The organism is Candidatus Edwardsbacteria bacterium (assembly GCA_018821925.1).
Classification (GTDB): Bacteria; Edwardsbacteria; AC1; order AC1; family EtOH8; genus UBA2226.
Genome location: JAHJLF010000041.1, coordinates 1 through 57,671, shown reverse-complemented (window position 1 = coordinate 57,671; position 57,671 = coordinate 1). Strand labels below are relative to the sequence as shown.

At 52.7% G+C, this 57,671-nt stretch carries 50 protein-coding genes and 1 riboswitch (1 of these 51 running past the window's edge); all 50 genes read right to left on the bottom strand.

Annotated features, from left to right (window positions below; genetic code table 11):
- The coding region annotated (locus KJ869_04265; protein ID MBU1576405.1) for a hypothetical protein crosses the window boundary (this coding region is incomplete at its 3' end): on the bottom strand, positions 1-89 show 89 of its 619 nt. The annotated region extends 530 nt beyond the left edge of the window.
- Positions 90-133: 44 nt separating this feature from the next.
- Positions 134-1,918, bottom strand: coding sequence for an N-acetylmuramoyl-L-alanine amidase (locus tag KJ869_04260; protein ID MBU1576404.1), 1,785 nt, complete (start codon positions 1,916-1,918; stop codon positions 134-136).
- Positions 1,918-2,337 (bottom strand): hypothetical protein, encoded by a 420-nt coding sequence (locus KJ869_04255; GenBank protein MBU1576403.1) that lies wholly within the window; start codon positions 2,335-2,337, stop codon positions 1,918-1,920. The genes KJ869_04260 and KJ869_04255 overlap by 1 nt, the downstream gene beginning before the upstream one ends.
- Positions 2,338-2,371: 34 nt before the next feature.
- Complete coding sequence (locus tag KJ869_04250; GenBank protein MBU1576402.1) at positions 2,372-3,631, bottom strand: NAD(P)/FAD-dependent oxidoreductase; 1,260 nt, start codon at positions 3,629-3,631, stop codon at positions 2,372-2,374.
- The gene (gene hypB / locus KJ869_04245) at positions 3,603-4,274 is read right to left on the bottom strand and encodes a hydrogenase nickel incorporation protein HypB (GenBank protein MBU1576401.1); all 672 of its coding nucleotides are present in this window, start codon (positions 4,272-4,274) and stop codon (positions 3,603-3,605) included. Before hypB ends, KJ869_04250 begins: the two co-directional genes overlap by 29 nt.
- 11 nt (positions 4,275-4,285) lie before the next feature.
- On the bottom strand, positions 4,286-4,630 hold the full coding sequence (gene hypA, locus KJ869_04240) for a hydrogenase maturation nickel metallochaperone HypA (protein MBU1576400.1): 345 nt from the start codon (positions 4,628-4,630) through the stop codon (positions 4,286-4,288).
- Positions 4,630-7,185, bottom strand: coding sequence for a DUF2723 domain-containing protein (locus KJ869_04235; protein ID MBU1576399.1), 2,556 nt, complete (start codon positions 7,183-7,185; stop codon positions 4,630-4,632). Before KJ869_04235 ends, hypA begins: the two co-directional genes overlap by 1 nt.
- Entirely contained in the window at positions 7,186-8,028 is an 843-nt protein-coding gene (cdaA, locus tag KJ869_04230; GenBank protein MBU1576398.1) for a diadenylate cyclase CdaA, read from the bottom strand. It lies immediately after the preceding gene.
- A 57-nt stretch (positions 8,029-8,085) separates the two neighbouring features.
- A complete protein-coding gene (folP, locus tag KJ869_04225) occupies positions 8,086-8,934 on the bottom strand; it encodes a dihydropteroate synthase (protein MBU1576397.1) in 849 nt (282 codons plus the stop codon).
- A 45-nt stretch (positions 8,935-8,979) separates the two neighbouring features.
- Positions 8,980-10,416, bottom strand: coding sequence for a T9SS type A sorting domain-containing protein (locus tag KJ869_04220; GenBank protein MBU1576396.1), 1,437 nt, complete (start codon positions 10,414-10,416; stop codon positions 8,980-8,982).
- 102 nt (positions 10,417-10,518) lie between these two features.
- Complete coding sequence (locus tag KJ869_04215; protein ID MBU1576395.1) at positions 10,519-11,877, bottom strand: T9SS type A sorting domain-containing protein; 1,359 nt, start codon at positions 11,875-11,877, stop codon at positions 10,519-10,521.
- A 117-nt stretch (positions 11,878-11,994) separates the two neighbouring features.
- Complete coding sequence (gene folE / locus KJ869_04210) at positions 11,995-12,591, bottom strand: GTP cyclohydrolase I FolE (GenBank protein MBU1576394.1); 597 nt, start codon at positions 12,589-12,591, stop codon at positions 11,995-11,997.
- Entirely contained in the window at positions 12,566-14,482 is a 1,917-nt protein-coding gene (gene ftsH / locus KJ869_04205; protein MBU1576393.1) for an ATP-dependent zinc metalloprotease FtsH, read from the bottom strand. The genes folE and ftsH overlap by 26 nt, the downstream gene beginning before the upstream one ends.
- Positions 14,483-14,518: 36 nt before the next feature.
- Positions 14,519-15,049: a hypoxanthine phosphoribosyltransferase gene (gene hpt / locus KJ869_04200; GenBank protein ID MBU1576392.1), complete on the bottom strand. Its 531-nt coding sequence runs from the start codon at positions 15,047-15,049 to the stop codon at positions 14,519-14,521.
- Positions 15,049-16,446 (bottom strand): tRNA lysidine(34) synthetase TilS, encoded by a 1,398-nt coding sequence (gene tilS, locus KJ869_04195; protein ID MBU1576391.1) that lies wholly within the window; start codon positions 16,444-16,446, stop codon positions 15,049-15,051. Before tilS ends, hpt begins: the two co-directional genes overlap by 1 nt.
- A 121-nt stretch (positions 16,447-16,567) precedes the next feature.
- Positions 16,568-17,770 carry a hypothetical protein gene (locus KJ869_04190; protein ID MBU1576390.1) on the bottom strand — a complete coding sequence of 401 codons (1,203 nt, stop codon included), beginning with the start codon at positions 17,768-17,770 and terminating at the stop codon, positions 16,568-16,570.
- 335 nt (positions 17,771-18,105) lie between these two features.
- Positions 18,106-18,375, bottom strand: a complete 270-nt coding sequence (locus KJ869_04185) for a DUF4321 domain-containing protein (protein ID MBU1576389.1) — start codon at positions 18,373-18,375, stop codon at positions 18,106-18,108.
- A 15-nt stretch (positions 18,376-18,390) separates the two neighbouring features.
- Entirely contained in the window at positions 18,391-19,374 is a 984-nt protein-coding gene (amrS, locus tag KJ869_04180) for an AmmeMemoRadiSam system radical SAM enzyme (protein MBU1576388.1), read from the bottom strand.
- 80 nt (positions 19,375-19,454) lie between these two features.
- Positions 19,455-19,985: a DUF177 domain-containing protein gene (locus tag KJ869_04175; GenBank protein ID MBU1576387.1), complete on the bottom strand. Its 531-nt coding sequence runs from the start codon at positions 19,983-19,985 to the stop codon at positions 19,455-19,457.
- Between the two features lie 27 nt (positions 19,986-20,012).
- The gene (locus tag KJ869_04170; GenBank protein ID MBU1576386.1) at positions 20,013-20,900 is read right to left on the bottom strand and encodes a hypothetical protein; all 888 of its coding nucleotides are present in this window, start codon (positions 20,898-20,900) and stop codon (positions 20,013-20,015) included.
- A gap of 16 nt (positions 20,901-20,916) precedes the next feature.
- A complete protein-coding gene (locus KJ869_04165) occupies positions 20,917-22,230 on the bottom strand; it encodes an acetate kinase (GenBank protein ID MBU1576385.1) in 1,314 nt (437 codons plus the stop codon).
- 320 nt (positions 22,231-22,550) lie between these two features.
- Complete coding sequence (gene ndk, locus KJ869_04160) at positions 22,551-23,015, bottom strand: nucleoside-diphosphate kinase (protein MBU1576384.1); 465 nt, start codon at positions 23,013-23,015, stop codon at positions 22,551-22,553.
- 23 nt (positions 23,016-23,038) lie between these two features.
- Entirely contained in the window at positions 23,039-23,581 is a 543-nt protein-coding gene (locus KJ869_04155; GenBank protein MBU1576383.1) for a 2-oxoacid:acceptor oxidoreductase family protein, read from the bottom strand.
- Positions 23,582-23,738: 157 nt separating this feature from the next.
- Positions 23,739-24,554 carry a 2-oxoacid:ferredoxin oxidoreductase subunit beta gene (locus tag KJ869_04150; GenBank protein MBU1576382.1) on the bottom strand — a complete coding sequence of 272 codons (816 nt, stop codon included), beginning with the start codon at positions 24,552-24,554 and terminating at the stop codon, positions 23,739-23,741.
- Positions 24,555-24,556: 2 nt separating this feature from the next.
- Complete coding sequence (locus KJ869_04145) at positions 24,557-25,693, bottom strand: 2-oxoacid:acceptor oxidoreductase subunit alpha (GenBank protein MBU1576381.1); 1,137 nt, start codon at positions 25,691-25,693, stop codon at positions 24,557-24,559.
- Entirely contained in the window at positions 25,690-25,932 is a 243-nt protein-coding gene (locus KJ869_04140) for a 4Fe-4S binding protein (protein ID MBU1576380.1), read from the bottom strand. Before KJ869_04140 ends, KJ869_04145 begins: the two co-directional genes overlap by 4 nt.
- 51 nt (positions 25,933-25,983) lie before the next feature.
- Complete coding sequence (locus KJ869_04135) at positions 25,984-26,907, bottom strand: class I SAM-dependent methyltransferase (GenBank protein MBU1576379.1); 924 nt, start codon at positions 26,905-26,907, stop codon at positions 25,984-25,986.
- 129 nt (positions 26,908-27,036) lie between these two features.
- On the bottom strand, positions 27,037-27,981 hold the full coding sequence (gene arcC, locus KJ869_04130; GenBank protein ID MBU1576378.1) for a carbamate kinase: 945 nt from the start codon (positions 27,979-27,981) through the stop codon (positions 27,037-27,039).
- 486 nt (positions 27,982-28,467) lie between these two features.
- Positions 28,468-29,787, bottom strand: a complete 1,320-nt coding sequence (locus KJ869_04125) for a cyclic 2,3-diphosphoglycerate synthase (GenBank protein ID MBU1576377.1) — start codon at positions 29,785-29,787, stop codon at positions 28,468-28,470.
- Positions 29,788-30,160: 373 nt separating this feature from the next.
- Complete coding sequence (locus KJ869_04120) at positions 30,161-32,368, bottom strand: T9SS type A sorting domain-containing protein (protein MBU1576376.1); 2,208 nt, start codon at positions 32,366-32,368, stop codon at positions 30,161-30,163.
- Positions 32,369-32,528: 160 nt separating this feature from the next.
- Positions 32,529-36,752, bottom strand: a complete 4,224-nt coding sequence (locus KJ869_04115) for a T9SS type A sorting domain-containing protein (GenBank protein MBU1576375.1) — start codon at positions 36,750-36,752, stop codon at positions 32,529-32,531.
- A gap of 109 nt (positions 36,753-36,861) precedes the next feature.
- Positions 36,862-39,645, bottom strand: a complete 2,784-nt coding sequence (locus tag KJ869_04110; GenBank protein ID MBU1576374.1) for a DEAD/DEAH box helicase family protein — start codon at positions 39,643-39,645, stop codon at positions 36,862-36,864.
- A 2-nt stretch (positions 39,646-39,647) separates the two neighbouring features.
- Entirely contained in the window at positions 39,648-40,634 is a 987-nt protein-coding gene (locus tag KJ869_04105) for a hypothetical protein (protein ID MBU1576373.1), read from the bottom strand.
- A gap of 187 nt (positions 40,635-40,821) precedes the next feature.
- A complete protein-coding gene (thiC, locus tag KJ869_04100; GenBank protein ID MBU1576372.1) occupies positions 40,822-42,180 on the bottom strand; it encodes a phosphomethylpyrimidine synthase ThiC in 1,359 nt (452 codons plus the stop codon).
- Between the two features lie 51 nt (positions 42,181-42,231).
- The gene (locus KJ869_04095) at positions 42,232-44,166 is read right to left on the bottom strand and encodes a carboxypeptidase regulatory-like domain-containing protein (protein ID MBU1576371.1); all 1,935 of its coding nucleotides are present in this window, start codon (positions 44,164-44,166) and stop codon (positions 42,232-42,234) included.
- Between the two features lie 190 nt (positions 44,167-44,356).
- Complete coding sequence (locus tag KJ869_04090; protein MBU1576370.1) at positions 44,357-44,950, bottom strand: DUF4145 domain-containing protein; 594 nt, start codon at positions 44,948-44,950, stop codon at positions 44,357-44,359.
- A gap of 492 nt (positions 44,951-45,442) precedes the next feature.
- Positions 45,443-45,808: a 50S ribosomal protein L31 gene (gene rpmE, locus KJ869_04085; protein MBU1576369.1), complete on the bottom strand. Its 366-nt coding sequence runs from the start codon at positions 45,806-45,808 to the stop codon at positions 45,443-45,445.
- Between the two features lie 38 nt (positions 45,809-45,846).
- Positions 45,847-47,133, bottom strand: a complete 1,287-nt coding sequence (rho, locus tag KJ869_04080) for a transcription termination factor Rho (protein MBU1576368.1) — start codon at positions 47,131-47,133, stop codon at positions 45,847-45,849.
- 3 nt (positions 47,134-47,136) lie between these two features.
- Positions 47,137-47,646: a hypothetical protein gene (locus tag KJ869_04075; protein MBU1576367.1), complete on the bottom strand. Its 510-nt coding sequence runs from the start codon at positions 47,644-47,646 to the stop codon at positions 47,137-47,139.
- 36 nt (positions 47,647-47,682) lie between these two features.
- Complete coding sequence (gene mobB / locus KJ869_04070; protein ID MBU1576366.1) at positions 47,683-48,327, bottom strand: molybdopterin-guanine dinucleotide biosynthesis protein B; 645 nt, start codon at positions 48,325-48,327, stop codon at positions 47,683-47,685.
- Between the two features lie 71 nt (positions 48,328-48,398).
- Positions 48,399-49,610 carry a molybdopterin molybdotransferase MoeA gene (locus KJ869_04065; GenBank protein MBU1576365.1) on the bottom strand — a complete coding sequence of 404 codons (1,212 nt, stop codon included), beginning with the start codon at positions 49,608-49,610 and terminating at the stop codon, positions 48,399-48,401.
- 1 nt (position 49,611) lies between these two features.
- Positions 49,612-50,673, bottom strand: coding sequence for a hypothetical protein (locus tag KJ869_04060; protein ID MBU1576364.1), 1,062 nt, complete (start codon positions 50,671-50,673; stop codon positions 49,612-49,614).
- A gap of 27 nt (positions 50,674-50,700) precedes the next feature.
- The gene (locus KJ869_04055) at positions 50,701-51,771 is read right to left on the bottom strand and encodes an ATP-binding cassette domain-containing protein (protein MBU1576363.1); all 1,071 of its coding nucleotides are present in this window, start codon (positions 51,769-51,771) and stop codon (positions 50,701-50,703) included.
- On the bottom strand, positions 51,768-52,463 hold the full coding sequence (locus KJ869_04050) for an ABC transporter permease (GenBank protein MBU1576362.1): 696 nt from the start codon (positions 52,461-52,463) through the stop codon (positions 51,768-51,770). The genes KJ869_04055 and KJ869_04050 overlap by 4 nt, the downstream gene beginning before the upstream one ends.
- A gap of 69 nt (positions 52,464-52,532) precedes the next feature.
- A complete protein-coding gene (locus KJ869_04045; GenBank protein MBU1576361.1) occupies positions 52,533-53,360 on the bottom strand; it encodes a substrate-binding domain-containing protein in 828 nt (275 codons plus the stop codon).
- Between the two features lie 104 nt (positions 53,361-53,464).
- Positions 53,465-53,606, bottom strand: a riboswitch (molybdenum cofactor riboswitch).
- A gap of 33 nt (positions 53,607-53,639) precedes the next feature.
- The gene (locus KJ869_04040) at positions 53,640-54,413 is read right to left on the bottom strand and encodes an SDR family oxidoreductase (protein MBU1576360.1); all 774 of its coding nucleotides are present in this window, start codon (positions 54,411-54,413) and stop codon (positions 53,640-53,642) included.
- A 110-nt stretch (positions 54,414-54,523) separates the two neighbouring features.
- Positions 54,524-55,828 carry a thymidine phosphorylase gene (locus tag KJ869_04035; protein ID MBU1576359.1) on the bottom strand — a complete coding sequence of 435 codons (1,305 nt, stop codon included), beginning with the start codon at positions 55,826-55,828 and terminating at the stop codon, positions 54,524-54,526.
- A 43-nt stretch (positions 55,829-55,871) separates the two neighbouring features.
- On the bottom strand, positions 55,872-56,474 hold the full coding sequence (locus tag KJ869_04030; GenBank protein MBU1576358.1) for a lysine exporter LysO family protein: 603 nt from the start codon (positions 56,472-56,474) through the stop codon (positions 55,872-55,874).
- On the bottom strand, positions 56,471-56,746 hold the full coding sequence (locus tag KJ869_04025; GenBank protein MBU1576357.1) for a lysine exporter LysO family protein: 276 nt from the start codon (positions 56,744-56,746) through the stop codon (positions 56,471-56,473). Before KJ869_04025 ends, KJ869_04030 begins: the two co-directional genes overlap by 4 nt.
- Before the next feature lie 103 nt (positions 56,747-56,849).
- Positions 56,850-57,488: a response regulator gene (locus KJ869_04020; GenBank protein MBU1576356.1), complete on the bottom strand. Its 639-nt coding sequence runs from the start codon at positions 57,486-57,488 to the stop codon at positions 56,850-56,852.
- Positions 57,489-57,671 lie beyond the last annotated feature (183 nt).

Here is a 57,671-nt window from a genome sequence, read left to right as displayed (position 1 = left end):
GTGCCTTTATAGATATATTCAAGCACAGCGAACTGCTGATCCGTTATTTTTACTTCTTCGCCCAATACAGATATTTTAGTTGTTTCCATTTTAAAACCAAATTAAATATTAAGTTTAAACCACTTAATCAGAATCACTTCGTGTTTAGTAAAAATTCCTTTATCCCCGTATATACCGCCTTGGCGATCTTCTCCTGGAAAGCCCCGTCCAGCAGCAAAGCCTCCTCGCGGGGCACGATGATGAAGGCCGGCTCCACCAGGATGGAGGGAAACTCGGTGGCCCGGCACAGCACCAGGTTGCCGTAGAAAAGGCCATGATCGTTAAGCGGCAGATTTTTCTGGAACTGGCGGTGGACCGTCTCGGCCAGCCCCCGACTATAGGGCTGGTAATAATAGGTGGAATACCCGCTGTTAAGCAGCGGGTTGGCCCCGTCCGGCGAGGCGTTGTTGTGAATGCTGACTAAAAGATCGGCCTTCCAGCCCGCCGCCCGGCTGGGCCGCTGGTAGATGCTGGCCCCCTCGCCATTCTCCCGGGTGTAGAGAACCGAGGCTCCCTCCTTTTTCAGCATCCGGCCCAGCCGCTGGGTGATCTGCCAGTTGATATCCTTCTCCAGGGTCCGCAAGGGCCCTACCGCGCCATTGTCCGGGGAATGCCCGGGATCCAGGGCAATTTTCAGCCCTTTGAAAGGATTCTTTTTATTGATGGCTGGCGGAGCCGTGAGCGACAACACCAAGGTGTTCTTCTGGTATGCCGCGCTGTAACCCCATAATTTGTTGTTGAGAGACATTTCCAATTCCACGGTGCGGCTGTCAACCTGTCTCCAGCGGATATCGTTCACAAAACCATCGGCCGGATCGTAACGCACCCAGTCCATGTCAGCCTGGACGTCATAGAGCAAGATCTTCAGGCTGCGCCCGTCGGATCCAGGAAAGACCTGATAGACCGAAGGCCGTGACAGCGAGATGCTCAGTTGACTACCGCGGGCGGCCTTGGCCGTCTTGACCAAAGCCAGCTTGGCGGTTCGAAATATTTTCCCTGCCGGGAAAAACTCAACTGAGCTTTTTTTAACCCAGGCCTCCTTGGTCTCGGTAAGTTTCAGCCGGTAATATTGGTCGTGAATTCCGTTGATCTGCAGGATCATTCCCCTGGGCATGAACATCTCATATCCCAGGCCCGGGGCAGTCTTGAGCACCGCAATGGAATCTTTCACTTTGGCAAAGACCTGGCGGGTATCATCCCAATTGCTGATGATGGGACCGGTGGAATCAATCACGGCATTTCCCAATAGATCAACCAGATAGAAGTATATTCGCTGGCTTTCCCATCCCTCGCTGCCTTGTATAAGACAGGATCCTCCGTAGATGCCGGGCACCACTGAGGTGTCGGCCGTGGAGGAATCGGAAAAAGCCAATATCTTGTCATCGGCCTCGGTGGCGGCATTCTGCTCTTGCATGGGAAATCCAAGACTCCGGCCCACCGAAAAACTGGCCTTGCAGCCGGGCGTCCCCTGGAAGGAGACATATAGGCGTTCGCCAACAGGCAAGCTCAAATTGTAATTGGGGTTGATCGAGCCGTGCAGGATGCACAGGCTGTCCGGCCTGATGGTCCTTTTGCGCTGAGCCACATTCACTTTGCGATCCAGGGTGGCGATGCCGGAGGCATCCAAAGCTGACAATTGGATGATGAACTCTCCGGAGTCAAACGGAATATAAGCCAGAAAGGCCCCTGTCTTGTAGACATCCACCTTGCGGCCGTTGACCGACAGCTGGCTGCCGGGTGTGACCGAACCCAGGATGAACGACCAGGATACCGGCCCGATATCGGCCCCCTCCGGGGGATAGACCAAGTCTATTTTGGGAGCCGATTGGGCCGACCCCGCAGCGATAAGCAGGATAAGGATAAGGCTGATTTTTTTCATTATTCTATAAACACCTTAGCGATTAATTTTAAGGCCCATTTGGCGAACTTGGCCAATGCAAAGTACCAGTTATTTGAGGCCTTATTGGCGCCGAGCGAGCGAATATTTACAATGGCGTTTTCTATCTGGCGAACATTGCAGTCTGCCTGCATGGGTCTTATGGATTCCTGCTGCGGAGGTAGATTCAAGTACTTAGTCAGTTTTTCCGCCGGCACCTGATTTCGGCGGGCGATCTGTTTTAGGGTAAGGGTGGTGTCGATCTCTATGGGCCGGGGGGAGATCTCCGATGCCCGGACAGTGGGCGCCCCGATGGATATGATCAACAGGCACAGCCCCAGCCGGGCTTCCGCTGAGATCCTTTTGAAAGGTACAATAGAGATATTATTACCTAGATGGGACATGATTTCATTATATTTCATGATATTTTGGGAGTCAATAATAGATCAATAAGATTTACTGTTTCTTCATCACATACTCGGCCGCAACATTGCCGGCCGCATATCCCGAGCTCCAGCACCATTGAAGATTATAGCCCCCGGTATCTCCGTCCACATCCAGCACCTCGCCGCAGAAGAACAGCCCCGGCGCTTTCTTGGACATCAGGCTTTCGGGAAAAATTTGCCGGCAGTCCACCCCGCCGGCCGTGACCTGGGCCTCCTTGAAAGGTCGCAGACCCTTGACATTCACCTGCCAGCGGCAGAGGTTTATCAACAAGACCTGCATTTGCTGCTCGGAGATCTCCCGGCATGACGAATCGATGTTCAAACTGCTTTGGAGCATCATGGTCAGCCCCAGCTTCTCCGGCAGCAGTCCGATTAAAAAATCCTTGGCTAGCCGGGAAGCCAGTGTTTCCCTTCTGGCCTTCAGTTGAGTGATGACCTCTGTTTCATTGATATAAGGCAGGAAATTGATCCGGCACTCCAGTCCCGGACCTGTTACCATTCGGCTGGCCTTCAGGGCCAGCGGCCCGGAGAGACCGTAGTGGGTAAACAACCCTTCGTCGATGATCTCAAAGATGGTTTTGCCGTCCCGGCTGATGGTCAGCCTAAGGTCCATCCTCAATCCCTGGAGCTTGTGAAACCAGTTCCCGGCCAGCATTACCGGCACCAGGGCCGGCTCCGGGGGAACGACGGCATGGCTCAGTTTCGATGCCATCTCGTAACCCTGCCCGGTGGAACCGAACTGCGGACTGGCCGCCCCGCCGCAGGCCAGGATGACCGCATCGGATTTATGCGAATGCCCCCTTTGGCGAACCTCCCAGCCATCAGCGGTTCTGGCCAGGGCCACTATTTCGGACCGCAGATTGACCTCCACCCCCAACCGCTCCATTTCCTGTTCCAGGCAGAACAGCACCGATGGGGCCTCGTTGCTGCGGGGGAAATATCTCCCCCGGCTGTCGGCGTAATAAGTGAGTCCCAGTCCCTCGAAAAATTCCAGTGTGCTCTCCAATCCGAAATTGTCAAGAATGCCTCCGGCCAGTATACGGTCCCCGCCGTGATAATTATCCAATGATATGTTCTGATTGGTGAAATTGCAGCGGCCGTTGCCGGTGGCTAAAAGTTTGCGGCCCAAGGAGCCGTTCTTCTCCCAGAGCCGCACCCGGCCGCCTTTCCCGGCGGCGATGATGGCCGCCATCATCCCGGCCGGCCCGCCGCCGATAATATCGATATATCTGTTCAACGCCTCATCCCGTTTTGGATTTCTTCTGTTCATCGGCTCTTCTGGCCAGCCAGTCCATCCATTCCGCCATACCCTGCCCGGTGGTGGCCGACAGTTCGAAGATGGGAGCCTCCCGGTTTATCTTCCGCACATCGGCCCGGGCCTTATCCATATCAAAGTTCACCGCTTTAAGCAGATCGATCTTGGAGAATATCACCGCCCCGGCCTCGGAGAAGATCAGCGGGTATTTGGCCGGTTTGTCATCGCCCTCCGGAACTGAGAGCACCACCACCTTAAAAGCTTCGCCCAGATCGAACTCCGCCGGGCAGACCAGGTTGCCCACGTTCTCCACCGCCAGAATATCCATCTTATCAAGCTGAAAATCCTGAAAGGCCCTGTGCACCATCCCGGCATCCAGATGACAGCCTCCTTCGGTGTTTATCTGCACCACCGGAATGCCCAGGGCCGCCAGCCGCCGGGCATCGTAATCCCCGGTTATATCTCCCTCGATCACGGCAAACTCCAGTCTGCCTTTCAGGCCGGAGATGGTCTTCTCCAGCAGGGTGGTCTTGCCGGCCCCGGGCGAGGCGATGAAATTAAGCGCCAGGATGCCGTGCTTATTGAACACTTGGCGATTGTCATCCGCCCGGTGGCGGTTCTCGTCCAGGATATTTTTCAGTATTTTGATCTCTGTCATATGCAGTGAATTCAATTATCGATTTCGATGCTGTCTATGAACATCTCCCGGCCGTCGATTATCTGGCCGCTTAAAATGCCGCATTTGGGGCAGGTAAGATCCAGCTCGTCCGATTGGTACTCGGCCCCGCAGTCCCGGCAGCGGCACCTGATGGGAACCCACTGGATGTCCAGCTCGGCCCCCTCGGCCCTGGTGCCGGGGGTCATCATCTCAAAGTTCATCTCCACCGCCTCCGGCACGTATCCGGTCAGGCGGCCGATCTTCAGGTTGATCTTCCTTATTCGCAGGGCGCCGACCTCTTCGGCCTTGGACAGGGCGATCTTGACCAGGCTCTGGGTGATGGCCAGTTCGTGCATCAGCGCATTTTTTGCTGCAGATCACGCAGCATCTTTCCGGCCACCGGATCGTTGGGATTCTTGCGCAGCCAGTCCTGCAAAATGGAGGCCGCTTTATCATATTTTTTCTGTTCCATGTACAGCTGATACAGCCTGCCGTAGGCCTCGGCCAGGTTGGGATCCTGCATAAGGGTCTGCTGGTAGTAATATTCGGCCGAGTCATACATCCGGCCCTGCTGGAAAACGCCGCCGATCTGCATCTTGGCATAGGGGTTGGCCGGGTCCTTCTCGACTAGTTTGTGCAGCCATTCGGAAGCCTTGGCGTAGTCCCCCAGTTCGGCATAGGCCACCCCCAGCCAGTTGTAGCTGGCCGGTTCGTTGGGCAGGATATTATAAGCCTGCTGAAATTGTTCGATGGATTTCAGCATCCATTCACGATAGCGGTCCTCCTTTTTGGCGGCCCGCTCGGCCTCGGCCTGCTTCCGCATGGCCATCCCCAGCTGCCAGTAGGCCACGGCGTAGTTGCCTAAAAGCCTTTGGGTGTTGTCATCCTTGAAGACTCCAGGATCGGTGATGCCCCGGTAACGGTAGACCTCGGTAATGTTCTTCTGGGTAAGCTCCAGGTTGACCTGTTTGTTGGACACCCGGGGCGTCACCCGGTACAGCAGGCCCTCGAACGACAGATGTTTCTGCAGACCCGCCAGGTTGTCGTCGGAGACGGTGACTGCGAAGTAGACCGGATATTTCTCCTTGTAATCTTTATCGAACACCAGTTTGGCAAAACTGTCGGCTGGGGCCAGCACCTGCTGGAAGGAAAGTTTCTTGCCGGCATTGGAGGCGATGATCACCCTGATGGCAATGTCGGACAATTTGAATATCTGGCGGTCCTCGGTGATATAGCCCCGGCCGGCCAGTTGGTCGATCTGGTACTCGGAGAGGTCCAGCGGGACGCCGTGGCGGATGGCCTGCTTGAGATACCAGTCGGTGTTGGCCAGCGACAGGTTGACTATCCGGACATCCTGGCGCACTCCGTTGGTCTCCTGCATGAACCACACCGGGTAGGTGTCGTTATCCCCGTTGGTAAACACGATCCCCCCCGGCTGGGCCGACTGCAGAATATTGTAGCCGTAATCGTTGGGTATCCAGTTGTCGGAGCGGTTCTTCTCAAAATAATACTGTTTGACATTGAACAGCGCTATCAGAATAAATATCGTTCCCAGGGCGATGGGCGCCAGCCTGGACCATTTGGCCGACTTTTCCCGGAGCATCTCTTTGGCGTACTGCATCAGCCGCCAGCCGCCCATCCCTATCCAGACCGCGAAGAACAGGTAGGCCGGAGCGAAGATGTAATCCCGCTCCCGGGGCTGGGGATTGGCCATGTTCAGATAGACCACCAGCCCCAGGCTGGCGATGATGAAAGCCGGGCCAACGATGGCAAAACTCTTGTCCTTGCGTTTATAGGTATGGAAGAAACCGGCCACCACCCCCAGGGCTATCAGCATGGTCGCCATCGGGCTGTTGGTGAACAGGGCCACCAGAACACCCACCACCAGCAAAACCGCCGCGGTGATCCCGAATTTTTTCTCCTCCTTTTCGATCAGGTGGCATACCGCCCCGTAAGCCCCCAGCACCACGGGCAGCGAAGCGATCCACAGGGCCGGAGCGCTGTGCAGGGCGGAAGCGCCGGGCTTGATTATTGGCGCGAACTGCCAGCTGAAATAGCGCAGGAACATGTGGCCGAACTGGTACATGAAATCCTCGCGCCGGGTGAAGAAATTGAAAGGCTCGTACTGCTTTCGCTGCAGCACGTACATCAGCGAATCCCAGTTGCGGGGGTTGCACATGTTGAGGGCCGGGTCCAGGTTGGCTCTCAGCAGCAGATAATAATTTATGGTGATCCCGGCAAATATCAGCCCGGTCGCCCAGCCCAAAAATTTCCAGTCCACCAGGGCCCGCCAATCGACCAGCAGAACGAACAGGAATATCGGCCCGGCCGCCAGCAGAGTGGACATATGCCCGGCGATGCCCAGAACGAAGAGGTAGACGATCAGCAGCAGCATCTTGCGGTTGCCCACTTTCCCGATCTGGTCCCGCCACCGCAAGGCCAGCCAGACCGTCATGGACATCATGAACATGGCGATGCCGTAGACCTCGGTCTCAATGGAATTGTCCCACCAGGTGGGGGAGAATGCCAGGGACAGGGCGGCTGAAGCGCCGGCTAGGTGAATTATTATCTCATCCAGCTTATCCTTGGGCTCCCCCTTCCAGACCACGATCAGCTTGACGGTCAGCAGATAGACTATGGCGATGGTCAGGGCCGAGAAGAACGGCGACAGCAGGTTCACCCGGAAGGCTATCTCCTTGAAGAAAGGCAGCAGCATGATGGTCACCCGGCCCACGATGGCATACAGCGGATAGCCCGGCGGGTGAGGGATGCCCAAAATCTGGGAGACGGTTATGAACTCCCCGCAGTCCCAGAAAGAGGCGGTGGGAGCCATGGTCCTCAGGTAGACTATGAAGGCGGTGAGGAATATCCCCAGCCCGATCCACAGCCTGGTCTTGGTTTCCTTGATCATCTAATTCTCCTTGATATTTATGTCAGCCGGTTTATTTTCTTTCATTTCCGCCGGGCCGGCCTTGGTGTGCAATGCCCGGTTAAGTTTTTCCCGCAGTTCCTGGATGTTCTCCAGTTCGATCAGTTTCCCGTATCGGGCGATGGAGATGGACTGTTTCTCCTCGGAGACCACCACCGCCACGGCATCGGTCTCCTCCGAGAGGCCCACTGCGGCCCGGTGGCGCATCCCGTGTTCGCCGGAGAAATTGGGGTCCTTGGTGATGGGCAGGGTGCAGCTGGCAGCCACCACCGTCTCCCCCCGGATGATCACCGCCCCGTCATGCAGCGGCCCGTCGGGCACGAACAGGGAGACCAGCAGCTGCTCGGTCAGGCGGGCGTTCAACTCCACCCCGGTTGCAGTGTAGTTCTTAAGACCGTCGTTCTTCTCCAGCACGATGATGGCCCCGTAGCCCCTGACCAGCAGGGCCTGGCAGACCTTGACCACTTCCTCTATGGCCCGCACCTCGCCCTTTAAAAATATTCCCAGAAAGCGGTTCCGCCCCAGCTGGGTCATGGCGTTGCGGATCTCCGGCTGGAACAGTATCACGAAGGCCACCACCCACACCGTCTTCAGGCTGGATATCACCCAGCTGGTGCCGGGCAGCTGGTACAGCTGGGCCACTATGGCAATGGCGATCAGCACCAGCAGGCCGAACATGATCTGGACCGCTCTGGTGCCCTTCATCAGGTGGAATATCCGATAGATGATGTAGGCCACCAGGATTATGTCCAAGATATCCAGCGGCCGCACCGTCAGGAACGACAGCACGCCGGGAAGGTGGAATGTGGGAAAGAGTTTATCCATTAACATATTCTTTTGAAAAATTAAGATACTTTTAGACCACCCTCGTCCCCTCCTTGATCAAGGAGGGGATAAAGGGGTGGTTATAGCCTGTGCCACTCTCAGCGCCTGCTTAGTCTCGGCCACATCGTGGCAGCGGATGATGGCCGCACCGTTCTGCACCGCCAGTACGGCCGCCGCCAAGCTGCCCGGCAGGCGTTCATCGGCCGGGATATCGTTGTTCAATTTCCCGATGAAAGATTTTCGTGAAGCTCCGATCACTATGGGGCAGTCCAGATCCTTGAAATAGGTCAGATTTTTTATCAGGCTCAGGTTATGCTCCACCGTCTTGCCGAAGCCGATGCCCGGGTCTATGGCGATGGCCGACCTTTCCACCCCGGCCTCCAGGGCGATCTTGATCGAGTCTTTTAGATATTTTTTTATCTCGTCCAGCAGATCGTCATACTGCGGGTCCTTTTGCATGTCCTCCGGAGTACCCTTGATGTGCATCAGCACCAGCCCGGCCTTAAACTCCGCCGCCACCCCGGCCATATTCTGATCGAAACGCAGTCCGGAGATGTCGTTGATTATGGAAACTCCTGCCTCCAACGACCTGCGAGCTACTTCGGATTTATAAGTGTCTATCGAAATCGGAATGTCAGATTTTTTTGCCAGCGCTTCGATGACCGGAACCACCCTGGCTATTTCTTCTTCAACTGAAACCTTATCCGCACCCGGCCGGGTGGATTCGCCCCCGATGTCTATGATGTCGGCTCCCTGCTCTATCATCTTTATGGCTTGAACCAGGGCCTTGTCTGTCGTATTGAACCTGCCACCATCGGAAAAGGAATCCGGGGTCAGGTTGAGGATGCCCATTATCAGGGGCTTGTCAGCCGTGTCGAATTTATATTTGCCGCATTGCCAGAACATACTATGCTTTTATCTCCCCTCTAAATAAGAGGGGTCGGGGGTGTGTCACCTCACCACCACCATTTTTGCCGTTGCACCCCGTCCTTCTGACTCCAACCGGATAAGATACACTCCGCTGGAAACCCTGTGATTGCTAGCATCACAGCCATTCCACTGTAAACTGTAAACTCCGGAACTTTTAAACTCATTTACCAGGGTCCGCACCTCCTGCCCCAGCAGGTTGTAAATCTTAAGGTTTGCAATACCCGATTGGGGGATTTGGTATTTGATGGCATTCCCGGTAACTCTTAACTGTAAACTCTCAACTGTTAACTTATCGCTGCCCGGCTTCCCCTCCACCCCGGTATACTTTGGAATGAATGCCCCGTAAACATCACCATCGGTAAAACTAGAATCCATCCGGGAGCCGACAACCAAAAACCAGCCGCCTCCGAATCCGGATCCGCCAAAGGGTATCCTGCCGACCACTGTATTAAATATTATAAATGGCGCGTCTATAGGCACACCCGCTGGAGTCCAGAATTGGCCCATTAAAGTAAGATCAACCAATTGGGTCCAGGTTGCCAAGTAGTGATCGCCATCGAAAGCGACACTGGGCATAATTGGGGCTTTCGTAGAATCACAGATAGTAATTTTCTCCTGGACAATCCCTGAAACAGTAACAAAGCGTCCAAAAAGATTCCACCCGGTGCTGTCAATATTGTTGGCCTGATCATGAAAAGCCACCAGATACCTTAAACCGTCAAAAGCAAGTGATACCGGGTTGTCACTGCGATAAGGACCGCCATCTATTAAGAAGTTCGTGCCCACCAAGACCCCTGACGGGCTTACGAACTGCCCATAAATATCCCTGCCATTGCCATCATCGCACCAAGCCGCCAGATAGTTAGTGCCGTCATAGGCGAGAGAAACTTCACGAGCAAGATTACTGCTGATCTGCACTTGGCCGCCGAGCAGAACTCCGTTTTTGCCTACCATCTGTCCGTAGAGAAGAGTATCGGCCTTGACAAACACCACCAAGTAAGTAGAATCGCTGAACGCCAATCCATATAAGCTCGACTGTTTTAAAGACACGTTAGATCCAATTGTAAAGTACGATCCCACCAGAGTGCCCGAAGGACTGATGAATTGCCCGTTGACATCGCCATTGAATTCTTTCCAAACAAGGAGATAGTTGATTTCATCAAATGCGCCCAATGGTCCGGGGAAAGCACCCTGCCTGCCAAATGATATCCTGTCACCAATTAAGCTATCCGGAGGATAGATAAACTGGACAGTAATATTGTTTTGATCAAGCGTATCGCCAAGTATGGCTACTATACCCGTGCCGGATGACCCGCCCCAGATCGCGCATGCGCTAAACGTACTATCCCTTCCCACAGCAACGGGAAATTCTACGAATTTTGCTTGGGCCATGGCAGTTGCCGCCGCAAGGCAGCACACAACCGCTGTCATCAGCCAGATGGACATTTTCTTGGACATGGTTCTCCCTTGTTTGTTTGTTAATCCCCTAAAGTTATCTGCCATATGGCAGAAACTACAGGGAATTGTAACCTTAAACGTGCGTCCAAATTTTAGCAGACCTTATCTTACCACCACCATTTTTGCTGTCGCACTATGTCCTTCTGACTCTAACCGGATAATATACACTCCGCTGGAGACCCTGCGTTTGCTTGCATCACAGCCGTTCCACTGTAAACTGTAAACTCCGGAGCTTTTAAACTCATTTACCAGAGAACGCACCTCCTGCCCCAGCAGGTTGAAGACCTTTAAACTTACCCTTCCCGCTGTGGGAATTTGATATTTTATGGTATTCCCGGCAACTTTTAACTGTAAATTCTCAACTGTAAATTTGTCGTTGCCCGGCTTCCCCTCCACTCCTGTTCCACCATTTGTTGTATGAGCGATGATGCCGCTAAAACTAAGGCTGTCGCCGTATTCTCCGGCATACCATCCGTTGTTGGCATCCCAAAAGAAAATGCTGAATACAGCGCCAGCGATTGGCAGGTTTTGCTTTGTCCAGCTTGAACCGCCATCGTCAGTATAGAGGATGATCCTATCGGGATTTTGATCAGGGATGCCATCGTTTGTCCCGATCCAACCTATGGCTGCATTCAAAAAGAAAATGCACTTGCTCTTTGAGGAGGAATGGATGCCGGTATTGGCAACCGACATCCAATTGATGCCGCCGTCAGTCGTTTTAATTATCTTGCCGCTGTCGCCAACCGCCCAGCCGTTGTTAAGGTCAGTGAACTGGATGGCCTGGAATTGGCCTGGTGTAGAATCTACATATTGCAGCGACCAGCCCGTTCCCCCATTTGTGGTGTTACGAATAAAGTGGTAAATGCTTTGGGTCCCACACGCCCAACCGTTGTTCGTATCAACAAAGTGAAAAATACCCGCCGTTTCAATCGGGCTCCACGTGTCACCACCATCGGTGCTTCGTAAAGTGCTCATGCTATCGTTGGCAGGATAGTAAATTGAGACCCAACCGTTGTTGGTGTCAACAAACTGCACTTGCAGGCCCAACGCGCCCGCCTCGGTCGAAAGCACTTTCTTTTCCCAGGCTCCCCCGCCATTGGACGTTTTGTGGATCACAGCGCCATGGGCATCGGCAAAACCTGTTCCCAGCCAGTTCATTTTCCAGCCATGAGTCTGATTTGCCCACGACATAGTAATAGACGGATCGCTCATGGAGGTCACGGTATCGTTGGGAAACGGCGTCACGACCGACCAATTGGTTCCGGCATTTGTGGTGTGAAGCAATCTGCCATCGCTGGCTGATATCCATCCCTCGGTGGGGCTGACGAATTGCACTTTGCCTAAGCCTGTGTCAGCACCAAGGGGGTTTGTCTGCATCACCCACCCCTGGGCTGAAAGAGTTGCCACCGCAAAACAACACACAACCGTTGTCATCAGCCAGATGGACATTTTCTTGGACATGGTTGGTTCCCTCCTTGTTCGTTAATCCCCTAAAGTTATCTACCATATGGCATATGCTACAGGGAATTGTAAGCTTATGAGCAAATAAAATTCTTTCACGATTTTCGTGGGAAGCCCCTATCGTCCCTTGATCAGCGACAGCGCCTCCAGCCGGGTGGACTCCCGTTTCATCCCGCCCCGGATGGCCGAGGTGACGACAGAAGAACCGGGCTTCTTGACCCCCCGCATGGTCAGGCACAGGTGCTCGGCCTCCACCACCACCAGCACCCCCAGCGGCTTCAGCTTCTTCATTATAAGATCGGCGATATCGGCGGCCAGCCGTTCCTGCAACTGCAGCCTCTTGGCCATAGCCTCCACCACTTTCACTAAGCTGGAGAATCCGGTGATCTTATTGTTGCGCGGAATATAGGCGATGTGCACCCGGCCGAAGAACGGCAACAGGTGGTGCTCACAGACCGAGTAGAAAGAGATATCCTTGACTAATATCATCTCGTCCTCGTTCTTGGCGGTGTACACCGTCAGCTGATCGATGGGATCGTCGGCCATGCCGGACAGGATCTCCTGGTACATCCGGGCCACCCGGCAGGGGGTCTCTTTCAGTCCCTCGCGCTCCGGATCCTCGCCGATGGCCAGCAGCAGCTGGCGGATGGCTTTCTCTATGCCCGCGATATCGATGCCGGCTGACGCTTTAGGCCGGGACTTTTGGGATGTCATTGTTTTTCTTTTCATCGTTCTTTTCCAGTTTGGGCGGCAGTTGCTCGCCCTTGATTATCATCTCCACCTCCTGGCCGTCTAAGCATTCCCGCTCCAGCAGGGCCTGCGATAGGGCGTGGAGTTTTTCTACATTTTCCTTCAGGAGAGCCTTGGCCTTCTTGTTGGCCCCCTCCACCAGGGAACGGATCTCGGAGTCTATCAGTTCCGCGGTCTGCTCGGAATAATTCTTGGTGTGCCCGTAGTCCCGGCCCAAAAAGACCTCCTCGTCCTTCTTGCCGAAGGTCAGCGGGCCCAGCTTGTCGCTCATGCCCCATTCGCAGACCATCTTGCGGGCCAAATTTGTGGCCTTCTCCAGGTCGTTGCCCGATCCGGTGGACAGCTCGTCGAACACCAGCTGCTCGGCCGCCCTTCCCCCCAGCATGGTGGTTATCTGGTTGATGCACCAGGTGCGGGAATAGTTATGCTTCTCGTCTATCGGCAGGGAGACCGTGACCCCCAGGGCCCGGCCCCGGGGAATGATGGTCACCTTGTGGATGGGATCGGTGCCGGGGGTCAGCCGGCTGACCAGGGTGTGCCCGGCCTCGTGAAAGGCGGTCATCTTCTTCTCTTCCTCGGAGATCACCATGCTGCGGCGCTCGGCGCCCATCAGCACCTTGTCCTTGGCCTCCTCGAAATCTATCATGAACACCTTGTCGCGGTTCCGGCGGGCGGCCAGCAGAGCGGCTTCGTTGACCATATTGGCGATGTCGGCCCCGGAGAAGCCAGGGGTGCTGCGGGCCAGCACTTTCAGGTTGACGTCCTCGGACAGAGGCTTGTTCTTGGTATGGACCTTGAGGATGCCCTCCCGGCCCACCACGTCCGGCCGGTCCACCACTATCACCCGGTCGAACCTCCCCGGCCGTAACAGGGCGGGATCCAACACATCGGGACGGTTGGTGGCGGCCACGATTATCACCCCCTCGTTCCCGGCAAAACCGTCCATCTCCACCAGCAGGGCGTTCAGGGTCTGCTCCCGCTCGTCATGCCCGCCCCCGATCCCGGCCCCCCGGTGGCGGCCCACCGCGTCTATCTCATCTATGAAGATGATGCATGGGGCGCTGCGCTTGCCCTGCTCGAACAGGTCGCGCACCCGGGCCGCCCCCACCCCCACGAACATCTCCACGAAGTCCGAGCCGGAGATGGAGAAGAACGGCACTGCGGCCTCGCCGGCCACCGCCTTGGCTAAAAGGGTCTTGCCGGTCCCCGGAGGGCCCAGCAGCAGGGCCCCCTTGGGGATCTTGCCGCCCAGCTTGGTGAATTTTTTGGGCTCCTTCAGGAAGCCGATTATCTCCTGCAGATCATCCTTGGCCTCGTCGGCCCCGGCCACGTCGCTGAAGGTTATCTTGATGCGGTCCTCGGAAAGCAGTTTGGCCTTGCTCTTGCCGAAGGAGAAGACCCCCTTCTGGCCGCCCTGCATCTGGCGCATGAAGACGAACCACAGCACGCCGATGACGATCAGAAATCCCCAGTTCATCAAAAATGACAATATCGGGCTGGGCGCGGTGTTCTCGGCCTTGATCTGGATGCCCCGGCTCTCCAGTTCGGCTATCAGCCCGGGATCCTCAATGGGCAGGTAGGTCTTGAACTTGGGGTATTCGCTGCGGATGGCCCTTTCCACCTTGACCTTGGGAGTCTTGAATTTCCCCTTGACCTCCCGGTCGTAAAAGGTGACCTGGGTTATGTTCCCGGCGTTGATCTCCTCGCGGAACTGGGAATAGATGATATCCATCTGCTTCTCCCGGCCGCCGGAGAATAGCTGATACATGGTGATCCCCAGCATGAAGATGATCACCCAGAACAGCAGGGTGCTGGTGCCGCTCCTCCAGTTGGGGACCGGCGGCAGTTTATTCATCCGCTTGTTTCTATTTTGTTTGACGGGATTGGCCATCTATTCCTCCTCGACCCAGCTTACATATGGCAGGTTACGGTATTGCTGAGCATGGTCCAGGCCGTAACCGATGACGAATTTATCGGGTATGGTAAACCCGACGTATTTTAAAATTCCCGACTCCTTCTGGCGCCGCTCCTTCTTGTCCAACAGGGCGCAGATCACCAGGCTGGCGGGGTTCCTGGTCTTCAGGTTGTCGATCAAGTATGACAGGGTGATCCCGGTGTCCACGATGTCCTCCACCAGTATGACATCCCGCCCCTTGATGTTGGTGTTCAGATCCTGCAGCAGGCGCACCACTCCGCTGGAGTTGGTCTGGCTGCCGTAGCTGGCCACCGAGATGAAATCCACCTCCAGGGGGATGGTTACGGCCCGGATCAGGTCGGCCAGAAAGACGAAAGCGCCTCTCAAGACACCGACCAATACCGGGTTTTTGTCGCTATAATCCCCGGAAATCTCCCGCCCCATATCGGCGATCCTCTGCTGTATCTGCTCCCGGGAGATAAGGATATTTTTTGAACCGTTGCGGATCATTTTATAAATTCCAGCTTCAGGATATTTTTGGTCTCCTTGTTTACCGGTGCATGGTTGGAGCGCTTCAATCCGGCCAGCCAGATTATCTCGCTCCCGCACCTGACCACCGGCCAAGAGTCGCGCTTGGCCTGGGGCACCTTGGCTTCTATGAAGATCTCCTTGGTCTTCTTCTTGTGAGACGACCCGAAGGGTACCATGGCGTCGCCCGGCTGGCGTTTTCCCACCGTTAGATCCCTATTTTTCAGTCGGTCCCAGTCGTAATAGACGGCATCGGCGCTTCGGATCAGGGTCTTTCCCAATATCTGAGATCCGATGATTTTCAATCTGATCAGATGGCTGTTAAAGGCCGTCCTCCCGGGGATCGTTAACTTTTTGGCGGCGGCCCCCATATTTACTGCCGTACTAGCCGGTGCTCCGGCGATCTCCGCAGTTTTATATCCAATGATACACCAGATTCCGGGCAATATTTCAAACCGGCTGCCCACCCGGCCAGCCATCAGATGAATACAATTTTCAACAGCCTCAAAGCTGGGGGCAACCCCTTGCCGGGCAAGATGTAGAACCGCCAGCCTCAAAACGTTCCTTTGTAACCCTTTATTATAACTATTAAATAATGATAAGTCAATATTAATTTTGGCCTTATGGATTTTGGCCGTCTGCTTGAAAGCCTGTTCAGCCAGCTGCTCGACCAGGTCCAGATCGGACCCGGCGGACTCGGCCAGATTGGATAATGATTGGATGATCTGCGGGTTGTATTTTTTCAACTGCGGGATCAGGGTCAGGCGGATCCTGTTCCGGGTATGATCCGGGCTTTTATTGGTGCTGTCCTCCCGCCAGGCGATCTTATTTACCCGAAGATATTCCAGGATCTCCTCACGGCTGATGCCCAGCATGGGCCGGATGAATTTTCCGTTGACCGCCGGGATGCCCTTAAGGCCGGTGAGCCCCGAGCCCCGGATGATGTGCATCAGCACCGTCTCGGCCTGGTCGTTGAGGTTATGTCCGGTGGCGATCTTTTGGCAGTTGTATTTATCAGCAGTTTTGAGAAGAAACTCCCGCCGAAGTTCGCGGGCCGCGGTCTCAATGGAAAGCTTCTTCCTCTTGGCGTATCCGGCCACATCGCGTTTGGCGGAGATCATTTTGATCCCCTCTTTTTTGGCCAGGGTCTTGGCGAAAATCTCGTCCTTATTAGACTCCGCACCCCTCAGGCAATGGTTTAAATGCCCGGCAATTATATTTATCTTTAATTCATTCCGCAGGGCCAGCAGGGCATACAGCAGAAAGACCGAATCCGGCCCGCCGGAAAGGGCCACCAGCACCTTGTCCTTGGGCTTTATCAGCCTGCGGGAAATGATGAATTCCCGCATTTTATTTAATGGTGAATTATTGAACATTTATCATGAATGATAACATATAAGGCCTGTTCTGGCAAGGATAAATGAAAATAAAATGGGCGGCAATTTGCCGCCCGGGGTTTAATTGGACAGGGATATGTTGAACAAAACGCGGAATTTGTTATCTTTCTTTTTTCGCATTTTCATCCATTTTATCACTAAATAACGAAGGCAGTTTATCGTTTATAAAAGAAGTCAATCCCTTGTTAGGGAATATTTTTTCAACGATAAATTTATCAACAATACTTATTAATGTTCCGCTTATTGGTTCGATACCACCAATGCCCGTTGATGCTAACCATCTTATAATTTTCATTCCAGGCTTATTAAGCACAACACCAACTCTATTTCTAAAATCATTAATAATTCCATTTATCTCTCTATCAGAAATACTATCAACCGACCATAGCCAATCTCTGAATAAAATACATTCCTGACTATCACGCAATTTTATTAATTTGTCAACATTGACAGTTACATCAGTAAAATCTGGGAAATTTGCAATTTCAATAACTTTATTAAAATTATTTATCGGCCTTCCTGTAGAAAAATGCCTGGCAATTAGAGTTAATTTATTTTCATATAGGGGGATCTCTGCCTCCCTGAAAGCTGACATTGTATTGTATTTTAACATTTTATATAAATGACGGTTGAGAGACAAAACACTAAATATTGATTTTTTTATTATCATCCTTTCGGGATCATCTTTTGACCCAATAACCTCATTAATATTCGATTTTATTTTATAACCATCAATACCCGTGTCGATTTCCACTTTAATTGACTTTTCATTTAAAAATTTACCATAATTAGAGTAACAATAATGGTTAATACTTTGCGATAGTATATCACTTTTAGTAATATCGCTATCAAATGAACTCAGGCACTCATTCATCTCTGCTTGTTCATTAGTGAAAAAATGGTCTGCAATTAAGCCTTTTAACTTTATTTTTTGCTTGTATGTAATATTTTGAACATCATTAACATTAGCAAGGCATTTACTTACAGCCTCGTCAACATTTGAAGGTTTTATTAATGCGACTTTAAATATATCTTTGGGGAGTTTTCCCTCATCTTTTAAACCAGGCAAAATAAAATCAAAATTGAAGCTAATTACTTTGTTTTCTAATAATTCCTTAAACCCATAATAACCAAAAATATCTATTAATACAGGAATTTCTAAGCCATACGATTTAATAATAAAATGATCTAAGACGATAACATTTCTTATGATAGCATCCCTATCAAATTCTAATTTATCACCAGTTAATTGGTTACATACTTCATGAAGGATTCTTTTTCTTATATCCCCAACTACCTTCATAGAGACCTCCAAAGTTATTTTTTACAGTTCCCAACTTCGTTGTATTATCCCTCAGAACATCAAACAACTTTGCCGAAACCGTATAAGCGTCCGGCCCATTTACCTTGCGATCTTTGTATGATATATCTAAACCCATTAATAAGTCAATAGTAAAACTTTGTATATTGCTACTAAAAAGTTTAGCCCGGCCTGATATTCAAGCCGGGCTATGATTATTTCAATAATCTAAAGTTTATAATGATCCCTGATCAACTGCACCGCTTTTTAATGGGGGCACACTTGTTTATTTTCTTGGTGTCTTGGTGGTTAAATAGGCTATCGCGCACAAATAAATTTTAAAACCACTTCAACAGGTAGGCCATCAGTATCACCCCCAGCAAAGCGATGATGTTGAGCTTGAAGGTGAATCCCAGGGTCAATGTCATCACTAACAGATTGATGGTAACCGGCGGGCTGACCCCCGGAGTCACCGCCTTGGTGAAGAAATCGTGCACCACGCCGCTGGGTAGAAGATATCCCACCAGATCGCCCACCGCGCTGCCCAACAGGGCCCCGCCCAGCAGTATCAGCAGAAATAAACCCACCCCTCTTCTTTTAAGAGCCATAACTCACCCCTCTTTTCAAAGGCCGATAATATCGGCCTTCCTGCCGCAATTTTGGCAGTTCTTGTTTTTTATTCCGGTTATTGTTGTCCGGTATCCCCGGCGTTCTATCAGTACCTTCCCGCACTGCGGGCACTTGGTATCCTCTTTCCCCGGCAGGCTGACATTTCCCAGATAGACGTATTTAAGATCCTGCAATGACCGTTCGTGGAACTTAAGCAGCGTGTTTTCAGGCGTTGGTTCGATCCGGGTCTTATACTGCGGAAAATACCGGGAAAGATGCAGCGGGATCAGCGGGTCCACGCTTTTGATGAATTCCGCCAGGTCGTCCAGGTTCTTTTCCGAGTCGTTCAGCCCGGGGATCACCAGGTTGGTTATTTCCAAATGACATTTACCGTGCGCCGTCTTTATGGTGTCAAGTACCGTTTTTAGGTCGCCCCGGCAGGTCTTTTTGTAGAAGACGGCGTCCATGCTCTTCAGGTCAATATTCATGGCATCTATCAGGGGCAGGATCTCCTCCAGCGGCTCCCGGTTGACCGTTCCGTTGGTAACCAGCACGTTGGCCAGTCCCTTCTCACGGGCCAGCCGGCAGGCATCCAGCAGATATTCGAACCAGATGAAAGGCTCGGTATAGGTATAGGCGATGCCGATGGAGTCAGATTTGATAGCCAGATCCACCAGCTTTTGCGGTTCGACATATTCTGTCGGCACCTCCCGCTGGGAGATCTCCCAATTCTGGCAGAACTGGCAATCCAAATTGCAGCCGTTGGGCCCGGTGGACAGTATCTGCTTCCCGGGATGAAAATGAAACAGCGGCTTTTTCTCGATGGGATCCATGGACAGCGAGACCACCTGCCCGTAGCTTAGGGCCTCCAGCATTCCGTTCTGATTTCGCCTGACCCAGCACAGCCCGGCCTGGCCCGGAGCTATCCGGCAAAGGTGGGGGCACAGCAGGCATTGGACAACATCGCCCCCGGTCTTTTTATAATATTTTGCTTCCATTTTACTTGGCAGGGATATTCTGGGATTCGTTAGACCACCCCTTAATCCCCTCCTTAATCAAGGAGGGGGCAGGGGGAGGTCTATTTCTTTTTCCTGGCCGGCTTTTTCTCCGTCAGCTTCAGCAGGCCCTCCCAGCGGGGATCCATGGATTCCTTGCGGCACTTGCATTTCCCGCTGTTGAGATCCTGGCCGCAGCCGGAACATATGCCCCGGCAGTCGTCCGAACAGAGCGGCTTCATGGGCAGGGCCAGCATCATGGCCTCCCTGATGTCCGGCCAGATATCCAATTCGTTGCCCTTGTAGGCTATCACGTTCAGATCGTCGGATTTAAGCTCCGCCTCTTTACCGATCAGAGCATCCTCCAGCTTTCCGGTGCGGTAGAAAAGCTCCACGGGCTGGCTAACGGCGCACTCGAAATCGTTCAGACAGCGGGAACATTCCTGGAGGGCGGTAAAATTCAGCGACCCCTTGACCCTCAGAGTGGTGCCGCATTTCTCGATGATCAGATCGCCCGAAAGATCGGCAAAGTCCGGAGGATCCCCGATCTGGCCTTTGCTTTCAACCCGGTAGGAATTGAAACCCTCCCTTAATTCATTGACCCTGATCTTCACTTTATACCGCGTAAAATAAAACTGAACTCATTTATATTTCTTGCCCCACTCTTTCATAAGCCCGAAACTGAATGAAATATTGTTTTCTTTTTGGTCGTCGGCTTTTGAAAGGCTGCATCCGGAAAACATTTTTATACTTTTCTTTTTATTGAATGGGATAAATCCCAATGCAAATCCATAATCAATCACATTATATTTCCTTAATTCATCAAACTGATCGTGATACCAATCATAATCGTTGATTATCACGTTGTATTGATATACCGGCACCTGATAAGAATTTGATTGGCAATGGTAAATATACTTGAAATAAAGCTGCGTCGACAACCGGTGAGAGATCGGGATGCTCAGGCCAAAACCCAGCGGAACTTCAAACCCGGAATTCTCATAGTTGACAGACATGGGACAATACGGCATGTCTTCGGGAACCGCATAGTATTGTATGTGGAAAGCAAAACTGCTCCAAGCATAACCTGCTTGCACCGCTAACGAAGGCCGTGACGATACAACATTGCCCAAGCTGTCTTTTTGATCTCCGTTTATAATATTATAAGTAATATTGACAGCCGTTCGGCCGGATTTCCCGTTATCCACCTTTTCGTTGTATTCAGCATCAACGGCATAATAGGCAACATCAAAATCAATACCGATATTGTCAATAAAACATCGGCCGTATCTTAATGCAGCGCCCAACCCAGGCTTCCCGTTCCAATCCGGGCCGATATATTTTGAACCGCCCGGAAATAAGTAAATACCATTCACTGACAAGTAACTGCAACCTTTTTGATTATTGACCCACAATTGCGAAGGTGGTGTGTTTTGAAATGCAAATATATCAGCTTTTGCATTTTGAGCGATTAAAATAAAAAGCAATAAATAAGGAAACAGATTATTCTTAATAAAATATTTGAACATATAAACTCTGTAAAGATTATTTCTGCTTCTTTTTATCCAGAGCCCATTGGTAGGCCTCATCCCTCATATTGTTCTTGTACCCGGCATCCTGGAAGGAATATTTGAAATTGGTGTGCACATCGTAGCGCCGCTCGATGATGGCCACCACGTCCTCGGTGAACACCAGCTCCTCATCGGTGGGGATGACGAAAATCTTGATCTTGGAATTCTCGGCCGAGATCAAGAATTCGTGGTTGCGGCTCTTGGCCGCATTGTTCTTCTCCTCGTCCAGCACAATCCCCATCTCCTCCAGTCCGGAGACGGCCTGGATCCTGAGCCGAGGCCCCATCTCCCCCACCCCGCCGGTGAAGACGATGGCATCCAGGTGTCCCAGCGCAGCATAGTAGGATCCGATGTATTTACGCAGTTTGTAGGCCTCAATATCGAAGGCCAGCCTGGCCCTTTCGTCGCCTTTGTCCATGGCCTCCTCGATGTCCCGGCGGTCGATGTATTTTCCGGAGATGCCCAGCACTCCGCTCTTTTGAAGGTATATGGACTCCACCTCCCTGGTGGTCAGCTTCTCCTTGTTGCAGATGAACGGCATCAGGCCGGGATCCACGTCGCCGCTGCGGGTGCCCATCACCAGGCCCTCCAGGGTGGTCAAACCGAGGCTGGTGTCGTAGGAACAGCCGTTCCTGATGGCGGCCAGGCTGACCCCGTTGCCGATATGGCAGGTGATCAGGTTGACCTCAAAGGGATTCTTTTCCAGCATCACCGCCGCCCGGCGGGCCACGTAGAGGTGGGAGGTACTGTGGAACCCGTAGCGCCGGACCCCGTATTTCTCGTACCACTCGTAGGGCACCGGGTAGATATATGATGTCTTGGGCATGGTCTGATGGAAGGCGGTGTCCATAACCGCCACATGGGGGATGGTTGGCATCAAGGCCTGGGCGGCCCGGATGCCCAGCACATTGGGGGGATTATGCAGGGGCGCCAGGGCGGACAGATCCTCGAAGGTCTTGATGACATCCTCGTTGATCAGGGTGGATTTGGCGAATTTTTCCCCGCCGTGCACCACCCGGTGGCCCACCGCGGTGATCTCTTTTACATCGGAGATGACCGGGCGATCCTCGTGCAGCAGGGTGTCCAGAATCAGTTGGATGGCCACCTCGTGGCTGGGACATGATCGCTCCGCTTTGTGAGGCTCCCGATGGGGCACCTCGTGAATGATGAAGGAACTTTCGGAGGAGACCCTCTCCACCAGACCCTTGGCCATGATCTCTTTTTTGGTATAGTTATAAAGCTGGTATTTGACCGACGAGCTTCCGCAATTGAGCGACAGCACTATGATGTCGTTAGCCACTTGTGCACCTCTTGAAATATATTTAAAGGTTTTTGTTAACAAAATAAGACCCGATAACCCCATCGCCTCTTAACCCAGCCCTTCCTCCTACGCTTATGCTGCGGCGGACAAATAGTGGTTGGGTTAAGGGTACCAAATCAATTTATTACTTCGCGTTTAAATAGGTCAATAGCATATTGTCATGCCATCCCCGTATCAGGTACGGGATAAATTCCGAATGGCATCCAGGCCTGGATTCCCGCCTTTGCGGGAATGACATATTGCTGTATTTAGTTGCTGGAGTAATAACTATTTGGCCCGTATCCCGATCACCTCCTGGCGAACGGCATGCTGTAGATCCGTTTGATCCGGTGGCGGATCCTGACCAGGGCGCTCTCCTTGAAAAAGAAATGCACCTCCCGCTGGGCCGATTCCGGGGAATCGGAGGCGTGGACGCAATTGAAGCGGGTGGCCGTGGCATAATCATGGCGGATGGTGCCGAAGGCGGCCTGGTCGGGATCGGTGCTGCCCACCAGCTGGCGCAGGCTGGCGATGGCGTTCTCCCTCTCCAGCACGCACAGCACACAGCGGTCCGAGGTCATGAATTTCACCAGTTCTTTAAAAAATGACTTTTTTCGGTGCATCCGGTAAAACCCCCTGGCCTGGATCCCGGTCATTTTTACCATCCTCATGGCTATGAACAGGAAGCCGTCCAGCTCCACCCGGTGGAGGATCTCGCCGATCAGTCCGCGCTGCACGGCATCGGGCTTGATTATAAGCAGGGTCCGTTCCATAGGCCCCTTGGGATGATGGCCGGTCATTTCTTGGCTTCCTTTCCCAGCTGAAAGCCTATCTCCAGGGCTTTCTTGTTCTTCTCCTCGGTCCCCTTGGGTATGCGGGAAAACAGTGCTTTCTCCAGGGCCTCCTTGCTGACCACCCCGGTGATCTCGGCGATGGCTGCCAGGGCGATCACATTGGCGATGATCTCCAGCCCCACCTCCTCGCGAGCCTTCTGGCTTAAGGGCAGGCTGATCACCCCCGGCTGGTCGACATCTTTGACATACCAGGAATCCACTATGGCCACGGCATCGGGGTTGAGGTCGCTGCTGTATTTTTCCCAGGCCTCCTGGGTCATGGCCAGCAGGATGTCGATGGCGGTGGCCTTGGGGTAGAATATCTCCTTGTCGGAGATGATAACCTCGGCCTTGCTGGCCCCGCCCCGGGCCTCCGGCCCGTAGCTCTGCGACTGCACCACGCACTTGCCATCGTAGACCCCGGCGGCCTCGGCCAGTATTATCCCGGCGGTGATCATCCCCTGCCCGCCGGAGCCGGAGAGGCGTATCTCGTATCTGTTCTTCATTTTATATCCTCTGTTGGGGCCGATATATCGGCCCTTACTTTGTTGGGGCGCGGTTACCGCGCCCTTACTGGTTATCCGTTTATCTGTTGGGGCGCGGTAGCCGCGCCCTTACTCCCGGATCCCCATCATCCGTTCCCTATCATCCGATCACTGTTCCCTACTTCCCCTGGGCCTTTTGTATGATCCGGTTGTAGATCTCGGTATAGGGGATGGTCTCCACATCGTGGAAAATGCCGGTCACTATCTTGCCGGTGACCTGATCCATCGGCAGTTTTTCGGCGGCCTTGATATTGATGGTGTTGGCCTTCTGCCATTGCAGCATTTTGACCGCGTTGCCCTCCTTGTTCAAACGGCCATAGAGGGTGGGACAGGGACTGATGGCCTCCACCACTGAGAATCCCTTCTTGGTCAGGGCGGTCTCGATCAGCTTTTCCATCTCCATCGCGTTGTAGGCCACCCCCCGGGCGGTAAAGGCCGCTCCGGCTGCCTTGGCCAGGGCGCAGGGGTCGAAATCCCGCTCGGCCGTGCCGTAGGGCGCGGTGGATGCCCGCTTGCCGATGGGGGTGGTGGGAGAATATTGTCCGCCTGTCATGCCGTAGATATTGTTGTTCAACAGGATGACCGTTATGTCGGCGTTGCGGCGGGCAGCATGGATGAAATGATTTCCCCCGATGGCCAAAGCGTCGCCGTCCCCGGTGATGACTATCACGTGCAGTTTGGGATTGTGCAGTTTGACCCCGGTGGCAAAGGCGATGGCCCGGCCGTGGGCGGTGTGCAGGCTGTTGAAGTCCAGATACACCGGCATCCGGGAGGAACAGCCGATCCCGGAGACCATCACGATCTCATCGCGGGGCCAGCCCAGTTTCTGCACCGCCCGGATGATGGCCCCCTGAACGATACCGTGGCCGCAGCCCGGGCACCAGACATGGGGGAATTTCTTTCCCGGCCGCAGCATTTCGTAGGATGGATGCATTCTCATTTCGTCACCTCCACAATGGCGTTCAGCACTTCGTTGGGGGTCAGCATCTCGCCATCGTAGCGCTGGACCGGAACCACTTTGGTGTGGGACTGGTTTAACCGCTGAACCTCTCCTAACAGCTGTCCCTGGTTGATCTCGGCCACGATCATGACTTTGACCTTGCGCAGCACTTCTTCGATGGCCTTATCCGGGAACGGCCAGATGGTGGTGGGCCTCACTAATCCAGCCTTGATGCCCTTGGCCCGGGCCTCTCTGATGGCCTGTTGGGCGCTGCGGGCGGCCCCGCCGTATGAGAACACCGCTATCTCGGCGTCATCCATGAATTCCTTATCTACCTCGATCAGCTCCGGCCGGTGTTGCTCCACCTTATCCCGCAGCCGGTCCATCTTCCACTTGATCTCGTCCGACCTTCCGGTGGGGAAGCCGCGCTTGTCGTGGGTCAGCCCGGTGATATTAAAGCGGTATCCACTGCCCATGGAGGCGTACGGCCCGCCCACGCTGGTGTCGTCTCCGTAATGCAGATATCCCTCCGGTTTGGCGGTCGGCTGGGGATGGGTATAAACCTCCAGCTCCCCGGGAGCCGGGATATCCATCTTCTCCCGCATATGCCCGATGAACTCGTCTAAAAGCAGAATCACCGGCATCCGGAATTTCTCGGCCAGGTTGAAGGCCCTGACCGTAAGCTTGAACGATTCCTCCACCGAAGAGGGGCACAGTGCGATGGTGCGATGGTCGCCGTGGGTGCCCCAGCGGGTCTGCATCACATCGGCCTGGGCGCCCTTGGTGGGCAGTCCGGTGGACGGCCCGCCCCGCTGAACGTTGACGATGACGCAGGGGATCTCGGCCATGCAGCCGTATCCCAGAAGCTCCATCATCAGGGAGAAACCCGGCCCGGAGGTGGCGGTCATGGCCTTGGCCCCGGCGGCGGCGGCCCCCAGGATGGTGCCAATGCCGGCGATCTCGTCCTCCATCTGGATGAACTTGCCGCCTTTTTTCGGCAGCATCAGGGCCATGTCCTCGGCGATCTCGGTGGAGGGCGTTATGGGATAGCCCCCAAAGAAATCGCATCCAGCGTAGATGGCCCCCAAAGCGCAGGCTTCGTTGCCCTGTAATAATCTGATGTCTTTATTCATTTCTTCTTCTCCTTGGTAACGAAGATGGCCAGATCGGGGCATCTGATTTCGCACTGTTTGCAGAGAATACAATCATCGGGACGGGCTACTATAGGCTTGCGGTCCTCGCCCATCTCCAGAACGTTCTTGGGACAGAAAGTCACGCAGATCTCGCAGGATTTACACCAGGGCTTGTAGACATACACCGGCAGATCATAGCCCTTTCTGAAATCCTCCTCGATGATCAGCCTGGCCTTCATCACATCGGTATTTTTGGCCATAAAGCCTCCAAATATATTAAATGTTTTAATTTAACAAATGTGTTGATTTTTTCTTCCTTTTGTTATTAAGAGAGTTTGGCAAATAAGTTGATCATTATATAATTGCACGGTTTCGTCAAAATTCTTCAAAGAGTTCCTTAAACGTTTAATGGTCATCCCCCTTGCCTTTTTTATCACCTGCAGTGAAACCCCGGCCTTTACAGCTTCCCTAAGAGTATATGAATATCCTTTTTCGTTTTCCGCTAATTCTTTTTTTAGATATTTTTTTAATTTTTCCACATTAGAAAAAGGCGATCCCTGCGTTACCTTGCCCATTATTTTACTTTCTACATTGCTTAGACCATAAGATTTAAACAACGACGGCAGTTTTACGGCAATAAATTCATCAATGCCATTTATTTTGCGATATTTTATGATTTTATCCATTATAAAATCATAAATAATTTCTGCTTCCTTTTCCTCCGGCTTATCCTCATTGGGCCTATATACATTATGATGATCATATTGAACCACTGGTTCAATTGCTACGATCAATCCACCAGGCTTGGTAACCCTTATCATTTCTTTTATAATTTTATCAGGCCTGGGTAAATTAATAAGCACCGTTTGTTCTATTACTAAATCGAAAAACGCATCGGGAAATTTCAGGGAATATGCGTCCATCGCCGCATATTTAATTTTTTGTTTCGCAATACAAGATTCTTTTGTCGCCAGCTTTATTAATCTTTTATTAATATCAATGCCTGTAATGTCTATTGATTTCTTTTGGGCATACAGCAATCGTGCAATATAACCTAATCCGGTTCCAACATCCAAAATCTTACTGTTATTTTTTATTGAAAGAAATTTAAAAAATATTGGCAAGAATTCATTATCAAACAAATTCTTTCTGCTGAGTTCAAGATAATCTTTTGTCCAAACTCTTTGTTTAGGGAGATTTTGCATAGCTTTCATTTGCTAAATTCTATATTTTCCGGACATGATGCATCATGTCCCTGCAACGCCCCTTCCCGCCTTTCATTTGTCAAATAAGGTGAATTCCTCAGGGCGGGCTCTGGGAAGGGGACGGGGGTTAGGTCGGTGTTACGCCGTGATCCGGGTCCCCGCCTGACCCTTCAGGGCCTGGGCCGCCTCTTCCAAGGAAGTAATGATCACCTGCTTCCCGCCGTATTCCAAAAACTGGATGGCGGCCTCGATCTTGGGCCCCATGCTCCCGGCGGCGAAATGGCCATCGGCCAGGAATTTTTTGGCCTCGGCCAGGGTGATCCTGTCCAGGTCCTTCTGATCCGGCTTTTTATAGTTCAGCGAAACTTTTTCCACCGAGGTCAGTATCAAGAGCGTCTCGGCCTCAATATCGCGGGCCAGGACTGCCGAGGCCCGGTCCTTGTCTATTACCGCATCCACCCCTTCGTAGCTCCCGTCAGTCCTGGCATAGACCGGCACTCCTCCGCCCCCGGCGGCGATGACGATGGTCCCGGAATGCACCAGTTGTTTGATAGTCTTGCGGTTGACGATGGAGCGGGGGATGGGGGACGGCACGAAGCGGCGATAGCCCCGCCCGGCATCCTCCCGGACCACCCAGCCGCGCTTTTGCAGGGCCTCCACCTCCTCCGGTTGGTAATAGGGTCCGATAGGTTTGGAGGGATTCAATATCGACGGGTCGTCCTTGTCCACCACCACCTGGGTGACTATGGTCACCACCTCCCGGCCGATCTTTTCCTTGACCAGCTGGTTCTGCAGGGACTGCTCTATCATGTAGCCCATCCCGCCCTCGGTGTCGGCCACGATCACACCCAGCGGCAGGGCCGGGATGCCGTCCGGAAAGGTGCGCTCCACCCGGAGAAGGGCGTTGCCCACCTGAGGGCCGTTGCCGTGGGAGATGGCCAGGTTGTAGCCTTCCTTGATAAGCTCGGTAATGGCCTGCACCGCCTGCCTGGTGTTGGCGAATTGCTGGCCTATGTCTTCCTTGCCTGTGGCGCCGATGGCGTTGCCGCCCAGGGCCACCACCGCGGTTTTATTTTGGGGCATATCTTTCTCGTTAGTGGATAATAAATGTAGTTTAGGGAATGGGCAACCTTTTTGACATGATTCACATGATGATTGGAATTCTCGATCGAAACCCCGTAGTTCAAGGATGAGCGTTTCATTAAAAAATATCGTAACTGTTCAGAGCATGCATCAGAAACGTTGTTTTATTTGTGAAGTACCCTGCACCAAGAGCATAGGGTGTTGCAAATTATGAAATCAATAATTAGCATGATTATGTCATTCCTGCGAAAGCAGGAATCCAGGTTTTTTTAGTGGATTCCCGACTACTCGGGAATGACACAAAGTGATATTCTTTTCCCAAAAGTCAATATTTTCTAAAATTCAGAAGGCTGAACGCCGTCCTGTCTAATTGGTTTCCAGCTTTTCTGGTTTGGTTGATATCACGGCAAAGACCCCATCCCCTGCGTCATCGGGAAATCTCCTGAAAGCACAGAGGAATGAGGCCGTTGCGATGAGTCGGGGTTTTTATTTCTTGATGATTTTCCTGATGGCCGCACTTAGGTCGGGCTTGGAGGTCTCCTTCAGATCGTAGCTCACCCTCACCGCCGGTTTGGGAAATTTTACTAAGCGGCGCAGGTCGATGGGCGTTCCCACCACGTACATGTCGCAGGGGGTCCGGTTGATGGTGGCCTGAAGGTCGCTGATCTGCTTGTCGGAATAGCCCATGGCCGGCAGCAACACCCCGATGCCGGGATATTTCTTAAAAGTGTCGGCGATGGTGCCCACCGCGTAGGGGCGGGGGTCGATCATCTTGGCCACGCCGTGTTTTTTGGCCGCCACCACCCCGGCGCCGTACTTCATCTCGCCGTGGGTCAGGGTCGGGCCGTCCTCGATCACCAGCACCCTCTTCCCTTTTAGGCTCTTGGGCTGTTCCACCGTTACCGGCGAATCGGCGTCGATGACCAGCGCCCGGGGGTTGGCCATTTTGATGTTGGCTTTGACTGTTTTGATGTCCTCCTTGCGGGCGCTGTCCTCCTTGTTGATGATGATGACATCGGCCCGGCGCAGGTTGACCTCGCCCGGATAATATGACAGCTCGTGTCCCGGGCGGTGCGGATCCACCACCACGATCTCCAGGTCGGACTTGTAGAAGGAGAAGTCGTTGTTGCCGCCGTCCCAGACGATGACATCGGCCTCCTTCTCGGCCTGGCGCAAAATGGCCTCGTAGTCCACCCCGGCGTAGATAACGTTGCCGCGCACCACATGCGGTTCGTACTCCTCCATCTCCTCGATGGTACATTTGTGCTTGGCCAGGTCTTCCACCGTGGCAAAACGCTGGACCTTCTGCTTGACCAGGTCGCCGTAGGGCATGGGATGGCGGATGGCCACCACCTTCTTGCCCATGGCCATCAGGATCTCGATCACCCGGCGGGTGGTCTGGCTCTTGCCGCTGCCGGTGCGCACCGCGCAGACGGAGATCAACGGCTTGGTGGACTTGATCATGGTATCCTTGGGTCCCAGCATCATGAAGTCCGCCCCGGCGGCGTTGACCACGGCCGCCTTGCCCATGACGTAGGCGTAGGGCACATCGGAGTAGGCGAACACCACCTGGTCGACCTTCAGCTTGGCGATCAGCTTGGTGAGGTCCTTCTCGTCGTAGATGGAGATGCCCTTGGGATAAAGCTTTCCGGCCAGGGCCGCCGGATATTTACGCCCGGCTATATCGGGGATCTGGGTGGCGGTAAAGGCCACCACTTCGTAATCCTTGTTGTTGCGGAAATAGGTGTTGAAATTATGGAAGTCGCGCCCGGCGGCTCCCATGATCAGAATTCTTTTTTTGGACATCTGTAGGTTCTCCTGTTTATTTGATTCATTTATTTTCGGTTAAAATAAAAAGGGCAATGCCACGCAGTAAAGTAAATAATACAGCGATTGTGCAAATGCCCGAAATGTTTCTAAATTCAGTCGAAAGGGTCTTCCCGAAGCCAGTCTAATATGTAATTACGTGATAACGACATACGGAATATTTCCATTTGTGAAATTAGAGTTGTATTTTAACACCAATAAACGTTTATGTCAAGGATAAAAGGACAGGATATCGTAACAGAAGAGGATATATAAGACCATAAAATTTAAGGGAGCCGTTTAAAACAGCTCCCTTCATATTCCCAGGCAACCTCTCTTAAAGACTTAAGAGAGGTTGCCGCAAATGGAAAAGTTAACGAATGACCACCATTTTGCCCGTGGCCGCATTGGAACCGGCTGACAACCGGTACAGATACACTCCGGCAGATACTTTGTTCCCCTTATTATCGCGGCCATTCCAGGTGATATTATGCATCCCGGCTGCCTGGTTGGTATTGACCAATGTTCTGACCAGTTGTCCGGTGATGGAGTAGACCGCCAGCCTGACCGATTCTTCCTTGGGAAGACTATAGGAGATGCTGGAAGTTCCGTGCATCGGGTTGGGCCAGGCCGATCTCATGGCGAATTTGCAGGATGAAACATCCGGCTTACCCGTTACTCCGGTGGGAGTAAGGCTGCCGAACAGGATGAAGCTGTGATCGGTCACCCCTGCCCAGGCCGAGCTTTTAGGAATGTATTCCGTGCCCATGCCAAACCCGCCGTTGGGATTGTAGAAAAATCCTCCATAACTGCCGCGCATGTTGTATCCGGTCTGGTTCATAAACCATTGTCCGCCGACATCAACATTCATCTGAGCCTGAAAAGCCATCCACAATCCGGGATTATTCCCGTACACTTTGACCTGTTCCGGGAAACGAACCTTGAAACTGCCCAGACTGTCGGAATAATTTGCAGGCGTATAATTTCCCGTCCATAAAGGCTGGCTGAAAGCCGGGAAACCGGGAACTCCAGCGCTGTCCGGCATGATGATGAACTGGATGCTGTCCAGTGGACCGGTCGAGCCATACGTTCCAAATACATAGATGGAGTCAAGCCATAAGGAATCCGGGCCGGAGATCCAGAAATCATCCATCAGCCAGCAGTCATAAATGTCATAAGCAGCCTCAAAATTCTGGGCTGCATGGCCGGTCGGAGTCCCGATCGCCCTTTGATACCAAACCGCGTCCTTGATCTCGCTGGTAACGGTCAAAGTATCGTTGGCGGCATTCTGGTCCAGGGCCCAGTTGACCCAGGCCCTGAAAGTATGAATGGTCCCGGCAGTCTTTGAAGAAGTCCATTCGGGAAAAATAATGGTGGTCGTGCCGGCTGAATCCAGGTTGCAGTAACTGTTAAGATGATATTGTTCCGTGCCGGCGCTGTCTATAGCAAGGGTTACCGGCACATTGTACTGGCGGTGCGGCCCGTTGTTCCGGACATTGACGCAAACCGGGACCACTACTCCGTAATTTCCCAGATACTGAGGTATCTCGATCTGGATAACTTCGACATCGTTGACAACGGGAGCATCAGTCGTCCCCACCTCGACATTGTTTCTATAGCTTCCGTTCCATCCTCCGACCACATAGGCATCGTTGCCTAAAGCAGCCACGCCAATAGTGCGCCGGCCGGTAACAAAGCTGTCATCGGCTACCCAGGGAGTGCCCCCGGCTGTATCGGCTTCGGGGATGTAATATTCCACAGTGTTCAGATAGGTGTACCAGCCCCCGCCGAAAACATATATCCTGCCGCCGATATTGGCAGCGCCCAGACCGCCCCGAGCGGTCAGCATCGGGGTCTTGGTGGTCCATACCCCTGTTGCCGGATCGTACATTTCCACCGTATTCAGATCAACTCCGGTGTAGCCTCCCAGAACATATATCTTTCCGTTGACAGTTACGGCCGCCGAATAGCTTCTGGCAGTGGGCATGCTGTCCTTTATTGTCCAGATATTCTGATTAAAACTATAGGCATAACAGGAACGAGAAATTCCGGATGCGTTAGTTCCGCCGAACACATATAAAGTATCTCCCACCACTGCGCAGGAAGAAGCGATCCGCCCTTCCGGCATACTGTCCAACCCCGCGTACCAGGTATCAGAAGGCTGGTTGTATCTTTGCAGGATAGCCCTGTAACTTCCATCATATCCTCCGGGGACATAGATCTCATCATGCCATTCTGCGGCGCATAAGTTTGAAAGGCCCACCTGCATGAGGGTTTTAGCAACCCAGAGTCCGGCGGCCGGATCATATTGCTGAAGACTGCTAGAGTATACTCCGGTGGCATCCCCGCCCAAACGGTACACCTTGCCCATAGTGGCCACAGCCGCCACCCGGGAAGCGGCCGGATTAATGGAATCGGTGGTTGTCCAGGTTATAACCTTGGGATTATCTGGGGCTTTGTCTGGCTGGATGGTTTCATTGGGTAATGCTACCGATACCGAAGAAGTCGATATGGTGGGTTGGGTAGCCCAAAGCGTTACCGTTGCCAACAAACCAAGACCGGCAAACAAGAGTTTTCTCATGTTTTCCTCCTCCATTTGAATTTAATTTTTTGGGGTTTGCAATTTTATACTAATACTTTTTATTACGTTTGTCAACTATAATATATTATTATTTTGCCATGAAAACAAGGGGCTGTCATTTAAAAACAACCCCCTTATACTTCAGCTATGTTTAAAGTAGTTACCTAAGCACCATCAGTTTCCTGGTGGAACTGAATGTTCCCGCTTTAAGCTGGTAGATATAGACCCCGTTGGGCAAAGTATTGTCTTTCCAGCTTATCTGGTGATATCCGGCAGGCTTGGTGCCAACATCGAACCGTTTGATCATTTGGCCTACCACGTTGTAAACCGTAAGGCTGACCTTGGATTCCTTCGGCAGTTGATACTTGAAAGTGGTCTGCCCTCTTGAAGGGTTGGGATAAGCGTTATCCAAAGCATAGACTGTCGGAATAATTGATGTCGGCTTCCCTGCCACTCCCAATGGCCCTATAGCCTTAAAGCTATAGGTACTGCTGGTATTTTGATGATCCAGCATGTCGGTTGCCTTGATGTAATAACTGACACTCAAGGTCTCGTCGGTGGCCGGATTTAATTCCGGTATGCTGTCTCTTAAACTGTCGGATGAAAAGAACATCGCTGTGCTGTCCCAGCTGCCGCCGTTGATCTGTGTGAACATATAAGCATATTTTACCCCGCTCAGGTCGTAGATACTGCTTGTCACTTCATACGGGCCGTAGGGCGCGCCCGGATCGTCGGGCAGCGCTTTTACGCTTTGGAACAGCGGGGCCGTGGTATCTATCCCGAACTTACGATAGGTTGAGTAGGTCCCGTAGTTCCCGGCCAGGTCGTAGGCCATCACCCGCCAGTAGTACTGTCCCTCGGCCAGGTTGAAGGTATCCAACAGGATGCCGGTGGTGTCTTCAATGATGGGGGTAGCAAAAGTGTTGGTGGTGTCTAATTGGATCACATATGACACCTCGCTGGCCTTGGCCTTCTTGGTCACTTCACCCCAGCTGCAGATTATGGTGGTGTCCTCCGTCCATAAATTGTCGATTGGGGCTGACAGGCTGGGAATATTGGGATCTTGAGTATCTATTGATAAATATCTGATATCAGATACGCTGACATTACTAACCGTGTCTCTCGCTATAACCCGCCAGTAGTAATTGCTATCGGCCATAGCCAGAGTTATACTGGTATCGGTCAGTGTGGTCTCGGCCAGGCCGTCACTGAAGCTCATATCATAGGCATATTGCAGAGTATACTCCTTCAACCCGCTGATGCTATCAAAACAGCTATTCCAGATAAAATTGTTATTGCTTTGGTTGGTGATCAAGCTGTCATTGGGAATGATCAACGTAGCTGTTGCCGGAGGGGTTACATCATACCCGAAATTGAAGGCATCCGAGATCCCCGGCGGGTTACCAGCCTCATCATGGGCCTCCACCAGCCAGCGGTAGCGGTTTTCTGATATTAATAACGTATCAATTGTCAGGCTGGTGGTGTCAATAATAACAGGATTGATGGTATCGGACAACAAATAAGCTTTTAAAACATAATAGACCGGTGCGGCCTTGCCCGATTTGGCAACTGCACTCCAGGTGCAGAAAGCTGTGTCCAAGGTCAGCCAGGCATTGTCGGCCGGGGTAAGAAGCGTTGGCACAGCCGGGCTGGTGACATCAATCTCAAACTTCCAGGTTGCCGAATACTCTCCTACATTGCCGCAGGCATCCACCGCTCTCACCCGCCAGTAGTAGATGGTGTCGCTTGAAGAAAGCGTCAGAACGGCCGTGGTATCGCTGACCATGGTATCCCTGAAGGCTGGTGAAAATGAATCGTTAGAGGCAACCTGAAATTTGTAATGCCCTAAGCTGTAATTGTCGCTTGCCTTGTGCCAGACAAAAGATATTATACTGTCTCCGATCAATGTATCATGCACCGGAGCGACGAGTGTAACCTGTGCTGGCGGAATGCTGTCCAGGTAATAGACCGGATAGGTCAGCATGTTCCCGGCGAATGGCGTGCCCAAGCCCAGGTTGTTGGTGCCGGCCGACTGCATCTCCAGGGGCACGATATTGATGAAATTTTCCCCGAACAGCAGGGAATCGGTTCCCCAGTTGTATGTCCAACCGATTGAATCCGACGAGGTGCTGTCGAAAGGACCGGCCGCCCAGTTCCATGCCTCCTGCCCTGCCATCCAGTCGTTAAGCACGCCCATCATGTTTGTTTTACTTGGGATCCACCGGTTAACGGCCTTGCCGGTCAGAACAGGCTTGGTTTGATAGGCCACATTCCCGGATAGTGAATCAATCACGGCCCGCACTCCGCTCTCGGAGACCGGTACCGCGTCTATCACCGTGGCATTGCTGCTGCCGTAATTGGCCGTATAAATCTTGTTGGTCACCGGATTGACCGCCACCGCCCTGGGATCTGTGCCCGTACTTGCGGTGGTCGTGCTCTTGGTGGCCCCGTCGATCACTGTAAGATTGTTGCTCCCGGAATTGGCCACGTAGACCTTGTTGCTGACCGGATCCACCGCCACCGCGTAGGGGTAGGTCCCTACCGCCACCGTGGCCGTATCGTTGGTGGCCCCGTTGATTACCGTGACGCTGTTGCCGTAAAAGTTGGCCACGTAGGCCTTGTTGGTGGCCGGGTTCACCGCCACGGAATAGGGGTATGAGCCTGCGCTGACGGTGGCGGTGGCGTTGTTGGCCCCGTCGATCACCGTCACGTTGGCGCTGCTCATGTTGGCCACGTAGATCTTGTTGGTCACCGAGTTGACCGCCAGCGACCAAGGGGCGCCTCCGGCCGGCACCGTGGCAGTATGGTTGGTGGCCCCGTCAATCACCGTAACATTATTGCTGGCGGCATTGGCCACGTAGATCCGGTTGGTCACCGGATTGACCGCCACACGGCAGGGCTGGGTGCCCACGGCCACGGTGGTGGTGGCGTTGGTGGCCCCGTCGATTACCGTGACGCTGGCGCTACCGACGTTGGCCACGTAAACCTTGTTGGTCACCGGGTTGACCGCCACCGCATAGGGCCTGGTCCCGGCGATGACCGTTGCTGTGGCATTGGTGGCCCCGTCGATCACCGTGACATTGTTACTGTTCTCGTTGGCCGCATATATTTTGTTGGTAACCGGATTGACCGCCACCGCGGCCGGATAGGTCCCGGCGCCGACATCGACCTTGGCGTTGGTGGCCCCGTCTATTACCGTCACGCTGTTGGCCCCGAACCCGTGGTTGGCCACGTAGATTTTGTTGGTCACCGGATTGACGGCCACATCCTGGGGCTGGTTGGCCGCGGTCACTGTGGCGGGTTTGTTGCTGGAGCCGTCTATCACCGTGACATTGTAGCTGCTGCCGGTGTTCCGGTCCACGGCGATATAGATCTTATTGGTCACCGGGTTCACCACCACGGCCCGAAGGAACGGTGTCATAGTCCCGGAGGTGAGTGTTGAAGTGGCGTTTGTGGCCCCGTCTATCACCATGACCGAAGCCCCAGCACCTCCGTTGACAACGTAAATTTTATTGGTGATCGGATTCACGGAAACGTACTGCATCCATGCACCGCCCGGGATAAGAGTGGTATCGCGGGACGCCCCGTCAATGACAGTGACCGTATTTCCACTCATGCAGACCGCATATATCCTGTTAGTGGACGGATTCACCGCCACCGCGATGGGCCCGGCGGCCGTGGCCACGCTGGTGGTATCGTTGGTAAGACCGTCGATCTCTGTCACGGTATTGCTGGCGTTATTAGCCACATATATCTTATTGGTAACAGTGTTTAAAGCGATGCCCTGGGGGCTTGAGCCAACTGGCACGGTCGTAACGCTGTTATTAGAACCGTCGATAACCGAGATTGAATTGCCGCTGCGGTTGACCACGTATATTTTATTGGTTACCGGATTGACCGCTATTTGATTGGGGCTGGACCCCACCGCCACGGTAGCAGTATCAAGGGTGGTCCCGTTGATGATGGTAACGGTGTTGCTGCTGCTGTTCACCGCATAGGCTTTGTTGGTCGCCGGGTTCACCGCGATGGAGTATGTGCCTGAACCTGCCGGCAAGATGGTGGTTGCATTGGTAGCGCCGTCGATCACGGTGACGGTATTATTGGTGTTGGCCACGAAGATCTTGTTCTTCACCGGGTCGACCGCGATGCCCTGGGGATTCGACATGCCTGCGACAGTGGTGGTCGCATTGGTTGCTCCATCGATCACCTGCAATGTGCCGGTGTAACCGTTCGAAACGTAGATCTTATTAGTCACCGGATTGATGGCCGCGGCGCTGGGATTGGAATTGACCAATATCGTCTTTGTGATCCAGTCGGCTCGGGCCGACGAATAAATAGTTGTAACTATAAGTCCGACCAGGATACTAAATGATAGCCGTTTCATATGTTCTCAATATTCCTTATTTGGTTGTAAGTTATAAGTTGTCTGACATTATAATAATACCGCCAGTCAATATAGTCAACGACATCGGATCAATATTTTATCACCGTTGCTACAAATTCTCCAGCAACTCATCCAGATCCCGGCAGATGAACAGCGGCATCTTGGGCAGTGACCGGATAAAGACCTTGCCGTATTCGGTGGCGGTTATCCGGCTGTCGCCCACCACCACCGCCCCGAAATCGGTCCGGCTGCGAATCAGTCTCCCGAACCCCTGGCGGAAGCGGATCACCGCCTCGGGCAGCAGGTACTGGTTGAAGGAACTGCCCCCGGCCTGCTCGATGGCCTGGCAGCGGGCGCTGACCAGAGGATCGCTGGGCACCGAGAACGGCAGGCGGGCGATGATCAGCAGTTCGCAGGCCTGGCCCGGCAGGTCCACCCCCTCCCAGAAACTGTTGGTGCCGAAGATGATGGTGTCCTTCTCGTTCAGCGACCGCTCCACTAACTGGGCCGGGTTGCCGTCCAGCCACTGGGCCAGAACTTTCAGGTTGCCGCTCTCCTGCACCTGCTGGTAGCTTCTCTTTAATTGATCGAAGGCGGTGAACAGCACCAGGGTCCCCACCTTTGTGGACTCCAGCACTTCCTGGACCATATCGTTGAAGGCCTTATCGTAATCCGGCAGTTTGGGCGACGGCAGATAGGTGGGCACGAAGATGGCCGCCTGTTTATTGAAGTCGAAGGGCGACGCCAAAGCGGAGCAGATCACCCGGTCCTGGTCCACCAGCGACAGCCCTACCCGGTTCTTGAAGAAATCGAATTTTCCGTCCACCGCCAGGGTGGCCGAGGTGAACACCGCCGTCTTGACCCGGGGGAACAGGATCTTGGCCAGCACCTGCCCCACCTCCAGCGGCCCGGCCACCAGCTTGATCCCGTGATTGCGGTCGCCCGGCTCCATCCAGAAGATGTAGCCCTTGTCATCGGCTGTGGCCAGCTTGCCCAGGGTGTTGTTGATATTCCTGGCCTCCAGGCTGCGGCCGGATATCTCCTGGCGCAGGGTGTCTAATTCGTCGGAGTCGGCCGCCTCCACGTCCGCCAGCCACTGGTTCAACAGACTCAGGGAATCGGTCAGCCGGTCTAAAAGAGACATCAACTCCTGGGACTGGTCCAGCACCGATTGCTGGAAGCCGTCGCCCTCCAGATAGCGCCTTTTCTCCTGCCGGCCCTTGGGATCGCCCAGCTCCCACTTCCGTTTGAAGAACCGGTCCGAGGCTTTGCCGGCCTCCAGTATCTGCTGGACTACATCCAGCGATGATTTCTCGATGGATCCAACCACGTCCTTGTTGAGGCCGGATTTTTTCAGCCAGTGATTCAGGGTCGGCAGCAGGCCGGACTCCACCGGGCTCCGGTTGAATATCCCGGACAGGAACCGGGACACCGTCCAGCGGTCCAGGTTGTATCCCAGAAAGTCGGTGGCCGTCTTCTCGATGTTGTGGGCCTCGTCGATTATCACCCGCTGGTAATCCGGCAGTACCCCGCTGGGCATCACCAGGTCGGTGAAAAGCAAGGAATGGTTGACGATCACCAGGTCGGCTTCCTCGGCCCTTTTCCTGGCCTGCGCCATGAAGCATTTCTTAACGAATTTGCAGCGGTGGTTATGGCAGGCGGTATGGTCGGAGCAGATCTTGCCCCACAATCCGGGCGCCCGGCCGGGGGAGAACCCCCGGTGCTCGGCGACATCCCCGCCGGACGTGGTCCCGGCCCACCGGCACAGGATCAGGGCCTCCTCCCTTTCATCCGGGGTCAAAAATAGCTCGGGGTGCAGCATCACCTCCTGCCAGCGGCGCCAGCACAGATAATTGTTCCGGCCTTTGAGCACGGCAGCGTTGAAATATCCGGCGGCCGAACGCAGGATCGGCACGTCCTTGCCGTAAAGCTGCTCCTGGAGGGTCTTGGTGTGGGTGGAGATCACCACCCTCTCGTTGTTCAGGCGAGACCAGATGGCCGCCGGGGCCAGATAGGCCAGGCTCTTGCCGGTGCCGGTGCCGGCCTCCACGCACAAATACTCCTCATTGTCAAAGGCCTCCATCACCGAACGGGCCATGTCCATCTGCTCCTGGCGGGATTCGTAGCCCGCCCCCAGGACCTCGGCCAGTCGTTTATCCGGGCCGAAGACCTCGTCCAGGGCATCGACCCTGGGGGCCGACGCGCCGGCCGGAATTTTCTCCCGGTCTGTTTTATGATCGGCCGTGATGCCGGTCTGCCTGGTCTCCGATATCGCCCGGCTCAGCAGCAGGCGGTGGAACGGCAGGGCCAGGTGCGACATCGCCTGCAGCATCGGCAGATCCAGGTCCAGCAGATGGTCATAAAGCTTAAGGAACAGCAAAGCGGTGGAATGGGCGTCGTCGTCGGCCCGGTGGGCCTGCCCGGGATCGATCCCGTAAGCCAAGCAAAGGTTCTTTAAGCTGTGGCTTTTGTTATCGGGAAGCAGGGCCCGGGCCAGGCTTAGGGTATCCCAGCAGGGATTGGCGATCTCCATGGCGGCTTTAAGAAATTTCAGGTCGAACTGAGCGTTATGGAACACCAGCGGCAATTCCCCCACGAACTGCTGGAGATCAGCGGCGCACCCCTCCAGGGGCGGAGCTTCGTCTATCTCGGCCTGGGTGATGCCGGTTAGCCCCTGGATGAACGGCGGCACCTTCCGCTCGGAATGGACCAGGGTTTGAAACCGGGCGGTTACCGCCCCGTTCTCCACCCTGACCGCACCCAGTTCGATGATCTGGTCCCGGTCCCAGTTAAGGCCGGTGGTCTCGATGTCCACCGCAACAAAGGCGAGGGGCAGAACAGTCTCCACCGCCTTAGGCAGCTCTTGAATATTTTCTTTTATCTTTTTCGGCATTGTTAAATTTTCACTGAAAGATCTGCTGAACCGTTTCTTAACGCAACGATATAATCGTGATTGGAAATCCAATCATAATATAAATCCTCCGGGTTGTCCATCTTCTCTGCAAAATCATTCAACTTGGTCATAAATATATCTCCCGATAGATTACGGGTGGTATTTTTATATGCCATTTGCGTATCCTCCTGGCCCCACTCGCTACAGTTGACTGCTATTTTTTCTAATTTATTATCCCGATATTCAAGCTTTGCATACTGGCCTTCAAGGATAGTGATCAATATGCTAAGCGGCACGATATTTAGTCTTTCCGAAATTAACGCTGTCAGGGATTGCATATATTTATCGCTTAAAGGATGCCCACCTTTCTTCCTGGCATGAAAGCTACCGGTTATTACCACCATAACATCTGGCTTTAATTGCTGATGGGATTCCATAGCCTCGTTGAACATGAACTGCTCACGTAGCTCGGACCACTTTTCAGGTTCATTTTTCTTCTGGTATTCTTTGATGGTCCTATTTACTTCCCATTTAGCCTTATCCAAGGATTCCACGATCTGAATTCGCTCCTGACCCAATGGCGACATAATGGCATCGATATGCCTGCAAGCTATCTTCTTGGGATAAAGTTTGTAAAGTGCCTGAACTCTTGAATAAAACTGCTTTAAGCCTGTCCCGTAGAGCGCACTTGTTTCGCCGTCAAAAAAAGCATATTCAAGAAACTTCTCGTTATGTCCCTCAATAAAATCATCCAGATAATAATTATGCCAATACGGGTATTCCAGCAGTATCAGTACTTTTTTCTCCTGATTCAAGAGATACTGTATCGCATCAATGTAGAAAGAATAGTACTCTGCTACTGCATGGGGATTTTCGCCAAAGGCAATAAGTTTTGCATGACAAAGGTCTGATGCAATATCAGACCTTTTAAAATCCCGAAATGGAACTGTGATCTTCTCTATGTCTATTCCAGATTTTTTTAGTATCATTTATTAAGATACCCGTTCACAAAAATTTATGTCCCACCTCCATAATATAATCCTCTGAGTCTCCGTGCCTCTGTGGCAAAATAATCCGCGTCAATCAGCGTGCTATTTGTTCCCTGGATTCCCGCATTCGCGAGAATGACAAGGCAACAATAATAATTTCTGTGTCTCTGAGCCTCTGTGGCAAAGTTTACTTTTTGTCGTCCAGCACTTCGTTCATCTTTTTCATGGCGCAGAATTCCCCGCACATGGTGCAGACCCCGGACTCCTTTTGGGGAGCCGATTCGAACACCTGCCGGGCGTACGGCGGGTTGATGGACAGTTCTATCTGCTTCTTCCAGTCCAGCTTCTTTCTGGCCTGGGACATGGCCCGGTCCCAGTCCGCCGCGCCGGGCGCTTTTTTGGCAAGGTCGGCCGCGTGGGCCGCTATCCGCAGGACTATCACCCCTTCCCGGACGTCCTCCAGGGTGGGCAAACGCAGATGCTCCGACGGCGTCACATAACACAGGAAGTCCGCCCCGAAGTAGGCCGCCCAGGCCCCGCCGATGGCCGCGGTGATATGATCGTACCCCGGGGCGATATCGGTGACTAACGGTCCCAGCACGTAGAACGGCGCCCCCTTGCATATCTCCTTTTGAATTTTAATATTGGTCTCGATCTGGTCCATGGAAACATGCCCCGGCCCCTCCACCATGGCCTGGACCCCGGCCTGGCGGGCCCGGTCCACCAGCTCGCCCAGGATCAGCAGTTCCTCTAACTGGGCCCGGTCGGTGGCATCGGCCACACAGCCGGGACGGAAGCCGTCCCCCAGGCTTAAGGTGACGTTATGTTCCTTGCAGATGTCCAGCAGGCGGTCGAACTGGCTGTATAGCGGATTCTCGGCCTTGTTGAAATTCATCCATTCTATCATAAAAGCCCCACCCCGGCTGACCACCCCGGTCACCCGGCCCTCCTCCTTGTAGCGGGCCACCGATTGCAGGTTGACCCCGCAATGGACGGTGATGAAATCCACCCCGTCCTGGGCCTGCTTCTCGATGACCGCAAAGATCTCGTCGGGCGTCATCTCCACTAAGGATTTTTTTTTGGCGGCGGCCTCGATGGCCGCCTGGTAGATGGGCACCGTGCCCAGCGGAACCGGGCATTGATTGATGATCTCCCGCCGGATGGCGTCGATATCCCCGCCGGTGGACAGGTCCATGATGGCATCGGCCCCGGCTCCTATGGCCGCCTTCAGCTTCTCCAACTCGCCGGCCAGGTCCGACAGGTCCTGCGAAGTCCCGATGTTGGCGTTGACCTTTATCCGCATCCCGGCTCCCACCGCGCAGGGTTTGAGCAGACGGTGGTTCTTGTTCATGGGAACCACGATGGTCCCCTGCTCCACGCCATTTTTTATATGCTCAAAAGGAACCTTTTCCTCTTCGGCAATGCGTTTTAAGATGGATTCGTTTAAATTTATCACCTGGCACTCCCTTTCGTTTAAATCCCGAAGAAGAATGATACGACATTGCAGCTTAAAAGTCAAGAAACACACGGCCCGGCAATGCCTCATAAAAAAGGCGACGGGCCCTGTCGGTCCGCCGCCTGATTAAATTTCCCTCTTTCATTTCAACATGATGAATCGGACCGATCTTTCGATGCCCAGAGCCGACAGCCGGCAGAAATAGACCCCGGCCGAAACCTTTTTCCCTGACTGATCGCTGCCGTCCCAGGTGAAGGGCCGGACCACTCCGGCCGGCACGGTTCCCTGGGGCAGGCTCTTTACCCTGCGGCCCGTAATATCATAAATATCCAGGCAAGCTTGACCGGAGGCCGCCAGCTGGAAGTGAAATTTAGTCGTAGAACGGCCGGGATTGGGATAAGGCTGTTCCAGCCGGGTGATAAAGACATTGACCCCCGGCCTTCCGGCCACTCCGCTGTCGGTGGACAGGCTGAAATTGATGGTGCTGTCGTTCTCGAACTTCAGGCTGTCGTAGATGATGGTGTTATATCCCGTGGCCGAGGCCCTCAGGCTGTAATAGTCGTCCTGATTCCAGCGCATCTGGTAGGCACCGATGCCGTCGGTGGTGTCGCTTCTTAGGTTGACGATCTCCACCAGCGCCCCGGGGATGGGGCTCCCGCTGTCACTATCGCTGACAATGCCCGTGATCAGTATCGGCGCCAGTTGCATGTCCAGATTGGTAACGCTGTCGATCCTTACCCGGATATCGGAGGCCCACTTTTCGTGATACCCGATGGCCGTGAAAGCCAAATCGTACTGATCTGTCATCAGCATCCGGTGGTAATCGCCGATGGTGTCGGTGTAGACCGGCTTGTCTATCCCGAAGGGGACCACCGAAGCCCAGTTGATGGGCAGCCCGGTCAGCGAGTCGGTGACAATCCCCTGCACGCCCCAGCCGGCCTGGCGAATGAAATAAAGCATGGCCTCCCGGTTGTCGCTCCAAAATGCCGGCAGGCTACTGGCCGAGGGCCATTTATTGGATGAGATCTCCATGGTTATATCAACGCAGGAAGTGGCATGGTACGACCAATCCTGTAAACTACCATAAACCGGATACCAGGTATAACCATATATCACACCGCTATCTGCTGCATTAGCGGGTGCAAAAGGGGCATCTGGCGTATAATACATTGGCAGATTAAGCCGGCTATATCCAAGAGAAACTTCTTTAAGTAAAAATAAATCTGCTGGATTTAAAACCGGTGTTACAGAAGAATCTAAATAATCCCAGGGATAATTGGCGATCAGCGCCCCTCCGTGATAAGTAGCCGACAATACTGCCCGTCTCTTGCTCCAGAAATCAATGAAATTTTGCGTTTCAATATAATTTGTATATGTTAAGTCATCGCCGATAGTTCCGTCAGGCACTGGGAAATTTCGATTTGGATCCACCCCATTGTTTAAACTTCGGCTTGTGTTTGTGTTGCCGTCCGGATTATACATGGGCACAAACCATATCTCCCGGTTATCAACCAATGCGGTGATCTCCGGAGTTCCCAGGGTATATCCCTGGGTCAAAGAGTCGATCATGGCCAGGCACATCTCGGTGCCCACCGGCTCGTTCCCGTGAATGGTGGCCGTGAACCTTACCTCGGCCTCGTTCTCATCAATATCCGGATTGTCAGTGATCAAAAAGGCCCATTGAGTATAACCCAGCTGGCTAAGACCCATGCTGTATTTTCTGGCAATGCCAGGATAAAGGATGCATACCGAATCCAGCTTGGCCGTCATCCAAGAATAGTCATGATAGGCCGAGATGATCTTGGGATCGACCCTTTCCTCTTCCCTGGCCTCCACCTTCCAACCTGAAGAAGTAAGCTCATCTATCTTGGCCTGGGAAATACGGGCCTCAATATAGCCGTCCCGCAGTTCCTCGATGTTCACCCCCAGGGTATTAAATTTATAAACATCATCATGGGTGGTGATGTATATATTCACCGGGATCAGGGTATTTTTGTTGATCTCCTCGGCCCGGAGGCCCTGTGTAGTCGTGAGGAATACCGCGGCGATTATTGTCAGAATCAGTGATTTCTTCATTTTGATTATCTTATTTCTTCTTTTAGTTTTTGCAACACCCAATCGCTTTGACCTCGCCCTGCCTTGCGTCCTCCCTCTCCTAATGCTTTAGGAGAGGGGCAGGGGTGAGGTCCGTACCTAACCCTCGCATCTGATCCGCCCGGGCTTGGCAATGAGTATGCGAATCTTGTTTGGCATGTGAATGCTCCGTTTATATTTTATTTTTAGCAACTTCGATGATTTTATTCATTCTTGCTTCACGTTCATGTTTATTTACATACCATTCGGTAATTAACGTTTCAATTAGACCTATTAAAAGTTCAGCTTCTTTAGGTTCAACTTCTAAAATAAGATTAATATCTTTTTCCATATGGGCGCCAATATTGCCGATATGTCTTATACTGTCTATTGCTTCCCAACTTAAGGCATCAATTTTATTCTTCAAGGCATCAATTTCATCAACTAACCTATTTTTTTTAACATCCCACACACCTCTGATCATGCCTTGAAGACATCTTCTTGAAAGTGTGGCAGATGCTTTTGGCGAAAAATTCTTAATTAAACATGCTTCTTGATAATCTTTAATAATTACTTCCGGCACATAGTCAGGATATATCTTTATTTTTGCTTGTGGACGCAATGGCCACACCGAATGCGGTGGTTCGTCTTTTTCTTTCGTTCCAAAACCACCTATTACGTCTGTATAAGAACCAAGATAAGCAGTAATAGACGCTTCTCTACAATTACTGTTAGGACAAACAATCACAATTGTTTTTAACACCTGTTTGCCTAATTTATTATCCATATCGAAAGTGTGACGTGAGGCACTAAACCGATCATCATTAATGGTTGTATCACGACCACAAAAGGGACATGTCCAACTAATAGAGTTACCCATTTTTACATCTCATTATTTATATGTATTTTAAAAATTATTATTTTTTACCAAAAAATAATTCTTCGCTCTGAACAAAAATATCACCGCACCCAGCCTGCCCTACCGGCTGTCAGCAAAGCCCTTCTCCAGCGCCCCGGCGTAATCCGCCTCAGTGAAACCGGGACAGCGTTTTCTCAGATCCCCAAGCAGGAAGGCCCATACCGCTTTCCATTCCCGCCCTTGAGCTCGGGCCAGCGGCCGTCGCGGTAGCGGTCGGCCAGTTCGTAGGCGACGGCATCCAAGCCGGAAGCATTGCTCATATCGTGGGCGCTCACCTTAATATAATCATCTCAAAACAAAAAAGCAACATCAGGCAGGCCTGGCCCGATGTTGCATATGTATATTATGGACAGGCCTTATCTATTTTTTCTTGGCGACAGTTTCCTTCTTGGGGGCTGCTGCTTTCTTGGCGGCCGCTTCCTTCTTGGGGGCTGCTTCCGGCTTGACGACTATTTCCTTCTTGACGACAACTTCCGGTTTGACGGCGGCTTCTTTCTTGACAGCCGTTTCCTCTTTGACCGCTGTGCCTTCCTTGCGGTAACGCTTGTTGAAACGTTCCACCCGGCCGGCGGTGTCCATCAGTTTCTGTTTGCCGGTGAAATAGGGATGACAGCTGGAGCATATCTCCACCCGGATTTCCTTGGTGGTGGATTTGGTATCGATCACGTTGCCACAGGCGCAGGTGATGGTGGTAGTCTCGTACTTGGGATGGATGCCTTTTCTCATTTTGACCTCGTTGATTTATTGATTATTTTCTATTATTTTCAGTTTCTGGATTTTTTGTCGTTGTTCTCCCGGCCCTCGAAGGCGCTCATGGCGGTGATAAAATCCTTGTTGGATTTGGTGCCCTTGAGGCGTGAGATCAGGAATTCCATGGCCTCCACCGGGTTCATATCGCTCAACAGCTTCCGCAGGACCCACGACCGGTTGAGGGCCTCGGGCCCCAGCAGCAATTCCTCCTTGCGGGTGCCGGAGCGGTTGATGTCTATGGCCGGGAATATCCGGCGGTCGGCCAGCTTGCGGTCCAGCACCAGCTCCATGTTGCCGGTGCCCTTGAACTCCTCGAAGATCACCTCGTCCATCCGGCTGCCGGTCTCCACCAGGGCGGTGGCGATGATGGTCAGGCTGCCGCCCTCCTCTATGTTGCGGGCCGTGCCGAAGAACCTTTTGGGTCTCTGTAGAGCGTTGGAGTCCACCCCGCCGGACAGGGTCTTGCCGGAATGGGGTATCACCTGATTGTTGGCCCGGGCCAGCCGGGTGATGGAATCCAGCAGGATCACCACGTCCTTCTTCCGCTCCACCAGCCGCTTGGCCCTCTCCAGCACCATGTCGGCCACCTGGACATGCCTCTCGGGAGGTTCGTCGAAAGTGGAGCTGAAGACCTCGGCCTTGACGTGCCGCTGCATGTCGGTGACCTCCTCCGGCCGCTCGTCGATCAGCAAGATGAACAGCACGATCTCGGGATGGTTGGCGGTGATGCTGTTGGCGATATCCTGCAGCAGCACCGTCTTTCCGGCCCGGGGCGGCGAAACCAGCAGGCCCCGCTGGCCCTTGCCGATGGGCGCCAGCAGGTCCATCACCCGCATCGAGAAATCGGAGGCGCCCCGTTCCAGCACTATCCTCTCCTGGGGATACAGCGCGGTCAGGTTGTCAAAAAAAATCCGGTCCCGGGCCGTCTCCGGGTTCTCCTGGTCAATGGCCTCGACCTTTAAAAGAGCAAAGTTCTTCTCGCCCTCCTTGGGCGGCCTTATCTGTCCGGTCACCAGGTCTCCGGTGCGCAGCAGAAAGCGTTTGACCTGGGTGGGCCCCACGTAGATGTCGTCCGGGCCCGGCATGTAGCTGTAATCGGGCGAGCGCAGGAACCCGAACCCGTCCGGCAGTACCTCCAGCACCCCGCCGCCGAACACCAGTCCGTTGCGCACGGCTTGGGCCTGCAGGATCTTATAGATGATCTCCTGCTTCTTCAACCCGCTGGCCCCCTGGATGTCCAGCTCCTTGGCTATGCTGCACAGTTCGGAGACCGTCTTGGATTTAAGCTCGACAATATCCAAATATTACTTTTCCGTCTGATTTATTTTGGAAGAGCTGTCCGGCAGGGTGGAATCGGGAGGCGGGGGCTTGCGGCCGGCTGTCCCGCGTATGCCGGCAACGGCGGTGGGCGTCTGTTCGGTAAGGGTCTGCTTAGTGCCCTGGATCTTCTTAATGCTTTTTATGACCTTGCTTCCCGCCTTGGCTTCTGAGGCAGCAGCGGTCTTTTCCAACAGATTGGTCACTTCATCCGTCTGGGGTCCGGTCAGGTTCAGCTTCCCGCCCCGGGCATCGATGAGCTGGAGCTCGGCCTTTTCGGGGATGCTCAGGCAGTCGCCCTTGTACAGGGTGTCGCCAGTGGCGGCCGGTTCCCACTTACCGCTCAGCAGCTTCTGGACATCGCCCTTGATGAAGCCGATGCTGGCGACCATGGCCGGTTTTGCCGGCTCCGGCACCTCCGCCACCTTTGGCTCCTCCTTCTTGCCGCAGCCGGAGATGACCAGCACGGCCAAAAGGGACAAAATCAATTTGTACATATCACTTTCCTCCAAACACAATTTTGGCTAAGGATACTATATTTTCCGCCCGAAGTCAATAGAGATATCTATCTTACGGCCTTTGCCGCCCTTGAGCGTACCCAGCGCCCCGCGGATGGTTTCCTTGATAATATCGGCCACAAAATCATTGAGTGGAAGCCTTTTGCCGTCCACCTCGATGACCACCTGGCGGCTTTTCCGGCCGGGGATGATGATATCCCGCTCCAGCCACTTGGCGATATCGGATATTTTTGATGGTTGAAAATGCCGGACCTTGCTGGAGGCAGGCTTTTTCTTGCCCACTGTAGCGATGATGCCCTTTGGATCTGCATCCGCCAATTGATCGGAGAACAATACCTTGGGGAAATGTTCCTTCTTGTAGCCTTCGATGATCAGCAGGTCCAGTTCCCGGCTCAACGCGTGGACGATATCCTTGGGCTTATGGCCTGCGGCCTTCTCAAACCTTACCAGCAGTTTGTCATCGCAAATGGAGGATATCCCGGCCCCGGCCAGCCGGAACCGGTCGGTGTCGGTCCCTTTTTTATCGGCCTTGATGGCGCCGTGGGTGTGCTTGAGCACCCCAACCCGGTAGCCCTTGCGGGCCAGGTCGCGGACTATCTGCTCGATCAGGGTGGTCTTGCCGGAGTTGGAGTGTCCGACGAAAGAGATGATTGGCTGCATGGCTTTACCAGTTTATTAGTTTACAGTTTACAAAGTGAACAGTTAAAAATCCGTGTTCATCCGTGTCCCATTTACCCAAACAATTCGACAGACACCATATCCCCCTGTTTTACCCCGTCGCATTCTTCCGGCAGGATCATCAGCCCGTCGGCCTGAACCATGGAGGTCAGTATTCCCGAACCCTGCGGCCCGGTGAGAACTGTGTGATACGCGCCGTCTTGCCATTTTACCTTGGCACGCAGGAATTGGGTTTTCCCGGCCGGTTTTTTTATGGCCTGATCGCATACTGCGGTAATGGCAGTTTTGAAAATGGCAGCGCAGCCCTGCATCTTCAACATCAGCGGCCGCACATACTGGTCACAGACCACCATCGAGGATACCGGGTTGCCCGGTAATCCCACCACCGGCTTGCCGTTGATATGCCCAAAGGCCAGTGGCTTTCCCGGCTTCTGTTTCACCTGCCAGAAATTCATCTGCCCCAGTTCGGACAGAACCTGCTTCATCAGATCATAGTCGCCCACCGAAACCCCGCCCGAGGTTATGATCACATCGCAATCCTGCGCTGCCTTATTCAAAATTCCTTTTATGGCCGACAGATCGTCCGGCACAATGCCGTAATCCTTGGCCACTGCCCCGGCCTCTTTAACCTGCCCTGCTATGCTGAAGCGGTTGGCATCGTATATCTGACCGGGCTTTAACGTCTGTCCCGGTGCGGCGATCTCATTGCCGCTGGAGATTATTCCCACCACCGGCTGCTTGGTCACCAAAACTTCCATAAGGCCCAGAGAAGCGATCAAGCCCACTTCCTGCGGCCGCAGCCTGGTTCCTTTGGTAATCAGCATTTGCCCGGACTTTACATCCTCGCCTTGTCTGCGAATATTTGCCCCCTGCCTGACCGCCTTCAATATTCTAACTTCAATATTCTGTATTCCCTTGCTGGTCAATTCTACTGGCACCACCGCATCCGCTCCCTCTGGTATCTGCGCCCCGGTCATAATGCGAATGGCCTGCCCCGGTTTTAGTGATTTGGTCGCAACCTTACCGGCCGGCACGTCCTCGATGACTTGCAGTGTCACAGGATCATCCTGTGAGGCATTTGCCACATCAGCCGCAATGATAGCAAAACCGTCCATGGCCGAGTTGTCCTTTTGGGGGATGTCAAACGAGGCCGCGACATCCTGGACCAGTATTCTGCCCAAAAAGTCCTCCAGACGGCACTTTTCTGGGGGCAAAGGTTTTATGCCCTCCAGTATTTTATTTCTGGCTTCGTGAAATGATATCATGCTATTTGCTATCTTGATTTTCGTTATTTTTTATTGGCCCTTGACCAAATACAGCCAATATTCTATCTTTTAACTTTTGATATATTTCAACATTCGTTTCCCAAGTTATATGATTTAAATGTGAAGTATCAAAATGCAAATCATCGATCTCGTCTTTCCTACAGGTAGAAATAACCTCTATTCCCAAGCCCCTTGCAAATCCGGCTTCATAATATACACCATGCCTTTGCCCTGTATAATCCGCAATAATAAATTTGCTTTTACGAATCTCGGAAATAATTTTATCATTTATATCACCAGTATAGTGTTCTTTGTCTACTCTAACGGGTTTATAACCCGCGTCATTTATCGCTTTTTCAATATTAAGATAAATATTATCCATACTTTGATCAAACCACATGGCTACGAAACATTGGGGTAAATTTTTCATGGTCTGTACTTCATTCACAACCTTCCAACCATTGACTGTAATTATACAATTAGTCCCACGAATATTTATATAATCATTTTTCTCTAAATATTCAAGATAGTAACGAAATTCTTCAGCACTTCCGCTGTATGAAGCCGTATAATCTTTCTCTGAATCAAGGGGTATTAAATTCCCTGGGAATCTATTGCTGTTCGCTAAATTGGTTAATAATTTAATTGCTTTATCATGGGGCGTTTTAGGTGCTTGTTTGATTGCAAATATTATTTGTTCTTTTATCTTATCCTTTTCAATTCTTATGAAAGGTTCGTTGCGCAATTTATTGTATTTATAAGACAAAGATTCAGTTGTCCCTGCTTCTGAGCGTAGTTTATTTACAATATTATAATCTCTAATTTCTGTTTGTTCTCTAGTATAACCGAGGAACCAATATAATTCATCCTCATTAATGATACTAAGCAACAACTCATGAATATCGTCAAAATCATCTAATATAAAGGCATAATTTCCACAGCGAGGACAATCGATTTCTAAATATTGTCCATATATTTTTTCTGATATTAGAGCTTCTTTAAACTTTGATTCTTTATAATTACATACAGGGCAGGGCCCTTCAGTAAATCCAATTTTACTCATTGTTTTCTCCTTCATTCATTATATAGATTATTCTTCCCGCCATACCCTGACACTGCTGGCCTTGAACACCGCATACACCTTGCTGCCCTCCTGCAACCCCATCTCGTCCCACGAGGCCTTGGTGATGGCCACGATCAGCGGCAGGCCCACATCCACCGTGATCTTGTAAAGCCCGCCCTCGGAAACCGCCTCGGTGATCACGCCCTCCATCACATTGCGGGCGCTGCTGGTCAGCTTCTGGGCGGATAAAATTATTTCGTTGGGATTCAGACTGGCCATAGCCGGACCAGTTATGTCGCTGGCAACTTCAAAAGATACGTTGCCTACCTTGAAGGATTTTCCATTTTTCAAATCAACAATTTCCCCGGCAAACATATTATCCCGGCCCAGAAATTTTCCCCAAAAAGCCTGGTCGCCCTTGTGCAGGACATCCTGGGCCGTGCCGGAGATGGATATTATCCCGTCGTTCAGAAACCACACCCAGTCGGCTATCCGCTCCACCTGCCAGAGATTGTGGGTGGCCAAAACCACCTTCTTTCCCCGGCGGGCCAGTTCCAGTATGGTCTGCTCTATCAGCTTGGCGCTCAATGGATCCAGGTTGGCGGTGGGTTCGTCCAGGAATATCAGCTCCGGGTCAATCACCAGGGCCCGGGCCAGGGCCACCCGCTGGATCTCCCCGGCCGACAGGGTTCTGGCCTCCCGTTTTTCAAACCCGCCCAGCGAAAGGCTTTCCAGGGATTGTAAAACTTTTTTCATTCGCATATCCCGGGAAACGCCCCTTACCCGGAGGCCGTAGCCGGCGTTGTACTTCACGCTGCCGGAGAACATCACAGCCGGATTATGTATCAGCGCCATCCTTTTCCTGATCCTGGGAGTGGTATTCAGGGACGCATATCCCTCAGTGTCCCGCACCTTGTATTTCAGTGTACCGGAATCGGTCCTCTCCAGCAGGGCCAGCATCCGCATCAGGGTGGTCTTGCCGGAGCCGTTGGGCCCCACCAAGGCATAGATGCCGGGTTTTTCTATGGTCAGGGAGATGTCTTTTAACACCGCTTTCCCGTCGAAGCTCTTGGAGATATTCTGAACCGCTATCCTCATCGCCCGGCCCTCCCCTGCACTAATTGCAGGACGACGTTGATGCCGATTGCAACAACCAATAAAACAATCCCCAGGGCGATCCCCAGTTCAAAATTGCCCTTGATGGTCTCCAAAGCGATGGCGGTGGTCATTACCCTGGTCTCGCCTTTGATATTGCCGCCCACCATCATGGTCATGCCGGTCTCGCCCAGCACCCGGGAGAACCCGGTGATGAAGGCCGCCGCCAAAGCAAACCGGACCTCCCGCATTATGCCCAGTGTCAGATGCCGGCGGCCGGCCCCCAGGGTGACCATGGTCTCCCTCACCCGATGTCCCAGGCCCTGCAGGGCTGCGATACAGAGCCCGGTCATCAACGGCAGGGCCAGCAAGCTCTGGGCAGTGATCATGGCCGATGGGCTGTACAGCAGGTGCCAGAACCCCAGCGGTCCGGAGCGCGACAGCAGCAGGTAACACACCAGCCCGATCACCACCGCCGGAACGGCGATGAAACTATTGACCGCCCCGATGACCACCCTCTTGCCCCGGAATTCATTCTGTGTAATGGCAAATGACAGCGGGATTGCCAGGCAAATGGCGATCACCGAAGAAGCCAGCGAGACCCTCAGGGACATCAGAACGATCTGCCAGATCTCGGCGTCGAACTGCGATAGCATCCCCATGGCCTGTTTCATGCTTTGGATCAAGTTGAACATAAGATGATGATACCAAAATTAAATTTAAAAGACAATAATAATTATAGCAGATAGAAATATTACTTTTATCTACTTCTTCTCCGCCGCCGGGTAGAACAGGGGTTGGCCGTATTTGTCAACCCCGTATTCGGCGATCATCTTCTGTCCGCGCTCCGTGGTCAAAAAGTCAGAGAATTTCCTGGCCAGCGAATTGTTGACAAAAGGATATTTGGCCGGGGACACCAGCATAACGTGATAAGGATTGAACATTTCCTTATCGCCCTCGATCACTATTGTCAACTCATATTCTTTCTGGTGGGCCAGATAGGTCCCGCGGTCGGTCAGGCAATAGGCCCGCTTCTCGTTGGCGATGCGCAGCACCGCCTCCATCCCGGCGCCGGCTTCCAGGTACCATGAACCTTTGGGATCAAGCCCGGCGGCGGCCCACAGCCGTTGTTCCTTTTTGTGGGTGCCGGATTGATCGGCCCGAGAAACAAAGGTCGCCTGGGTTGACTGAATCTTTTTCAGGGCCTCGGCTACCGAGGTCAAACCCTTGATGCCGGCCGGATCATAGGCCGGGCCGACGATGACAAAATCGTTGTACATCAGGTATTTCCGTTCCACGAAAAATCCCTGTTTGACCACCTGGGCCTCGGCCACCGGATCGTGCACCAGCACTACATCGGCATTGCCGTCCTTGCCATAGCGGATGGCGGCTCCGGTCCCCACCGAGATCACCTGAACCTTGCAGCCGTTCTCCTTTTCGAAGATGGGAACCAGGAAATCCAGCAGCCCCGAATCCATGGTGCTGGTAGTGGTGGCCAGGATAAGCTTGGGCTTGTCCTTGGCCTGGGCCAGCGGCGCCAGCAGAGACAGGACCAGAAGCAGTGACAGAGCCAGTGTTGCAAACCTCTTCATTTTTCCTCCTTGATGTGTTTATGGTATATGGTTGATGGAAAAACAAAATCCGTCCCGCTGGAACAGGACGGATACAAAAACCCCATCAAGGTTGATGGGGCATAATGATCCCTTTCACCTCTCCTTTCCAAATACGGGAGGCAGGGCCGTTTCCAGCCTTACCCTTGTCCGCCTTGCGGCGAAGACCGTCCCGGTTTTCATGACATTTGAAGTTTTAGAAAAACGGGATCGGAGAATAATTCAATGGATTATATCAGAACTTGATGTTTCTGTCAAATTTTATTGTTTTCGGTTCACCATGGTTGCGGAGGCCTGGTCGGTGGCAGTGATGATCATATCCTCGATATTAACATGGGACGGCCTGGTGCAGGACCACACCACTGCCTGGGCGATATCCTCGGCTTGAAGCGGTCTGGTCCCCTGATATACTTTCTTGGCCTTTTCGGAATCTCCCCTGAAACGCACCAGGGAGAATTCCGTCTCCGCCATGCCGGGATCGATGCTGCTTACCCGGATATTGGTGCCAAAGGCATCCATGCGCATAGCCTTATTGAGGGCCTTTACCGCATGCTTGGTGGCGCAGTATACATTTCCCCCGGGATAGACCTCGTGTCCGGCAATGGAGCCGATGTTGACTATGTGCCCGGAGTTACGTTTGACCATGCCTGGCATCACCGCCCGGGTGACATAAAGCAGGCCCTTGATGTTGGTATCTATCATCTCCTCCCAGTTCTGGATGACCCCTTCCTGGATCTTCTCCAGCCCCCGGGAAAGCCCGGCGTTGTTCAACAGAATATCGATATTCGCCCATTCTGCCGGCAAGCCGTCTATGGCCTTCTGAACGTCCTTTTGGTTTCTGACATCCAGTTCTAACGTGAGCACTTCGGCCTTGTGCTCATTGACCAGCTTGGAAGCCAATTCGTCCAGCCTGTCCTTACGCCTAGCGGCCAAGATGAGCTTTGCGCCATGCTTGGCGAACTCCACCGCAGAGGCTTGGCCAATGCCACTGGAAGCCCCTGTTATAAGTACAATCTTATTTTTAAATTCTATCATAACGGCTGTTTTTTCATTGTTGTTAATATTTATGACCGCCCCCTTATCCACCTCCACGGTGAGGGGCTATATGAATCCCTTCCCTTGCGGGGAAGGGGCAGGGGTTAGGTCTATATTATCTCTTTTATCAATTTAACCGCTTCCGGCTTTGCTTCAGATATATTGATGCAGTTCACCAGACGCCGGGCAGCTTCCCGGCCCTTCTGTTCATCGTTGCAAAGCACTTTGACGATGGTATCCCCGGGCTTTACGGCATCCCCTATCTTGCGTTCAAATATGAAGCCAACCGCTGGGTCGATGATATCCTCCATCTTCAGTCGGCCGCATCCTAAAAATACTCCGGCCAATCCCACCTCCCGGTTGTCCATGGAATAAATATATCCTGATTTATCGGCTTTGGCTTCTACGCCATGCTTGGCTTGTGGCAGGATATTCTTATAGTCATCGGCCACTTTAACATTCCCGCCGTGGGCGGATACCATCTCACGGAATTTCTCCAGGCCTTGTCCCGAGGTTACTACCTGTTGCAATATTCTTCTACCTGATTCCACGTCCGTCGCCCGCTCGCCCATTACCAGCATCTCGGCCCCCAGGGCATAGGTCACTTCCATCAGGTCTCCGGGACCGCTGCCCTTCAGGCAGTCCACGCATTCCTCTATCTCCAGGGCATTGCCGACAGTGCGTCCCAGCGGCTGGTTCATGTCGGTGATCAGGGATTTCATCTTTTTTCCCATTCCTTGCCCGATGGCGGTCATCGTTTTAGTGAGCGCCAAGGCATCCTCCTGTTTCTGCATGAAGGCCCCGCTACCAGTCTTGACGTCCAGCACCAGCCCATCGGCCCCTTCGGCCAGTTTCTTGGACATGATGGACGCGGCTATCAAAGGTATACAGTCCACCGTGGCGGTGACGTCGCGCAGGGCATAGAGTTTTTTGTCGGCCGGGGCCAAGTCCGGGGTCTGCCCCATCATTGCCAGTCCTATCCGAGCCAGAGTGTGGCGGAACTCTTCGTAGGAAAGGTTGGTACGGAACCCGGGGATCGATTCCAGTTTGTCCAGCGTCCCGCCGGTGTGGCCCAGGCCCCGCCCGCTGACCATCGGCACCGGCACGCCGGCCGCGGCCACAATGGGAGCCAGGATAATGGAGACCTTGTCCCCCACTCCGCCGGTGGAATGCTTGTCAACCTTGATGCCGGGAATGTCCGACAGATCGAACACCCGGCCGGAGTTCATCATGGCCATGGCCAGCTCGGTGGTCTCCGGTGCAGTCATGCCCTTCAGGAAGATAGCCATCAGCAAAGCAGCTGCTTGGTAATCGGGGATATCCCCGGCGGTATAGCCGGATATGAACCATTTGATCTCCCCCGGCGTAAGCTCCCCGCCGTTGCGCTTTTTATAGATTATTTCGTAAGGGGTCATAAAACCTCCGATCCTATAATATGGAGAGCAAATATTTCGGGACTCAAAACTTCAAAATAAATGTCACCAGGAACGGCACCAATATGGTCAGCACCACTCCGCTGAAAACGGATATGATGGCATATTCCTTGCCGGTGAATTTGGTTATGATAGGGAGCGTGGTATCCATGGAGGTTGCCCCACCGGAGGCTATCGGCGCCAGTTTGCCGAAATACCGGACCAGCAGCGGTGTGCCCAACAGGGTGATTATCTCCCGAGAGATGTTGGATATCAGGGCCACCACCCCCAGGGCCTGGCCGCTGATCTGTCCGATGAAAATGCTGGAAAGGCTGTAATACCCGAAGCCCGCGCCAACCGCCAGGGATTCCCGCAGGTTGATGTCTTTGAGAAATACAGATATAAAAGACACTCCCATCAAGGTGCCTATGATCACGGTGAGTGGCACCAGAACAATCTTCAGCCTGGCGTTTTTCAATATCTCCCAGGCCTTCCGGTCGGCGCCGATGCCGATGCCCACCAGGAACATCAGTATATACAAGGCATAGGCGCTGAGGTCAATTCTGATGATCGCCTCCGGAACCAATGAAGTTACGGCCAGAATAACACCCAATGCGAAGAAGCCAACAATGATCAGTGAGTTCTTCATTTGTCGGCGGCAAAGAACAATTTATATGTCAGATACGAGAGCCCGACACTGCCGGCTACCGCGCCCGCCGCCAACAACAGGGCATTGAAACCCAATGATCCCAGATTGTCCATGACGGTCCGGTTACCCCCCACCGAGATACCTAACAGAAACAGCAAAAGATATATGGCTATATTGATGGAGTGATCAATATATTTTATAAACCTTATTTTATTACGGATCATATATCCCAGGATGATCCCGGCGGACATAATAGCCAAAACTGTGAACATATGTTTATTTATATCTCTTTCATTTACCTTGATAATTTATCTCATCTCCCGCCAAAATACAAGCAAAAAAAATGCTCCGGGTTGACCGGAGCTTGTCTTCTGTTTATTCATGCACCGCTTTGAAGGTGCCCTGGTTCCATCCCAGAAGGGTCGTCCAGGTGTTGGCATCCTCCTCCCCGTCGATGGTACATTTCTGGATACGACCCTCAAAGACCTCTACCCTTCCCATCCTGCCGTCAACCGACTTCAAATCGACGAACCCTGACCATGCTCCGATGGAGAACATGTCTATCAGGCTGAAGATGGAGATGATGTACAGATCGCCTTCGAATTTTTTGGCCTTTTTGGCAAACAATTTTATAGCTTCGTTGGAGTACTTCAACCTGATGTTAACGGCCTTGAGAAGTTCCTCCTTGTTGACCGGCTTGGTAAGATATTTCTGGGCGCCTAGGGAATAACCATAGACCTTATTATCCATCGCGGTCTTGGCCGTCAGGAAAATAAACGGAATTGATCTGAGATTGGGGTCCTCCTTAAGTTGGCGGCAAAAATCATAGCCATCCACATTGGGCATCATTATATCCGAAACGATCAGGTCCGGCTTCTCGTTTTTAGCCCTTTCCAGGCCCTCCCGGCCATCATTGGCTATAATGACATCATAGCCCTCTTTTTTCAGTTCATAAGCCAATATTCTGGTTATGTTTGGCTCATCATCCACAATCAGTAATTTATATGCTCTCATGGAGATAAATATAATATAAAATAGCTTGAATGTCAATGATTTTCAATAACCTCTGTTCTGATTGGTAAAGATTTGTTTTATCCTGACGCATTAATTAAACATGTAACCTTTTGTTATTGTAAACGTATTTTAATTGAAAATCAATTTTATTATTACAAATATATATTACAGATAAAGAAGCGT

Bases quoted from the DNA above. Each gene is read 5' to 3' on its own strand.
- KJ869_04260 (MBU1576404.1), bottom strand. From the start codon at position 1,918: ATGAAAAAAATCAGCCTTATCCTTATCCTGCTTATCGCTGCGGGGTCG.
- KJ869_04255 (MBU1576403.1), bottom strand. From the start codon at position 2,337: ATGAAATATAATGAAATCATGTCCCATCTAGGTAATAATATCTCTATT.
- KJ869_04250 (MBU1576402.1), bottom strand. From the start codon at position 3,631: ATGAACAGAAGAAATCCAAAACGGGATGAGGCGTTGAACAGATATATC.
- hypB (MBU1576401.1), bottom strand. From the start codon at position 4,274: ATGACAGAGATCAAAATACTGAAAAATATCCTGGACGAGAACCGCCAC.
- hypA (MBU1576400.1), bottom strand. From the start codon at position 4,630: ATGCACGAACTGGCCATCACCCAGAGCCTGGTCAAGATCGCCCTGTCC.
- KJ869_04235 (MBU1576399.1), bottom strand. From the start codon at position 7,185: ATGATCAAGGAAACCAAGACCAGGCTGTGGATCGGGCTGGGGATATTC.
- cdaA (MBU1576398.1), bottom strand. From the start codon at position 8,028: ATGGATAAACTCTTTCCCACATTCCACCTTCCCGGCGTGCTGTCGTTC.
- folP (MBU1576397.1), bottom strand. From the start codon at position 8,934: ATGTTCTGGCAATGCGGCAAATATAAATTCGACACGGCTGACAAGCCC.
- KJ869_04220 (MBU1576396.1), bottom strand. From the start codon at position 10,416: ATGTCCAAGAAAATGTCCATCTGGCTGATGACAGCGGTTGTGTGCTGC.
- KJ869_04215 (MBU1576395.1), bottom strand. From the start codon at position 11,877: ATGTCCAAGAAAATGTCCATCTGGCTGATGACAACGGTTGTGTGTTGT.
- folE (MBU1576394.1), bottom strand. From the start codon at position 12,591: ATGACATCCCAAAAGTCCCGGCCTAAAGCGTCAGCCGGCATCGATATC.
- ftsH (MBU1576393.1), bottom strand. From the start codon at position 14,482: ATGAATAAACTGCCGCCGGTCCCCAACTGGAGGAGCGGCACCAGCACC.
- tilS (MBU1576391.1), bottom strand. From the start codon at position 16,446: ATGTTCAATAATTCACCATTAAATAAAATGCGGGAATTCATCATTTCC.
- KJ869_04190 (MBU1576390.1), bottom strand. From the start codon at position 17,770: ATGAAGGTAGTTGGGGATATAAGAAAAAGAATCCTTCATGAAGTATGT.
- KJ869_04185 (MBU1576389.1), bottom strand. From the start codon at position 18,375: ATGGCTCTTAAAAGAAGAGGGGTGGGTTTATTTCTGCTGATACTGCTG.
- amrS (MBU1576388.1), bottom strand. From the start codon at position 19,374: ATGGAAGCAAAATATTATAAAAAGACCGGGGGCGATGTTGTCCAATGC.
- KJ869_04170 (MBU1576386.1), bottom strand. From the start codon at position 20,900: ATGTTCAAATATTTTATTAAGAATAATCTGTTTCCTTATTTATTGCTT.
- ndk (MBU1576384.1), bottom strand. From the start codon at position 23,015: ATGGAACGGACCCTGCTTATAATCAAGCCCGATGCCGTGCAGCGCGGA.
- KJ869_04155 (MBU1576383.1), bottom strand. From the start codon at position 23,581: ATGAAGAACAGATACGAGATACGCCTCTCCGGCTCCGGCGGGCAGGGG.
- KJ869_04150 (MBU1576382.1), bottom strand. From the start codon at position 24,554: ATGCATCCATCCTACGAAATGCTGCGGCCGGGAAAGAAATTCCCCCAT.
- KJ869_04145 (MBU1576381.1), bottom strand. From the start codon at position 25,693: ATGAATAAAGACATCAGATTATTACAGGGCAACGAAGCCTGCGCTTTG.
- KJ869_04140 (MBU1576380.1), bottom strand. From the start codon at position 25,932: ATGAAGGCCAGGCTGATCATCGAGGAGGATTTCAGAAAGGGCTATGAT.
- KJ869_04135 (MBU1576379.1), bottom strand. From the start codon at position 26,907: ATGAAAGCTATGCAAAATCTCCCTAAACAAAGAGTTTGGACAAAAGAT.
- arcC (MBU1576378.1), bottom strand. From the start codon at position 27,981: ATGCCCCAAAATAAAACCGCGGTGGTGGCCCTGGGCGGCAACGCCATC.
- KJ869_04125 (MBU1576377.1), bottom strand. From the start codon at position 29,787: ATGTCCAAAAAAAGAATTCTGATCATGGGAGCCGCCGGGCGCGACTTC.
- KJ869_04120 (MBU1576376.1), bottom strand. From the start codon at position 32,368: ATGAGAAAACTCTTGTTTGCCGGTCTTGGTTTGTTGGCAACGGTAACG.
- KJ869_04115 (MBU1576375.1), bottom strand. From the start codon at position 36,752: ATGAAACGGCTATCATTTAGTATCCTGGTCGGACTTATAGTTACAACT.
- KJ869_04110 (MBU1576374.1), bottom strand. From the start codon at position 39,645: ATGCCGAAAAAGATAAAAGAAAATATTCAAGAGCTGCCTAAGGCGGTG.
- KJ869_04105 (MBU1576373.1), bottom strand. From the start codon at position 40,634: ATGATACTAAAAAAATCTGGAATAGACATAGAGAAGATCACAGTTCCA.
- thiC (MBU1576372.1), bottom strand. From the start codon at position 42,180: ATGAGGCATTGCCGGGCCGTGTGTTTCTTGACTTTTAAGCTGCAATGT.
- KJ869_04095 (MBU1576371.1), bottom strand. From the start codon at position 44,166: ATGAAGAAATCACTGATTCTGACAATAATCGCCGCGGTATTCCTCACG.
- KJ869_04090 (MBU1576370.1), bottom strand. From the start codon at position 44,950: ATGGATAATAAATTAGGCAAACAGGTGTTAAAAACAATTGTGATTGTT.
- rpmE (MBU1576369.1), bottom strand. From the start codon at position 45,808: ATGAGAAAAGGCATCCATCCCAAGTACGAGACTACCACCATCACCTGC.
- KJ869_04075 (MBU1576367.1), bottom strand. From the start codon at position 47,646: ATGTACAAATTGATTTTGTCCCTTTTGGCCGTGCTGGTCATCTCCGGC.
- mobB (MBU1576366.1), bottom strand. From the start codon at position 48,327: ATGCAGCCAATCATCTCTTTCGTCGGACACTCCAACTCCGGCAAGACC.
- KJ869_04065 (MBU1576365.1), bottom strand. From the start codon at position 49,610: ATGATATCATTTCACGAAGCCAGAAATAAAATACTGGAGGGCATAAAA.
- KJ869_04060 (MBU1576364.1), bottom strand. From the start codon at position 50,673: ATGAGTAAAATTGGATTTACTGAAGGGCCCTGCCCTGTATGTAATTAT.
- KJ869_04055 (MBU1576363.1), bottom strand. From the start codon at position 51,771: ATGAGGATAGCGGTTCAGAATATCTCCAAGAGCTTCGACGGGAAAGCG.
- KJ869_04050 (MBU1576362.1), bottom strand. From the start codon at position 52,463: ATGTTCAACTTGATCCAAAGCATGAAACAGGCCATGGGGATGCTATCG.
- KJ869_04045 (MBU1576361.1), bottom strand. From the start codon at position 53,360: ATGAAGAGGTTTGCAACACTGGCTCTGTCACTGCTTCTGGTCCTGTCT.
- KJ869_04040 (MBU1576360.1), bottom strand. From the start codon at position 54,413: ATGATAGAATTTAAAAATAAGATTGTACTTATAACAGGGGCTTCCAGT.
- KJ869_04035 (MBU1576359.1), bottom strand. From the start codon at position 55,828: ATGACCCCTTACGAAATAATCTATAAAAAGCGCAACGGCGGGGAGCTT.
- KJ869_04030 (MBU1576358.1), bottom strand. From the start codon at position 56,474: ATGAAGAACTCACTGATCATTGTTGGCTTCTTCGCATTGGGTGTTATT.
- KJ869_04025 (MBU1576357.1), bottom strand. From the start codon at position 56,746: ATGTTCACAGTTTTGGCTATTATGTCCGCCGGGATCATCCTGGGATAT.
- KJ869_04020 (MBU1576356.1), bottom strand. From the start codon at position 57,488: ATGAGAGCATATAAATTACTGATTGTGGATGATGAGCCAAACATAACC.